A 45,483-nucleotide genomic window follows, 5' to 3' on the forward strand; every position below is an offset into this window, starting at 1 on the left:
TAATGAGGTGCGTATTATAGACGCTTAAATTAGTAAGTCAAGAAGTAAATTATTTTATTTTAAACTGAGTTAATCTAAAATGAATTCGCTCGGCTGGATGATTAAGTAGTAGCTTGGTTAAAACCCGCTATTGTTAATCAGTGGTAATCCACTTCTCCAATACGCCTTCCCTTTCGACTGGGTGGCATTATACGCGGTTTTAGTAGGGGGTCAAGGTGGTTTGTCAGCTATTTTAGCGATTATCTCGCCTTATTATTAATACCCTCTATTTATCAGTCAGTTAGGATTAAAAATAGTTTTACCTTTAATGATAGTCAGCCTTTTTTGCTTAAAACCGCTTATCTCTTCTATATAACAGTATCCTATATATAGCATTTTTCTATATATGACACTTTTATAATTTACCTATCTTTTTAAAGAAGTCTTTGTAAGCAGCAACTTTCTTATCTAATGCTAACGGGTATGCGCGTGACGTTGAAGGCAACCTATATAAGGTAAGATTATTCACATCGGCTTTTCTATTATTATCACTTTGCCATTCATAAGGGTAATTCATGCTTTGGTTGGTCTTTGGATACTTGGATTTGGCAGGTGGCTCAGCTAATAAATTGAGCAACACCTCAGTGGCTTTGCCGCCCGTGGTAAATAAGGTTTTAACCTTTGGCACTTGAGGCAAAATAATATCTAGATCAACAGGGGTGACAACGGTTAGGTTTTTGTCCGAGGCATTACCTGTTTCACGAATAGCTTGAGTAACGGTAGGACAAGAGGCAATGCCGCGCTCGAACATAAAGGCACGAATACGCTCAGGGTCAAAACGCTTTTCATCGCCTACTCTGAAATAATCAACGTCATCAAAGAATACGCTGCCATAGATACGCCACATATCATTATAAAAGTTCGGATAGTGAAATCGCATTGCCCATTTATCAGCAGTCGGTGGAAAAGTACCCATCATCATCACGGTAGCATCGGGCGGTAATACAGGACCAAACGGATGGGTTTCTACTTCTGGGGCGAAAGCTTCGGACAATATCGAGCTAGTAGCCATTTTATGAGTATTATCATGTGTATGGGATGGTTGTGTAGTCATAAGATTCTTCATCAGAAAAGCGGTTTTTTTGTTATCATAGCAAGCCTAAACACTACTTCATTTGTTAAGGCGTTATTATAGTCGAACATAGTTTGCTTAAATAAAACTAACCTTGTTATAAATGCCTTTGGCTTACTTTTTTATTAAAGCATTAAGCTTACTATTGATGGTCTAGGTATAGGGTTGAAGTGCAGTAAGTGTTTGTATCTTTATTAATAATAGCAACCGCAGTAACTGCGCAAGCATCAGCGAAAAATCAAGAGAGACCTTATGAATGACTTAAAAATCACCGTTATTGATCACCCGTTAGTCCGTCATAAACTCAGCCTTATGCGTGAAAAAGATTGTAGTACCTATAAATTTCGCACCCTAACCAAAGAGCTCGCGCGATTGATGGCGTATGAAGCAAGTCGTGACTTTGAGATTGAAAGCTTCCCGATGCAAGGCTGGTGTGGTGAAATCACTGGTGAGCAAATTTCGGGCAAAACTGTGACTATCGTTCCTATTTTGCGTGCTGGTATCGGTATGCTCGACGGCGTGCTCGATTTAATCCCAACGGCGAAAATCTCTGTCGTCGGTTTACAGCGCGATGAAGAGACCTTACAACCTGTACCCTTCTTTGAAAAGTTTGTCAGTCATATGGACAAACGCCCAGCCCTTATCATTGACCCAATGTTAGCGACTGGCGGCTCAATGGTTGCAACCATCGAGATGCTAAAGAAAAATGGCTGTACTAATATTAAGGCATTGGTATTGGTTGCTGCTCCTGAAGGCGTACGCTTGGTCAACGAAGCGCATCCTGACGTGACCATCTTTACAGCTGCGCTCGACAGCCATTTGGATGAGCATGGTTATATCATTCCCGGTCTTGGCGACGCCGGCGATAAAATCTTTGGTAAGCAGTTATTTAATAAGTAAGACAACGCCTTTAAACCAAGACAAGCCGGCGTTATAAACCATGATACATGTACAGAACATCAATGATAAGGATATAAGATGAACGTATTGATTACAGGGGCAAGCGCGGGTTTCGGTAAAGCATTAGCTGAGCGTTTGGTTGCCAATGGTCACCGCGTGATTGGCTGTGCCAGACGCTTAGACAAATTGAATGCGTTGGCAGATACGTTGGGCGAAGCATTTTTACCTGTGGTCATGGATGTCAGTGACACCACGTCTATACCGCAAATCATTGCTGACTTACCGGCTGATTTCAAGCAAATCGATGTCTTGGTGAATAACGCTGGACTGGCACTTGGCACCGAGCCTGCGCATCAAGCTAGTCTTGATGATTGGATGCGTATGATTGATACCAATGTTAAAGGTTTGATGGCGCTCACTCATGCTGTCTTGCCAGCTATGGTCGCACGCGATAGCGGTTATATCATTAATGTCGGCTCTATCGCCGGCAGTTGGCCTTACTTTGGCGGTAACGTCTATGGCGCGACCAAAGCTTTTGTCAAACAATTTAGCTTAAATCTGCGGGCGGACTTACTCGGTACGCAAGTACGGGTGACCAACCTTGAACCAGGTAATGTCGCAGGTACTGAATTTTCAAATGTGCGTTATCATGGTGATGATGATAAGGCTGCTCAAGTTTATGATGGCTTTAAAACCATGACCGGTGACGATATTGGCGATATTTTATTGTGGTTGATTGAATCGCCTGCCCATATTAACGTCAATCGCTTAGAGGTCATGCCAGTGGCACAAACTTATAATGGTCTGACGATTGCTAAGCAAGATTCTTAAACGCTTAATCAACCGTTTGGCTCACTAGCGTAATTCATAAGACCGAAGCAATATAGTCGCCTCTATGTTGCTTCTTTTTTTGGCTATGACATTCTCTTCATTGACCAGGCGCAATTCCTGAAAATCCAAAACCAATACCTCATTACGCGTGCGCTCGCTGGTACGTTTATTGTGGCGTATCGGAAATCCTAAAACTTGCTTACCCCTAATCACTACTTGATTGATAATCATGGTCGGATTATTGAGGGTAGTTTTTGCACTTAACTGTTGAGCATTGATAATGACGGTGGCAGGATTGAGCGTTGTGATTAATACCTTTGTCTGGCGCACGCTTTTTGCTAAATCACCTGCAAAAAATAATACTTGCTCTAATGGTAAATATTGGGCGTGGCGCATAAGCTCGCGGCGAAATAACGCTGGCATATCGGTATTAAAGCTGTCTTCTGTTTGTCGATAAAACGCCGTAAAGTTACGATGCAGATAGCGGCCAAACACGCTGCTATTTATCCAATCTTGATAAACCTTATTGGATAATAACTGCTTTGTGAAAGTATCCGCAGCTGCCATGTCCTCTGTCTCCAGCATTTCTAGTAAAAGCGCTTGCGGACTATTAAACATTTGCTGCTGCCAGCTTTGCGGATATAGGCTGCTATCAAGCAATGGTAAAGTTAACTTGCCCATACGCTAATATCCTTATTAATCATTGAGCATCCTCCTCAAAGCATATAGTATCTATTATGTACACTTCCTATCACATGCATGCCCTATCAAACTTATTTGCTATCTATTAATAGTATCTCAGATTGTATGATAGCGGCGGTCCGCTATAAAATGAACACAGAGCTACTGATATTCATTTTGCGCAGCCTCTGTCTGCGTAGGCACGGCAAGCAAGGAAAATGAATACCAGTGGCGCGTTATCATACTTGTACTGATTTTATTTAGGACTGACTATAGGGTATATTTGCCACCTTAATATAACAGCCTTTGGCAAATGGGTTAATAGAAAAAGGGTTAACGCCTTATGAAAACCAAATTAATTAACTTATCTGCTAACTATAAAGTGCAAACGATTGATATCGCTTTGTCTGACGGCACATTACTACCTATTTCAGTGATAGGAAGTGGCCAACCTATACTGCTCTTGCATGCCTATGGTATGGATGCGCGTGAGTTTTTACCCTTTATTTTGCCCTTAACGGGTAAATACGCCTTTTACCTGCCGCACCTGCGAGGATTTGGCGCGGCAAAAAACATCAAGCTGACCCAGTTTGATTTTGTGCGTCAATATGCCGATGATATCAGTATCGTCATTGAGCAAATTTGCTTGGCACGTAATATAGAATCCTTACCTGTTGCCGCTATTTCGATGGGCGCGCAAGTGATGTGGGCGTATTTTGAGCGTTATGGCAGCGCAAAAGTCAGCCGCTATTTAAATATGGACCAAAGTCCTGCTATCCATAATCAGCCTGACTGGCAAGGTGGCTTGTTTGGCACGCGGCAGCAAGAAGTATTCGATATCTTTCATGAGGTAATTGATAAGACGTTACCTTATGCTCATGTCGAAAGCTTTACCCATCTGCCTTTTGCCCTGAAACGCCGTGCAACGGATGTTGAACGGCTGTTCTCTCTTTTATCCGTCAATCGCATGCGCTCAAAAGCCCTTATACAAGTGATGACCTATAAAAATGACCCCAAACTTGCGCTTTATGACCACAGCATTTGGCATCATAAGATGCGCTGCTTGCAAGCCTATTTGACATTACCCTATGACTTTCGTGGCGCGCTAGAGCGGGTTACCATTCCGGTGGTCAATCTGATTGGTGGTCGCTCCAAACTCTACGATGCTAAATGGCAGCAAAAAATCACCCAAATGTTACCCAATGCCACTGAGATCGTGTTGCCGCGCTCAGGTCATGCGATACCAATGGATGAACCTGTTGGATTTTATAAAGTATTAAAAGGTTTTTTAGAAGGTTAGTTTTTGAGACAAATAAAAAGCGACCTTAACGGGTCGCTTTTTATTTTTGCAATAGATTTTAACCATTTTGAGATATCAACCCGCTAAGGCTTTAATCAATTCAAACCGTGGTACTTCTTTACCATCAACTTCAACAGTTTCAGTAAACATCGCTAATGGTCTTACCCACACGCCATACGCACCGTATAGGCAGCGGTAAACGACTAACAATTCTTTCGTTTCTGAATGCTGCGCGGTATGCAATACCTGATAAAGATTGCCTTTATAATGGCGGTAAATGCCCCGGGCGACGCTACTAAAATTATTATTTTCCATGCTTAGCTAGCTTCTCTATTAACTTGGTTTTATGTTTAGGCCATTCATCTTTTGACATGCTATACATCACTGTATCCGAAATAACACCATCACGGCGCACTCGATTACCTCGAATCACGCCATCTTTTTTAGCACCTAAACGCTCAATGGCTTGTTGTGAGCGATGATTGTCAATATCCGTGCGCCAACCTACTGTTTGATACTCTAAAGTTTCAAATATATAAGTGAGTAGCATAAGCTTACAGGTGGTATTGACATGCGTGCGCCAATACGATTTAGCATACCAGGTATAGCCAATCTCTAAGCGTTTGCTAGTTGGTAAAATATCGTGAAAACTCGTTGTACCAATCGCTTTACCATTTGATTCATCAATAACGACAAATGCTTTTCTATCAGGCATTGAATGTGCGGTATTGATATAATCAATGATCTTATCTGGCTCTGGTACCGAAGTCTCGTTTATTTTCCATAGCTCACCGTCTTGGCAAGCTTGGGCTAAATCATTGGCATGAGTTAACATCAATGGCTTAAGAATAATACCGTTACTTGATAACGTAGGAAGGTCTAACATCTATCTCTCCTTAAGCCATAATAAACTTAGAAACTCTCGTTACCTAGCTCAATGTCTTAACTAAGCAACCGTTACTTTCGCATAAGCCTTTTTGCCTGCTTGGATAACCACCGTCTGACCAGAGGTTAAGCTAAAGCCCGCATCGACCACTTCGCCATCTACTTTTACCGCGCCACGCTTGATCATATCTTTAGCCGATGAGCTGTTTTTGGCAAGCTCTGCTTGGTTTAGGATTTGCGTGATAAATAATGCGTCCGCACCTTCCAACTCTAACGTCACTTCTGGTAAATCGACTGGCAATTCACCATCAGCTAATACGTTGCCCGCTGATTTATGCGCATTAGCAGCAGCATCGGCATCATGGAAACGCTCAATTAATTCTTCAGCAAGGATACGTTTGATTTCTTGTGGGTTGCGGCCGTTTTCCATCTCTGCCATTAACGCTTCGACTTCTTCCATCGGCTTAAAGCTTAAAAATTCAAAGTAGCGACGGATTAAAGTATCAGGCATCGACAGCAGTTTTTGGTACATGGTGCCCGGTGCATCATAGATGCCAACATAGTTACCAAGTGACTTAGACATTTTATTAACACCGTCTAGCCCTTCTAAGATTGGCACGGTGATACAAACTTGTGGCTCTTGACCGTAACGACCTTGCAGGGTGCGTCCCATCAAAATGTTAAAGGTTTGATCCGTACCGCCCAGCTCGACGTCGGCTTTTAGCGCGATAGAGTCATAGCCTTGCACCAATGGGTATAAAAACTCATGGATCGCAATGGGCGTTTGCGCCGCGTAGCGTTTAGAAAAATCATCGCGCTCAAGCATACGCGAGACGGTCAACTGGCTAGAGAGCTGAATCATATCGCCCGCTGACATATCTTTGAACCATTCAGAGTTAAAGACAATCTTGGTTTTTTCTTTATCCAAGATTTTAAAAACTTGTTCCGCATAAGTCTGCGCATTGACTTTGATTTGCTCATCGGTCAAGGGCGGACGCGTGCTGTTTTTGCCAGAAGGGTCACCAATCTTGGCAGTATAATCACCGATTAGGAAATAAATCTCATGACCCAAATCTTGAAAATGCTTGAGCTTATTAATCAGCACGGTATGGCCCAAGTGCAGGTCAGGAGCGGTAGGATCAAAGCCTGCCTTGATACGTAGCGGGCGATTCAGTTTTAACTTTTTAACCAAATCGTCTTCAGATAGGATTTCTTGTGTACCGCGTTGGATTAAGGCAAGTTGTTCTTCTAGGGTATAAGTTTGGGTGGTCATGATGCTCTCTTTATTGTCTTTATTTAAAGGGTAACGCGTTTGGGCCAATTAGAATCTCGTAGCCAGTAAAAGATGTTAGAATTTGAGGGATATACTAGCGTTTTTTAAGGTAAATTGCCATGACCAACCCTGCATCGATTGCTGATACTAATGATAATACTGATTCAACTATCAATTATGACGATAATTTAAATAACACTTTGGACAAAACTTTAGATGACGATTTAAATTATGCCACCTTAACCGATGCACTTGAGCAAACGGTGTTTGAAAACTTCGATGATGGCTTATATATCGGCATGATGTCTGGCACCAGCTTAGATGGTATGGATGCGGTGCTTTGTCAATTCGACGGTAAAGAAAACAGTCAGCAACCGCTGCGATTGTTAGCTTCTATCAGCCAAGATTTTCCGCCACGCCTGCGTGAGGTGTTATTGGCACTTTGTCAGCCAAATGGTGTGCAAGAATTAACCCCGACAATGGGCGAACCAAGCAGTGAATTAGACTGGTTTGGCTGGGCAAGTAAGGAATATGCTGAATTTGCCAGCGACGTGGTCAATAATTTATTGCAGCAGTCCAATACCGATAGTGAGTCGGTGCTGGCGATTGGCTGCCACGGTCAAACGGTGCGCCATCGTCCGCAAATGGGTTTTAGCTTGCAATTACTCGATGCCAATATCATCGCCGAGCGTACTGGTATTAGCGTTATCAGCGACTTTCGTCGCCGCGATATGGCCGTCGGTGGTCAAGGAGCGCCTTTAGTACCTGCCTTTCATCAAGCCTTGTTTGCCATGCCTGATAGCACGCGAGTGTTATTAAATTTGGGCGGTATTGCCAATATCACCGTCTTACCAGCCAATGACAGCTCTATTAATGCTAATACTGCTGTTGTTAATAATAGCTCGGTGATTGGTTATGATACCGGCCCTGCCAATTTATTACTCGATGCGTGGACGGCATTGCATACGGATAAAGATTATGATGCTGGTGGCGCATGGGCGCAGTCAGGACAAGTGGTTGAGCCGTTACTTAATCAACTGATAGAGCATCCATTTTTTGCGCGAACCTATCCGAAAAGCACAGGGCGTGAAGACTTTAACTTAGCATGGCTACAAAGCGAGCTGCAAAAATTTGACCAAGCCTCTGCCCATATTCGCTATTCGTCAGCCGATGTGCAGGCAACATTGACCGAGCTGACGGCCATGAGTGCCAGTATGCAAATTAATAGGTTTATTAAGGCAAAAGGAAATAGCTCGGTTTATGTCTGCGGTGGCGGTGCGTTAAACGATTATTTGATGACTCGCTTGCAAGCGCATCTACCTCATTGCACAGTAGAAACTACTACCAGCTTAGGGCTGAATCCCGCTTGGGTCGAAGCCGTCGCCTTTGCGTGGCTGGCACGCCAGACCCTGATGGGCGAAACTGGTAACTTGCCAGCTGTCACTGGCGCAAGTAAAGGCGTGGTATTGGGTCAGGTATGTTTTGCCTGATTGGTCAAATTTTAGTTTACATACGTACACTTATGTGTTTTATAATGGCTTTTGAAATAACATCCTCTTAGGACCGTAAGTACAGGATATAGAGCATGAGCCAGCATAGCAGTTTACCGACCGACTCACTTACCGAGCAAACGATGAATAATACTCCCGTGGATATTGCTGCCAAACAAGCATATAAGCCAAGACAGAAACCACCGCACTACGAGCGTTCTGACGATATGCGCGTGGTGGTCACCGGTATGGGCGCGGTGACGCCTTTGGGATTAGATGTCGAAAGCTCATGGGCAAGCCTGCTTAACGGCGAGAGCGGTATCGCGCCAATTACCCATTTTGATGCGACTGACTATCGGGCGCGAATTGCGGGTGTGGTCAAAGATTTTGACGCCAAGCAATATATGAATGCCAAAGACGCGCGCCGCTATGATGAGTTTATGCATTATGCCGTTGCGGCCTCTGCTATGGCATTGAAAAATGCCGGCTTTATCGATGAAGTCAGCGCAGCCGATGCACCTGTGCAAGATGTCGAGCAAGAGCGCTTTGGCGTGATTTTAGGGTCAGGCATTGGCGGTATCCAAACCATTGAAAACAGCCGTGATACGCTTCGTGAAAAAGGCGCAAGTAGAGTATCACCCTTTATTATTCCAGGTTCTATCGTTAATATGGCTGCAGGTTTGGTGGCGATTAAGCATACTTTAAAAGGTCCAAATCTTGCGACATCGACTGCTTGTACCACCGCGACCCATGCCATGGGGCTTGCGGCACGCTTGATTGCTTATGGCGATGCCGATGTGATGCTGGCAGGTGGCAGTGAAAAAGGCTCGAGCCCACTGGGTATATCAGGTTTTGGGGCGATGCATGCCCTCTCAACTCGTAATGATGAGCCAACCAAAGCCTCACGTCCGTTTGATAAAGAGCGTGATGGCTTTGTACTCGGTGATGGCGCGGGTGTCATTGTCCTTGAAAGCCTTGCCCATGCTAAAGCGCGCGGCGCAACGATACTCGCCGAACTGGTTGGCTTTGGGATGAGTGATGATGCTAGCCACATTACCGCACCGCCAGAAGATGGTAGCGGTGCAGCGCGCGCCATGCGCAACGCCCTAAACGATGCTGGTATTGAGCCTGCCGCGGTTGGCTACGTCAATGCTCACGGTACCAGTACGCCTGCGGGTGATGTTGCTGAATCCATTGCCATTGAAACCGTTTTTGCGCCCGTTAAAGACAGCATTTTGGTCAGTTCAACCAAATCTATGACTGGTCATTTATTGGGTGCCGCTGGTGGTATCGAGGCCATCTTTACTGTGCTTGCTTTGCAACATCAGCAGGTACCGCCGACCATTAACTTGGATAATGTTGAAGACAACTGTAATCTCGATTACGTGGCCAATCAATCGCGTAAAGTTGAGAACTTGCAATATGCTGTCTCCAATAGCTTTGGTTTTGGTGGCACCAATGGGTCGCTTATATTCGCTCGTTGGCCGGTGCAATCATCAAGTTAAAACGCCTAAAACAACGTCAAAAAATGCTAAAGCAATATTAGAAAAACTGGCATTTCAGTCATTGTAAACTTGGTGTCAGATTTGCTACGTTTGACCACTTGCAGCCCCTTATCGTACTTGCGTATGATAAGGGGTAATTTTTGCAACATTTATGGACGATACCATGTCAAGCTACTCATTTTCCCATCAATTTTATCAGCATTGGACGTGTGCGCCAGACCCTGTACGCGCCTCTATCATCCAAGAACTCACCGATATCGCCACCCTCTTACAACACGACACGCCATTTGAAACCTTTGTTTTTAGCACTCATGACTTAGACGCCCATCTTGATACTCTTTATGAAAATCATGAAGCCGAACAAGCGATTGCTAAAGCCATCGCCGACAAACAAGCAAAAGAGCGCGCCGCTGCTGAAAAGCAGCGTTTGGAAGAAGAACAACGTTTAGAAAAAGAACGTCTAGAACAAGAAGAGCAAGCAAAAGCAGCAGCAGACGCTAAGCAGAGAGAAGAAGAAACATTAAAAGCAGCAGAAGAAGCGGAAAAAGAGCAGCAGCACAATGAACAACTCGCTGATAATAAATCTGCCAGTATCGATGACCATGATATTAGCAAGAATGTTACTAGCAAAAATAACACGAGCATGATAGAAAAATCAGTGTCTGATAGCAGTGTTGAGAAAAATCAAGATATTGAAAAACCGGATGCTGAATTAGAAACTTCTAAAACTGCTACTGATAAAAAATCCGTTCAAGAGCCTGCCAATGTTGCAAATACGGCAAATAGCGCAAACGATAACAGTATGAAAACCGTTATCGATAAAGTGGTCTCAAACGCTGCTATTCCTTTGTCTTTAAAAGATACTAAGCTTGGCGCGAGTCACCCAGAATTAATTCGCGAGCTTGAGATGCATGTCGATGACTACTTAAGTGAGCAAATGATGCAAATTTCTGAGAATTTAAAATCTTGGCTACGGGCTGAATTGGCACAGCATTTAACCGAACCTGATACCGCCACTACTAATGACAATAAAGAAACCAGCGCCAAGAAAAACATTCGTTAGTTATAAAAAAACCTGATTTACATTAAAAACCTCATCGAATTCAATAAACACTAAAAAGCCCCATCGATATTGACGGGGCTTTTTTTGCTAATTTTTTTCTAATAAAAGTACAAATCGCTATTTTAAATAGCTTTTGTACGCTCGGTTAGCCATTTAAGTGCCGCACCCTTAACGCGATCTTTTAGCCCCGTATAGACTTGGCTATGATAGTCATTAAGCCAATCAATCTCGATTTGGGTTAATAGTGCAGGCTCAATCAAACGCGTGTCAATAGGGCAGTAAGTGATGGTTTCAAAGTGTAGGAATTGGCCAAACTCAGTCTCAGTTGGATTCGCAACCGGCGTATTGACCACCAAGTTTTCGATACGAATACCCCATCTGCCCTCGCGGTATAAACCTGGCTCATTACTAGATATCATCCCTTCTTTCATCGCGCGTTCTTTTGGCGTACTAGCACTATAAGCGATGACCTGCGGGCCTTCATGGACGTTTAAGAAATAGCCAACGCCATGACCGGTACCATGACCATAGTCCATCTGTGCTTGCCACAAGGGTGCACGGCAAATCGCATCGATGAGCGGTGACGCAATACCATCAGGGAAATGCGCTTTTGCTAAGGCGATATGCGCTTTTAACACCGTGGTAAAGTCTCGTTTATGCTCGCTGCTTACTTTGCCAATACCGACCACACGGGTGATATCGGTGGTGCCGTTTTGATATTGCGCACCTGAGTCAATGAGCAATAAGCCGCCCTCGCCTTCAGTGACATCAAGGTAGCTGAATTTTTCTGGCGTCGCACGGTAATGCGGCAAAGCGCCGTTTTCGTTAAAGCCTGCGATGGTTGGAAAGCTTGGCGACACATAATGCGGCTGCTGACTGCGAACTTCGATGAGCATACTATCGACATCCAGCTCACTCAAACGCTCACCGTCTGCTAGGCGTTTTTCAAATGTCGCAAAAAACTCACTTAATGCCGCACCATCTTGGCGCATCGCTTCGCGCACATGCTCGATATCCGCCGCAGACTTCACTGACTTGAGTAAAGTGCTTGGCGCCATCTGCTCGATAAAGCCCACATCGTCGGCCATTTTTGATAACGTACCGACCGCCACTTTGCTTGGGTCTAATAATAATAAATCCTCTGGCGTTAAGGTAGCTAATGCCTCTTGCACCGCATCATAATCCGCAAGCGCGATACCGCTGTCTTTTAGCGATTTTTCAATCTCGCTACTGACTTTATTATTATCAACAAACAAGGTCGCTTTATCTTCGCTAATGAGCACATGCGCTAAAAATACCGGATTATAATCGACGTCTGCACCGCGTAAGTTGGTTAACCAAGCGATATCATCTAAGCTTGACAGCAAGTGATGGCTTGCGCCTGCCTCCTTCATACCTGCGCGCACGGCAGCAAGTTTTGAGCTAGCGGGCTGATCGATAAATTGCGCATCGTGTTGGTAGAGCTGTGCTGATGGCAATGCTGGACGGTCGTTCCATATGTCGGTCAAGACATCGCGCTCAGTGATTAAAGTGATATCATTGGCATCAAACGCATCAAGCAATCTGTCTTGTTCAGCGATAGACAACACATTGCCATCAACCGCCACGCTATCGCCTTCCGCTAAGTTTTGCGCTAGCCAATCGATATGATTTGGCTGACCAGGAGCCAGTTTTTCCAAAGTAATACCCGTACCTTCTAGCTGATGCGCGGCGTGTACCCAGTAGCGACTGTCTGTCCATAGGCCAGCAAAGTCAGCGGTAACGACCAGCGTTCCAACCGAACCTGTAAAGCCTGATAACCATAAACGCGCTTGCCAATATTCTGGCAAGTACTCAGATAAATGCGGGTCTGCTGACGGCACGATAATCGCCGTTAAATCTTGTGCCGCTAGCGTCTTACGCAGGCTCTCGATACGCTCGTGGATATGTTGTTTATTCATGAAAGATGTCCTTATTGCTTTTAAAAATGAGAGTTAAAAAAAACGCTTGTGAGGCGACTATGAGTAGTCGTCTTATTGAGGCAAATAAATTTATCAGTATTACGTGAAGCCTTTATTCGCCTATAAAGGGTTTACTATTTTTAGAATGATAGTTATATAAATGAGTAAGAGTGCTTAGGCGTTTAGCCGAGCTATTATTAATTTCAGCTTAGCAATAGCATTAGTATTAAAGCAGCGCATCTCTAGATGTTTGGGCAGATAGCAGGCTTTCAATGGCGACAGAGAAATAACTCACTGATTGAAACTATAAAACGTGCTACCAATTATGGTAACACGTCTCATCTTTTAGGGTTGATAGCTACGACTGCTGGTATCAATAGGCTTAATTAAGCTTAACCATACCTTAAACATTTTATTTATTGAGCCGCTTTGTCTGCTTGCTCACTTTTGACCAACATATTATTGATAGGTTTTGCTAATACCAACAATACCACCGCCGTTACCACCAAAAAGATGGTCATGGTGGTAAATAATGTCGGTAAGCCTTCAATTTTGTCTGCAGAAACATGACCACCGAAAAACGCAGCGACCAAATTACCCATGGCGACAGAGGCAAAGAATAATCCCATCATTTGCCCTTGCATACCTTTTGGCGCAAGCTTGGTCATTGAGGATAACCCTACTGGACTCAGCGCCAGCTCCCCTAAAGTTAATAGTAATAAACTACCCACGAGCCATAGTGGCGATGCTAAGCCGCCGTCACTGGTCAAGATGCTTTTTGAGGCAAATATCATCAAGGAGAAGCCTGCCGCAGTAATCAACATTCCGAGCGCAAATTTGGTCATACTATTAGGTTCAAGACCGCGTTTGCCAAGCTTGACCCAAATAATACTAACAATGGGCGCCAGCAATAAAATAAACAACGGGTTTAATGATTGGAACCAAATACTCGGTATCTCGAATCCTAAGACGTTCAAGTCAGTATAGCGATCGGCAAATAGGTTAAACGAAGTCGGCTGTTGCTCAAAACTTGACCAAAATAGCGTCGAACCGATGATTAAAATAAAACATGTCAGTAGGCGCAGCTTATCAGTTTTATCAAGACGAGGTGAGACAAACATAATCGCAAAATAGCCTATCACCACTGCGGCGATGATATAAGTCATATACTCTGCGACCATTTCAGGATTAAACGGTAACATGCCACTTGCCACCAAAACCACAGCCGCTGCCAACAATACCAAAAAGCCGATTACCCAGCGACCGATGTTTTTATAGCGGTCATTGGCGTGCTCCCATTCAGGCGTGATGTTTTTAGCTTGGGCATAGTGGGTTAAGGTTTTCTGGGCAGAAAAGCGGTAAATCAGAAGTGATACCAGCATTCCAAGTCCGCCGACACCAAAGCCTGCGTGCCACATGCCTTTTTCTTTAAACACCCCAACGATGAGCGCGGCTAATAACGCGCCAATATTAATCCCCATATAAAACAAGGTAAAACCACCATCACGGCGCACATCGCCTTTTTTGTAAAGAGCCCCCACCATGACGGAAATACAGGTTTTAAATAACCCTGAGCCTAATACAATACATATCAAACCGACAAAAAATAGCGTCATGCCAAATATGGCTGAGAGTGCAATACATAAATGACCGAGGGCAATAATCACGCTGCCCCACCACAAGGCACGCTCTTGACCAAGCCAGTTATCAGCCAGCCAGCCGCCTGGTACCGCTGCCAGATATAATGAACCAGCAAAAATACCATAAATAGCAGAGGCGGTGACTTCATCGAAGCCAAAACCACCGCTGCCGACGGTGGCAACCATAAATAGTACTAATAACGGACGAATACTATAATAAGAAAAGCGTTCCCACATTTCGGTAAAAAACAGCGGGCGCAGTGGCTTTGGGTGCCCCATAAACCCATTATCCAGTGCTGCCAATTCAGCTTCACTAACATTTACTTTTGAGTCTCTGCTCATAACTTTATTCCTTTAAAGACCACTGTAATGACGACCAAACTCCTGTTTATTTTGCTAAGCGGTCACATAGGCGCATTATTGTTTCACTTGGTTATGGTCAAGTAAAGAAAAAGTTATTCAATAATTACACAAATACCTACAAAAAAACCTGTGCTCAGTTAACCAAGCACAGGTCTTTAATGTTAGCTTCTAGAGTGTTAGCACTCTTAGAATAAAGTATCGTCACAACAGTTGTACTTAATTACGGGTATCTAACTAGATTTATATAAGCATTTGTTTTAATAACAAAATACTTAAGTCATAAGCTTACTCTTCAGTCTTCCAGGTATGCGTTATTTCTCCATTCTGACCACCATCCAAATCCGCATCGGCTTCTTCTGCTGTCAAGTTAGCATCATCAGGGACTGCCGCTTGATTGACAGTACCTTCAGCAGTTGCCGTACCAGATTCAGCAGCAACGACCGTACCGTCAGCATCGGTTGGCGTTACCGTAGCATCCGCTGGTGTTGCAGTAGCAGCTGCGTCGGTATCGGCAGCTTCCGCTGTCGCAGCAGGCGCGGCTTCTGTAGAAGTCGCCTCTGTTTCAGCAGTCGCTTCGGTGCTCTCAGCAGTGATATGCTCGCCTGCTGGACGCAAATAGCCAGAAATGCCGATTAATAAGACGATACCTAAAAATAAGGCAACACCGCCTAAAGCAAATAGGAACTCTTTCTTGGGGTTGTTTTCGACAATATGTTCTGACATACCTTATCCACCTTGCACAAAATATTTAAAATATTGGCCTATTATATCGCAATTTATATCGATTTGTGAAAACCCTTAACGATTTAAAGGGTTTATTAGCGAAAAAACTTAAAACCAAAGCCTATGGGTATTTTTTTATTTGACCAAACGTCTCTGCGGGGTCGCACGCTTGCCAAGATAGCTTAATAATAGCAAAAGCGCAATAATGATTAAAATAGGATAATTACCCGCACGCATATAAGGCGTATTACCAACGCGTGCCTGCACATTTCCGCGTAAGACAGTGCGCTCAAACTGCGGCGCCCGCTTCACGATATGACCTTTATGGTCAATGATAGCCGTGACGCCGGTATTAGTCGCGCGCATAAACCAACGGCCGTTCTCAAGCGCACGCATTTGTACCATTTGCAAATGCTGGAGCGGCCCTGCCGAGCTACCAAACCACGCATCGTTAGAAATGGTCAATAAAAAGTCAGTATTTATGGCATTTTTGCGCGTGGTGTCAGGATAGGCAACTTCATAACAAACCGCGGCGCCCAAGTTATGACCACGCACTCGCAGCGGGGATTGATTATCACTGCCGCGGCTATAGCTCATGATATCTTGGCTGCCAGCAAGGTTAGGCAAGATATCTAGCATGCCCTCAAAGGGGATATATTCGCCAAAGGGTACCAAACGCTGCTTTTTATATAGCCCTTCAGCGTCTGCGCCTAAGGCAATGACACTATTATAAAACGGCGGGTATTTATCGGTTTTGGCATCAAAAGCTGCGGTATCCTTATAAGGGATACCAGTGACCCACGTGGTGTCGGTCTCTTTGGCCACTTTGACCATTTCACTGATAAAACCTAGCGCTTCATCTTGAAACATGGGAATGGAAGACTCTGGCCACAAGATCATGTCGCTGCCCCATTCAGTACTGGACAAGGTGGCATAAATTTTTAGCGTTTCTACTTGATATTCAGTCAGCCATTTTAAATCTTGCGGAATATTACCTTGAATTAATGATACCGATAAGTCAGGCGTGCCCTTTGGTTTTGTCCACTGCGGATTTAGCAACCATAACGCGCAGCTGAGAATAAGCAGCGCGGCAGTAGGAATCATATAACCGCCGCGGCGACGTAACAGCTCGACCAAACTTGCCGCCAATAATACTGCCACAAAAGACACCGCAAATACGCCAGCAACGGGCGCTAATGACGATAGCCAATATTGCTCGGTAAAGGCATAACCGACAAATAACCACGGAAAACCGGTAAATAGCCACGTTTTCATCCACTCTTGCAATACCCAAAGCGCGGCAAAAGATAATGGCTGCTTACCGACGACACGATTAAAAATCAGCGCTAAAAAGCCATGAAACAAGCCCATCCCAAGACCCATTAGCGCAATCATAATTAGCGCCAGCCACACTGGTGTATCGCCATACACATGGATTGAGGTATACAGCCAAAACGCCCCGACGCACCAAAGCCCGGTACCATAAGCTTGACCAATAACAAAAGCACGCTTACCAGTCATATCTGGCATCAGTAAGGCATACAAAATAGCGGGCGACACCAACGCCACCGGCCAAAAACCATACGGCGCGAGGGCAAAGATAAACACTGCGCCTGCCAGCCACGAAATCAATATGGTCAACACCATCGGCAAGCCCTTTGGCTTATCGGGGTTTAGACGTTTTTGCAAATCAACAGTAGACAGACGCATAGCAATTATCCAAAACCTTATTATTCAGTCGTTTAAAGCTTACATATTAACTTTGATTTATTCAGTGAGCGCTGAATGGGTAGCCATGCATCCGCTGCTCAATACAGCGCTCAAAAATTAAACCTGCCCATGATACCAGTCTAAATCAATCAATAGGTAAAATTGCGTTGCAAAATACCGATTTTAAAAGCAAAAAAAAACACGACCGCAATCGTGTTTTTTTATACTTACATGCCAAGCTTATGTTTAAGTACCAAGCTTAAGTGATAAACATCAACAAATTAATGGCTACCTATTAATATTTGCTGGTCAGCATTGATTTTGGACAACTCAAGATTTTGAATAAAGCGCCCTTCAACATCGGTAATGGTAATTTGCCAATCGTCTATCACCACACTTTCCCCTTCCAAATCGCCAACATGGCCGAGTGCTTGCATGACCAAACCGCCCATGGTATCGACATCGGTATCGTCAAAGTGAGCGCCAAGCTCATCATTACAGTCTTCAATCACTGTCGATGCTTGCACGCGCCACGTGTTTGGTCTTTCAGGATCGGCGACGATATTATTGATATCACTGTCTTCATCGAAGTCATCATGCTCATCGACGATATCGCCGACGATTTCCTCGAGCAAATCTTCCATGGTTACCACACCGCCAAAGTTACCAAACTCATCGACGACAATCGCCATATGCACTTGGGTGCGCTGCAACGAGCGTAGTAAAGTATCAGAGCGCGCCGTTTCGCTGATATAGAGCGGCTGACGCACAAGGTCTCTGAGACGCTTGCTATCGATTTTGTCTTCTTGGTCGCGCACCATGTGCACGAGGATGGGAATCAAGTCTTTTGCCAATAAGATACCGATAACCGCGTCATCATCTTGGCTATCAAAGACCGGATAGCGCGAGTGCGTGGTCTCAAGAATGATATCCATCACTTCGGCTAGGCTGGTGCTTTCGTGCAGCCCCACCACTTGCGGGCGCGGGGTCATGATTTCGCGAACTTGGGTGGCAGGCAAATCAAGGACGCCTTCCAACATGTCCACGGTATCAGGTTCTAAGAACTGGCGCGAGTCTTGCACCAAACGTATCAGTTCATCACGGGTTTCGGGGGCGGTCGATAGCCAGCGTTTTAAGCCGCGCATCGACCAACTACTCGGGCTTGGAGCGTCTTCAGACATGATGATGTGATTTAACCTCTTTAGTTGATAACAGTAGTCAAAGAAAATAGTGAATAGCAATTAAAATCTTAACCGTAGATGGGGATTAAAATAGCAAATAAAACAGCGATTTTATATTTAGGCAGTAGTCAAAATATTTAAATAAAGATCAAATTATCCATACAAATCCTATCATAGCGATAAATGACAACTATATAAGTATAGATAAAAATAGACCAGCCTAATAAGTTTCACTTTATCGTAAGGCTTACGGACATTCAACGACAAATTCACTCAAATTGTATTGTCAGTGTGTTGCAAACTTTGCTATGGTCAAAGCCTTCATTCCTCAAAGTCAAATCTATGTCGCTACGTGCCTTTTTTTCTCGCTTGCTCTCCCCGCTCTCAAACAGCAATCGCTTAGAGCATGGGGCAGCTTATGATCGCCAGCAAAAGCGGACTTGGCGCTATTATCTCACGCAGTTTTTAATCGTTACTACGTTACTACTATCTGCTATTTGGCTGTTAATGGCAATCTGGTATCAGTTTGGCATACGCTCACCAATTACGTGGCTTATGACCCTTATGATAGTCGGCATTTTAGCGGCGCTGGCTAAGGCAGCTTATGCAACAAAAAGGCATTGGTCAAAAAGTCTAAAAAATAGAGTCAATCAGCCATCAAATAATTCAACAGCGCCGGATAAAAAAGTAGCCGTTAAATGGCTCATTGGTTTTTACGCAGCGATTTGGTTTGTGGGTTTGGGTTGGTTCTTTTCTATCGAGCCCAAGCAAGACCGCGACTGGATGGCGGAAGTCAGCGAAAGGGTCACCTATCGCCGTGACGCCAATAATCCTAACTTAGTCACGCTCACCAATGTGCGTAATTTTGATTGGCGTACTGATAAAGAGGCGGCTGAACACTGGGATACGCGCACCATTGACATGTCAAAACTCTCTGGCGTCGATGTGACCAACTCCTATTGGATGGGGCCGCTGATTGCGCATACTTTGGTCAGTTTCCGCTTTGAAGATGATAGACCGCTTGCCTTCTCTTTTGAGATTCGTAAGGAGGAAGGCGAGTCGTTTTCGGCACTGGCAGGGTTTTTTAGGCGTTTTGAGCTGAGCCTGATTGCTGCCGAAGAGCGCGATATCATTTATACCCGCAGTAATGCTCGCGGCGAGCAAGTTTATCTGTTTCCGGTCAGCAATCTACAACAGCACGAGGTCAAGTCGTTATTTGAGTCTTACTTAACTGCCGCCGATGAATTGAATGCCAAACCAACTTGGTACAATACCTTGATTAGCAACTGTACCAATATTATCTTTTATATGGCGCGTATTGTCAGTGGCGACCGTCTGCCATGGGATTACCGAATTTGGGTATCGGGCTGGCTACCAAACTACTTATACGACGTTGGCATGCTCGACACCAACCCTGAAAAGGACGGTCAGCCTTGGTCAATGGACACGTGGTACGAACGTACCCATATCAATCCAAAGGTTCGCGGTTTTGATAATTTGGCAGGAACTAGCGCTATCAATAGTCGCGAGTTCTCCAAGCAAATTCGGCAAGATATTCCTATCCCGCCACTGGCAGATTCGCAGGCGGGTGCGGAAGCGAGTGCCAAATCTGCTGCGCAGGACTCTAAAGAATAGCTGATGTTGCCAAAGAGGTGTTACTACTTTTCAAAGCGGTATTGCGACGTTAAATCCATTGTTTATTAAGTATAAACAGCGTCTAAACCTGTTTTATAGAAACTGACTACGGCTTAACCCAATGGACCACTCGCGTTTCCATCTCTTCATCTGTCATGCCAACCTCAGAAACACAGCGCCCTGCTACGCCGACATTGGCAGCGCGCATCTGCTGCTGAGTTGCCACCGCATCTCCCGTCAATAACAAATGCCAACTTGGTAAATCTTGTCCTTTATACAAGCGCTTATAAGCACAGTGCGACGGCAACCACATCATCTGCGGTAAATTTTCCATAGTCAGCTGAATACAATCGGGCACGTGCTCTTGGCGGGTGGCGTAATGCTTGCAATAACCCGTCGCACAATCCATCAGCTGGCAGGTGACATCGGTATACTCGACTATTTCGGCTTCATGACTATTGTCGTCACTGACGTTTTCATCATCGATGTATTTAATCAGGCAACAGCTGCCGCAACCATCGCATAGCGCTTCCCATTCACTATGGTTTAGCTCTGACAGCGCAAAACGTGACCAAAACTGCGGTCGCAATATGTCGTTAGCTTCAGTCTGATTTTGAGGAAATAAGCGCACCGCAGATTGCGCCGCTAAGCCTAAGTCCATTGTTGTTTTGGAAGCTGAAGCGGATGCTAAGTGAGGTTCAGATTGATTGAGCAAATTGAGTGTCATAAAGTCGCCGTAGCATTTTGATAAGGAGCGTTACAGTATTATAGCTGTTTTTGACGTACTTGGGCGTTAAGGTAGGAGGAGTAAATAAAAGGATTAAGCCAAATACGGACAATTAATACTTATAAAGCAAGCGTTTATAAAGTAGTTATTTATAAAACAGCCATTTATAAAACACCCTTCATAACATAAAAAAGGAAAATAATATGTCAATTAAGACCTTTGAATTAATCAGCACTACCGAAAACAACGTCGAGCTTATCAGCTATGTAGCGCTGCCAGAATCTGCCTCCGAGGACAATCCAGTAGCGGGTATTTTGGTGGCACCAGAATGGTGGGGCGTGGTTGATCATCCAAAATCTGTGGTTGAGCGTTTGGCCGAAGCTGGCTATGCGGCAGTAGCGATGGACGTTTACGGTGAAGGTAAGCTGACCAGCGATGCGGCGATGGCAAATATGTGGATGACACAAGTACTTGAAGACCAAGATATGCTGATGGCGCGCTGTCGTTTAATCCTCAATGATTTTGGTGACCAGTTAGCGGTCAATCGCGATAACTTAGCAGCGATTGGTTATTGCTTTGGCGGTAAAGTGGTGCTTGATATGGCACGCGAAGGTATGCCATTAAAAGCGGTTGCTACTTTCCATGGCAATCCATCAGCAAAACAGCCAGCCGACAAAAACTTTACAGCCAAAGTATTGGTCGCTCACGGCCGTGATGATTCGATGGTGTCTATGGAGGCAATCGAAGGTCTAAAATCAGAGCTAGATGCTGCCGATGTCGATTACACTATCGATGTTTATGATAACGCTAAGCATGGCTTTACCAATCCGCATGCCGATGAGCGTGCTGCCAAAAATGATGTTGACCTTGGCTACAACGAAGCCGCTGCTAAGCAGAGCTGGGAAAATATGCTCGAGTTTATGAAAACCAATCTCGGTCAATAGTTTTAAATAAAGTCGTGGTAAATTAAGACTATTATAAATCAAGTGTTATAGACGCTTATTATGCTTATTTTTATAGGCGTCTGTAAAAAAGATAAGATAAAAAATAGGGGCGCTTTTGCAAAGTGACCCCTATTTTTTATAGTGATATACAATAACTACCATGACTAATCTTGTGCTTATGAGCAAATAACGTCATTATCGATTTATTACAAGCGGGATTGAGTGACGAGGATGTTATATCTATTGATAAATCAGCTGGGCTGGCTGGCTTTTATGGCTTTATTGATTGTGGTGCTCATATTATATGCCAGGATAAGCCAACAAATCAGACAGTTGCGTCACGATATGACAGCGCTGCAAGCTGAGCTTAAACGTCAAAAACAGGACACAACGCCAGTAAAATCTTCTCACGCCGATATAAATAGCAATCAAGAAAGTCAATTTGCATTAGCGCCCGATACCACTCCAACCTTGCAGTCATCAACGCCACCACCGATACCGTTAGCAACAGTAGAATCTTTTACATCCGCTGATCCTATTGCCGAACCCATAGAAAACCTCGGCTTAAAGCCAAAACCGGTAGAATCGACAAGATCGAAAACCCCCGTTACAACGATAGAGCCAGACGAGCGCTCCTTGCCTATTGTCACCTCACTGATTCACTCTATGCAAAACTGGTTTTTTGGCGGCAACTTAGTAGTACGCGTTGGGGTATTGGTGTTGCTCGTCGGGGTGGTGTTATTGCTACGCTTATTAAGCGATTATATCGAAATTCCGATTGCCCTGAAGCTTATGAGCATCGGCATGATTGGCTTAGGGCTGGCGGCGTTAGGATTAAAATTAGCAAAAAACCGTTTTGCTTATGGTATTACCCTGCAAGGCGCAGGCTTAGCGATTGCTTATTTAACCACCTTTTTTGCCTATAGCGTCTATCAAGTGCTCTCAAGTGTGCCGAGCTTTATGGGACTTGGCATCTTATCAGCCATCACCATCGGCTTAGCGGTACGCCAAAACGCTTTACCGTTGGCATTGTTGGCGCTTTCTGGCGGCTTCTTTGCACCGATATTGACCAGTAGCGATATTGGTAATTTAGTGACCTTGTTCAGCTATTACTTACTTTTGAACGTCACCATTGCTGTCATCGCCCATTACCGTACTTGGAAAATGCTCAATCTGCTCGGTGTGATGGTCACCTTTGGACTGGCTTATTATTGGGGTATTACGGAGAATTTAAGCGCTGTTATTGAGGCGCAGCGCTGGACGTTGGTATTGCTGGTCGCGCTGCACGTATTATTATATCTGTTTGTCGTCATTCGCTACGCGCAGCAAATCATTGCTTATAACACGTTTAATGAAGCAAATTTTGCTCATACAGCTAACGTCGATAGTGCAGAGAATCCAAGTCATTTAGATAAATTTTATTTAAGAAACCACAGCTACGTATTCCCTATTGATACTGGTTTACTATTTTCTGTACCGATACTGGCCTTTGGTTTATTTGCGGCGCTGTTAGACGCTATTCCTAATGGGTTAACCATCACCAGTGCTATTTTAGCGGCAATTTATTTGGGCATTGGCTGGGTTTTTGTCAAGCGTAGTCAGCGATATGCCTTAATCACTGAAGGTATGCTGGCGTTAGGTTTTGGTTTTTTGGCGCTGGTGATCCCGCTGGCACTCGATGCAGAATGGATTGCCTTTGGCTGGTCGGTACAAGGGCTGGCCTTGGTATGGTTTGGACGGCGATCACTACGCGCATGGTCAGTATGGTTTGGGCTGTTATTGCAGCTGCTCAGTATCGCGATGCTGATGATAAATGTGGTCTTTACGATCAAAGATTATCCAACGCTGGCATTGACGATTTCGGCGCTCAGCTATCTAGCAACGATGTTTATCTTACGCGCCAACAACTCACCTATTGATGACGCCAACAACCAGCTTAATGCCAATCATACGCTGACTGCCTATACTAAAGCTTTGGGCATTGGTGAACTCGCTACTAAACAATGGCTTACCAGTATCAATAGCCAAAGTATGGCGTTTAACTTGATGTGGCGCAGTCCAAATTTGGGTCGATTTTTGACCTTTACTGCAATGGTTTGGCTGCTGTATGTATTGGTGATTGATTTTGACCAATGGCTTGCAAACTGGCGCTTAGCAACGACGGCGCTACTAGGATTAGCCATGTTAACGAGCCTAGTCATTTATCAGGCAATTAATCACTATCATGCGTGGCGCGAGATTAGGCAGTTTAGCCATGGGTTATTGCTACTATTTTATGCGATGCTGATATTTCAGCTGCCACAAAGATATGAGCTTGATTATCAATGGACAACCTTTCATTGGCCAATATTTATTACCTTACTCATAGGTTGGTTGGTCGTTGGGCAACTATGGTTAAAGTCATGGCATAAAGAATTGGAGTTAAAAAGTTTTGATAGCGCGAGCTGGCTTGGTGCTGGCATTATCCTGTTGGCAGAAGCTATGCATTATGGCTTGCCTGATTCAAAAGGCGTCATGACTATTTTGGTTCCGGTTGCCTTTATGCTGGCTGGATTATGGTGTACACAGCGTCATGCTATGGTTCAATACAATGATAAGCAATCACACTCGCAAACGGGAGCAGCGACCTCAGTATTTGCACCTTATTGGTTTGATTGGCATCAGGCATTATTAGACAGTGCCAAAATATTTGTACCAATCACACTAGGTTGGGCTATTTTTACCAACTTCACTTACGATGGTATTATTTGGGAACTGCCCTACTTTCCTTTATTTAACTTATATGATGTGACGTTATGGCTGGTGGTGTTTTACGGCTTGGGCGTTTATTTACTCCGTCAGCCACATGGTAGAGGTTCGAGAAATCTATTAAAAGCCATTCCTAAAAACGATATGCTGTTAATTATCTTAGCGCTGATTAGTTTTTGGATAGGCTCTAGCATGTTAGTTAGAACGCTGCACGCATTTATCGGCACGCCGTTATGGACTGGCGGTTTATACGACGTGACAGGAGGCGCTTGGAATAGCGAGCAAGTACAAACTGGACTAACCATTTTATGGACGCTCATTGCTTTGGTCGCCACTATTATCGCCAGCCGCTATGGACAACGAACGCTATGGTTTATGGGCATTGGACTATTGGGAGTTGTGGTGTTAAAACTGGTCTTGGTTGATTTATCCCAGACCGAGGCGATTTGGCGAGTGATTTCCTTCCTTGGTGCGGGTAGCTTAATCTTGGTCATTGGTTATTTAGCGCCATTGCCACCAGCACGTGAGGATTTAACAGACGAGTTTGAATAATAGTCTGCTCTGTGCGTTACGTTAAATGAAATGTTAACGTGGTGACGCTGGTTGTGTAGTAAACTGAACACCATTAGAAAGTAGACGTTGATTGTCTTACTTTGAGCATTTTTTATAAAAGGTTAGTAAAGCAGATGGATAAGAGAGCAAGTATTCAGTGGTTCCCTGGGCATATGAACAAAGCCCGTAACGAAATCAAAGAAATCATGCCGCAGATGGACGTCGTCATTGAAGTGATTGACGCGCGTATTCCTTATAGTAGCGAAAACCCCATGGTTGCAGCATTACGCGGCGAAAAACCAGTCATCAAAATCTTAAATAAAGCTGACCTCGCTGATCCTGAATTGACCAAAGCGTGGATGGAATATCTTGAACAACAAGACGGCGTTAAAGCTATCGCTTGCGACAATAACAAAGCCGATGACGTCAAGCGTATCATTGCAATATGCAAATCCCTCGTACCCAATAAAGTCGGGACGGGACGTCAAATCAAAGCCATGATAATGGGTATTCCAAACGTTGGTAAATCGACCTTGATTAATACCTTAGCAGGCCGCGCCGTGGCAAGAACCGGCGACGAGCCTGCCGTCACTAAGTCGCAGCAGCTGATTAAGCTTGACGATGACATCATGCTCTATGACACCCCTGGTATGCTATGGCCAAAAGTTGAAAACGAAAACTCTGGCTATCGCTTGGCAGCGACCGGCGGTATTCGTGATACGGCGTTTGACTTCGCTGATGTTGCCAGTTATACCGCTGAGTATTTGCTGACAGCCTATCCTGAGCTACTAAAAACCCGCTATAAAATTGAGGAATTACCTAAGACCGATTGGGAGTTTTTTGAAATAGCTGGACGTAATCGCGGCTGTGTGCGCGCGGGCAATCAAGTCGATACTTACCGCATGTCTGAGATTCTGATTAACGAGTTACGTAGTGGCAAGCTTGGCAATATTACGCTCGAGACGCCTGCAATGACGGAAGCTGAAGAGCTGGTCGTCGCCGAACAACGCATCGCTGCAGAAGAGAAAAGAATCGCTAAAGAAGAAGAGAAGCGCTTACGTCGTTTAAAAACGCGGAAGAATCGGAAGTAGGGTTGATAAACGTAAAACCAATCATGTAGAAGTGAAATTCTTCCCGTCAGGCAAAGAAACCAACCCTAGCAAATAATAAAATACCAACCCATGTTTCTTTGCCAATGGTGCAATTACTCTAGCAGCTTCTTGCATGTTATTATCTGGCAGCGGCAGAGAGACAGCAAAAGTATTCTGTAGCTGTGCATGAGCGACCGTTGCCCCAAATGCTAATGAAAGCTCAAATGATAAATCACCTTCCTGAGCCAGTTGTTGTAACTCAGTGGCGAATTTTAATATGTTTTCGCTATGAGCGCTGACTTCTACCTCTAGCAGCTGCGGTAGTAATACACCTGCACTATCGTAAGAGATAGGCAGATACTCATCGCCATCACCCAAACTTGCATCCCAAACATAAAACAAAGTATATTCATTCATAACTGGTTACTCCAATGGCTCTACGGTAGATAAAATCTCTAAAAGCCTATCCCAGCGCTCATTCATTCTATTCTTAGCATACTCGTTTGGTGAGTTATCTATCAGATCACGATACTGTCTAACCAACTCATAGAAGTCCTCTCGACCTGCAAGTTTGGCTAAAATAAGGTGTTTATCCACACTCTCACCATAGCTGTGCCCTCTTGCAATCCTGTTGTGCAGTAACAAAAAAAGTTGATTATAGCTGTCTATTTTATCTGCTTCATCCAGTTTACTGGCAAACTCAGTATTGATAAATTCAGGAATCTGTTTTTGCTTATCTGTAAAGTTTCTATCGCATACATTAATGTAATGTAGCTTTAAATAAGGAAACTGCTGTCTAAGCTCAGTTGGCGGCGATACTTTGTCATAAATCTCTTCAAACGCTGGTGATACAAAATACGCATGAATTTTTAATCTAAAATAGCCGTTCTTACCTTCCGCTCCTCCGGTTAGACGCACATGACCATAAGGCATGGCCTTGGTACAACCATCGACTTCAAGAGAGTCATTAACGTTAGCGCTTGTTACTTGACTACACTGATAACCATAACGTTCTAAACAATCATGCATGAATGGGTGCAGTATTTTTTCAAAGTCCTCTCTATCTCTAGGAACCTGTGCCTCTGGCTTATAAATATCGGCGGACTGTTTTGCAAGCGCCCGCTTTTCTTTTAGCAGTGTCATCCCTCGTGCAATGTTAGGCGGATAGATCGTACCATCTGGATAGGCGACCATACCCCGCGTGTCATAAAACACTAGCCCTAGTTCTTCACATAGAGGGGCGATAACATCTAGCGCTTCACCGTGCAGTGCTTCAGGTGTGGGTATGGCGACGCAAGCGGTCTTAGGATGTGTTTTCATCTCTAAATTTGTATTTACGTAGGCTTCATAAAAGACTTCTGAATAATCCGAGGTTCTGGCTTCGTCAACGAGACGATCTGCCAGCTCAATGATATTTGGGCTAATATCATCCACTGGATGCTTTCGCAAAGCTTCAAAGTCATGGGTTGCTTGCTCCCATGAGCTGTCTTTACTTGGTGTACAAGTAATTTGATGGATATCCCAAACGAAAAAGGTTTGTGCTGACAATATACTCTCTCCTAAACTATTAATGAAAACAATGGTTCTACTTATATTTATTATTAAACCAACAATGAATAGTTAAACTATATTCTTCCATAAAAATAACAGACCATTGCATAGCGACCTGCATCACCCCATAAACGAAGCTAACCTTTTATAGTCTGATATTTCTTATTAATTGACAAGGATTATTCTTGCCTACTTTATTCTCTCAACCTGATTCATCTTTAAACTCCCTCGCCCCACGCCTACTCCATTGGTTTAGTGAAAACGGTCGCCACGACTTACCTTGGCAACAGCACCAAACCCATACGCCCAATCCTTATATCGTTTGGCTATCAGAAGTCATGCTCCAGCAAACACAAGTGACTACTGTGCTGCCCTACTTTGCCCGTTTTATGGAATCCTTTCCCACGGTGCAAGATTTAGCCGCAGCAGAATGGGATATGGTGGCGGAGCATTGGGCAGGGCTTGGCTACTATGCGCGCGCGCGTAATTTACATAAAGGTGCAAAGCGATTGGTTGCAGTGATTGATGAGACGGGCGACTTTCCGCAAACCTTAGCCGGTTGGGAGGCGATTTCTGGCGTTGGCCCGTCGACTGCTGGGGCGATTATGGCAATGGGATTGCATCGCTATGGCGTTATCTGTGATGGTAATGTCAAACGCGTCCTGACACGCTGGGCAGCAATTGATGGCGATATCACTAAATCTGCTACGACCAAAGCGCTGTGGGCGTTGGCGGAGCGTTTAACACCTAGGGAAAATTCAGGATTATTTGCGCAAGCCATGATGGATATGGGCGCAACTTTATGCACTCGTAGCAAGCCTGCTTGCCTATTATGTCCGCTGCAACATGATTGCTTGGCACATGCGCAGGGTCGCGAGACCGATTATCCGGTCAAAGCAAAAAAGCAGCCCAAACCCAGCAAATTTAGCAATGCGCTATTAATTAAAGATACTGGCGGTAAAATACTTTGGCTACAGCGTCCCGATAACGGTATTTGGGGCGGACTATGGAGCTTGCCTTTACAGTTTGTAGAAAAGATTGAAGGCAAAGCGAGTGGCAAAACAACTGCTAAAAATTTAGTAGCCAGCGATGATAAATTATTAAAAGTTGCTAGTAATGAAAAAGTCTATGAAACAGAGTTTACTACTGCTGAGCAAATTATTAACGAATGGTTAGATAAGCATAATTTGGCAGCCGCGCCCATTAATAAAACCTTAATTGATGACGCGCCTATCAAACATTCATTAACCCATTTCCATTGGTATTTAACGCCGCAATCAGTCACTCTAACTAATGAGCAAGTGACTGATTTGACCACAACCTTGCAAGCAGCTGATGTTAATATTAATTGGCTAAGTGCTGAAGATGCGCAGGCAACACTTGGATTACCGCGCGCGATGGTTAAGATTTTAGAATAATAATTGAGTGCAACCAAATACAATTTATAAAAAAGCGACTCAAAATATATTCTGAGTCGCTTTTTTAATTTACAAAGCACTAAAAACTTAAGACGGAACTTAAGACTTCGGTACCCGCAAACGCATCAAGCCTTCTTGTTGTACCGTCGCTACCAAGCGACCCTCTTGCCAAAACTGACCGTGATTTAAGCCTTTGGCGTTAGATGTCGTATCACTCCACATATCATATAGCAGCCATTTATTTAAATCAAAGTCACGATGAAAATGCATCGAATGGTCGATACTGGCCGCTTGCAAGCCACTGGTCATAAAGCTAACACCGTGTGACATCAGCCCCGTACCTACCAAGTAAAAATCAGACGAAAACGCCAATAGTGCTTGCTGAATGGCCACTGGCTGCTTGCCGAGCTCACGAATACGCAGCCAGTTTGCTTGTTTGGGCTTCATCGGTTCTGGATGAATAGGATCACGCGGCTTGATCGGCTTAATCTCAACATGACGATGACGCATAAAGCGCGCTTTGAGCGCATCTGGGACTTTGCCAACATATTCTTCTTTTAAATCTTGCTCAGCAAGCAAGTCTTCTGGCGGCGGATAAACCGGCATATCCTCTTGATATTCCAAGCCCTCTTCCATCGGGGAAAATGAGGCAATCATTGAAAATATCACCTGCTCAACAGGCGCTTTACCGCGCACTTCTTTATACTGGATTGCCGTGACTTCACGCGCCGACAGACTGCGACCATCACGCAGGCGGCGTACTTGGTAAATCACCGGCTGATTGATATCGCCACCGCGCAAAAAATAGCCATGCAGCGAATGACAAGGTTTGTCTTTATCGAGCGTATGCGAAGCGGCCATAATCGCTTGCGCCAGCACCTGCCCACCAAAAATACGACTACCAACATAGTCGTGGCTTTTACCTTCAAAAACATCAGGGCTGACTTCGATAAGCGCGACAGTAGCGAGCAGCTCATCGATCAGTTGCGGATAATCAGACATGACGATAGGTTTCCTTATTTTGATCAATCACGACTAGCATTGGGATATCAGTACTCGACAATATCAAAACGATACCAATATGATATGGCTTAAGCCAATGCGGCGTTTTACTTTAAAATAATATATAGTAGGTTCATTTTAAAACAGCGACGCTGCGACTGGGATGAGTTCTTCACAGCCTCTGTGATAACTGCAAGCAAGGAAAATTTATACCAGTCACACCTAGCTATTAATGCCCTGATTTTATTTCGAACTGACTATAATAGTTTGCGATAAACAACCAGATAACGCTGAGAACACCTAATAAATAGTCGGTAAAATGATTACCGGTAGCTCATTATAAAGCGAAATTTTAATCATCTTAGCGAATATTAAAGATTTTGACTAGGCAGTCGCGGCATTATGCTCCGGTTTAATGATTTATTAGCTTAACGATAATGAGTAAGTATCTATCTAAACAAGTAATTGTCTAAAAAAGTAGCTATCTAAGCTCACAAACATAAATAAAAAACGAGATGATTAGACACCTCGTTTTTTTATTGGCCTTAAAACTATGGTTTTACAGCGACCAGCACGCGGATAGAGTCTGGCACCAGCGATAAATTGCCTAGTGCTTGCTCGCCTTGGGCTTTTAGTTGCTCTAGGCGTTCAATCTCTTCTGGGCGCACGTTAGGGTTAATAGTTTGCAGATGCTTTAGGCGCTTTATCTCACGCGACCACTGCTGGCTAAAGCGCGCGCTTGCCTGTTCACCAATCTCTGCTAGCTGCTGACGGGCAATATCTTCGGCTTCATAATAGCGCTGCTCAATCACATCGCCACGTACCTTAATAACTTGGCGGGCGCGGTTTTTATCCAAGCGCTCAATATGCGGCATAATCATATCGCTGCTGATACGGGCCGATAAATCACTACCCTGCTCGCTGATAAACACACGAATATTTTGCGTAGGCAAGGTAGCAGGCAGATTAAGCAATCTTGGCGCAATCGCTTCGACGCGGAAATTCACTTCTAGCAGCACCATACCTTGGGGGACGGCAGCGCTTTTGAGCATGGCCACCGTGGTATTACCAAAAGTGCTGGTACTTGCTAGCTCATAAATCGCGCGCATCAATGGATGCTCGTGGGTGATAAATTCGATATCTTCACGCTGAAGCGCTTGATTACGCTCAAAGGTTAAGGTCATACCATCTTCATCGCCGAGCGGCAGACCATCGATATAATCGCTAATCTCGGTGCTGTCAATCGGCGCAATCACCCATGAGCCATCGCGCTGGATATTGTGATCAATATTAGCAGAAGCAAAGAAGCGCTCGATAAATTGCGGCAATAGATTATGCTTATCAAAATCATGCATGGCATCTTTGATACGCCCAGCAACGCGCGGACGGCACGAGTTGTACTCAAGCAGACGATCGCGACCAGCTTGTAGCTGTGCTTCTAGTCCCAAGCGCGTCTGCTTTGCTGCTTCGATAATCTCTTGCAAAGTGGTGCGGTTAGCGTCGGTATCCGCGCCTTCGAGCATCGGCTTTAGCTCTTGGATATATTGCTCTTGCACGCTTTGCGCCGTTGGCGAAATCTGATTAAACATATTGAGCGCATCGTTATACCAGCGGTACATTCGCTCTTGCGCCGTCCCTTGTACATAAGGAACGTGCAACATAATTTGCTGCGTTTGCCCGATACGGTCTAGGCGACCAATACGCTGCTCTAAAGTATCTGGATTGGCAGGCAAGTCCCACAATATCAGCTGGCTTGCAAACTGGAAGTTACGACCTTCTGAGCCAATCTCTGAGCAGAGTAATATCTGCGCGCCCTCTGAGTCGGCGAAAAACGCTGCTGCTTGGTCACGCTCAAGTAAGGTCATCTGTTCGGTAAAGATGGCGGTTTTAATACCAGCATGCAGGCGCAATACCGCCTCTAAACTTTCAACCGTCGCCCCACTACGAGCAATCAATAACACTTTTTTATGCTTAAGCTCGCCCTTTAAGATATCAATCAACCACGGCACCCGCGGGTCATCTTCTAACCAGCCGCCATCTGGTTGATTTTCTTCACCCCAAAGCTGCTCACGCAATTTACCCTTGGTTTGATAGCGGTCAACCCATGCTTCAGGCAACGGTAATGGATATGGCTGGCTGCTACGACCATAAAAACCTTTGACGCTTTCACGGGTATTACGGAATAAAATACGTCCGGTACCATGACGGTCAAGGAGCTCATTGAGCGCATAAGTACGCAGTTTTTCGTCGTCATTAATGTTTGCTAATTCATCGACACTAATAGAAAGCAGATGACTTAACGCCGCGATTTGACCGTCGCTTAACGGTTTATCTTCGATTAAAACACTCGCAACGGCGGCGGTTTCAGCAAAGGCTTCTTGACCATCGATAAATTCATCTAAATCATCAAAGCGATCTGGGTCTAATAAACGCAGACGGGCAAAATGACTTTGGGCGCCAAGCTGCTCTGGCGTTGCTGTTAATAGCATGACGCCCGGTGTTTCTTCGGCAAAGTCGGCAATGAGGTCATATTTATCATTACCGCCTTGCGCTTCATCCCAATGCAGGTGATGCGCTTCATCAACGACCAATAAATCAAAGCCTGCTTCCATCGCTTGGTCATACAGATCAGGATGATCGAGCAATAGGTCCATACCGGCAATGATACATTGCTCAGTAGCAAAGACGTTTTGTTCAGGGTCGTGCTCTTTAATCGCAGCGGTACGTACCAAATCAAACAAGGCAAAGTTTAGGTTAAAACGACGGCGCAGCTCAATCATCCACTGATACTGCAAACTGTCCGGGACAAGAATTAATACGCGCTCAGCTTTGCCAGTCAGTAGCTGCTGATGAATAATCAAACCTGCTTCAATGGTTTTACCCAAACCGACTTCGTCAGCAAGCAAGACACGCGGCGCGATACGTTTGCCAACTTCATGAGCGATATAAAGCTGATGCTCAATAATATCGACACGTGCGCCCATCAAGCCTTTGAGCGGATGACCCGCTAGCGCTGATTGCATACGCAGAATATCCTGGCGCAGCTCGTACCAATCCCCGCGCTCAATACGACCAGCCAGTAAACGCTCAAGCGGCTTTGCCAAGGTGATATTAGCCGCCAAACGGGTTTCCATAATGCCTTTTTCATGCTCATCAACACTGTATTTGAGCACGCCCATCACTTCTTCGACCGCGGTTACGGTATAGCTATTACCGGCTTGGTCAGAAATGCTATCGCCTTCTTTGAACACCACGCGCGATAACGGCGCAGAATTTTTGGCGTAGACGCGCGTCTCTTCACTTTGCGGAAATAAGATATGCACACAGCGGTCATCGACGTCGATGACCACACCCAAGCCAAGCTCAGACTCCGTATCAGATAAATAACGTTGACCAACGGCAAATTCGGTGCTGTGCAATGAAGCGATAGAGATAGTCATAAGGCGATGTCTTTTGTACTCAGATGATAAGAAAATAGATAGTTAATGAATCAGGCCACAATCACACAAACAATCACACAAGGATTTAGTCAATTAATAGCTCAAACTCATCAATAAATTGCTGGTCATTGAAGATATCAGCAACGCCTAACTTGTCAGCTAGGTCGATGGATAAAACAGACCATTATATAACGTTAGCGCCTAGATGAGTGCGCTAAGTTGACTTTTCAAGAGCAAATTTTGCCAAGATTATTGCCATTTTTTGGTAAGACTATTGCGATACTGAGCTTAAGTAACTTTTTAGAAATCAACATATAACGACTCACAAGTAAAGAAAAACGCTCGCTAGCATGGCATAAACATTGTTATCATAAAATTGTTTCTATACTGTTAATATATGCAATTTAACATTTCTTATTGTTATTAAGGCTATATTAATCCTTAGCACTCTTTAGATTTTCCCAATGATATAAAAAAGTTATTCAAAAAATTTAACTACTAAGTCTTAAAACACAAAATTTTGACAATCCCTTACTTAATACCGTCTTTTTTAAGACCGTTGAGTAAGCCAAGTGGTGTTTTTTATAGTCGTTTAAGTTATGAATTAACCGTAAATACTTTAATATTGGTTATATATGTAGATATTTAACTGATTGATAATCTTAAAAATTTTGCCCTAATACTCAAATCCCATTTTCGTAAGGCTTACGTATCACCACATCATCGATTGCTAGCAGCAAACAGTATGGGTAGTCTGTATAGACAGTCTGCTTTGTGGTCACGTTTATCCAAGGACAATCCCCTCATGAGTGCCTCCAAAAAAGTTGGCTTTTTTAACCAAGTCAGTACCCAAGTGACGACCATTCTATTTATTGCTTTTGCGGTCGTACTAGCGGTTGTTGTGTATGTTGTTGATAAAGAAGGTTATGAAAAAATTCGCCTTGAATCCGCAAAACTGGTCGCTGAGCGTGGTAATACCGCAGTCAATAGTATCTCAGCCGATATCAATCGCGTGATGCGCAGTGCCCTGCTATTGCAGCAAAGCGCGCAGACTTTGCCGCCACAAGAAGCGATTTTGCAAGCCAGTACCGCCAATGCTTTTGATAAGCGCGATTATAACTTATTAGGTAGTGGCGGCATTTGGCCAGAAAAAGGCGCACTGGGCGCCAATGCCTCGACCCATCCGTTTTTGATGGTGCGTCAAAATGGCGATTATCAAGCGGTACTCAGCGACCCGAATCCTGTCAATCCTTATTATCAAGAAGACTGGTTTAGCGTTTTAAAGTTGCTCAAACCTGAAAGCTGTATCTGGAACCATGTCCGCGCGAGCCAAACCAAAGGCGAGCTGGCAATGAGTTGCGGTGTCGCCATCGAGCGTGACAACCAGTTCTGGGGTGCCAGTACCGTCAACTTTACCCTCAACCAGCTACAAGAAAACATCGTTAAGCTAAGTGAAAGCTCGGGATCAGGTTATATTTTACTGCTCGATAACAGTGACAAAGTTATCGCCTCCTCTAACCCTGAGCGCTTAAGCTATATCGACGAAAAAACCGGCACACCGCTTGATATCAAACAAGTTATCAACGCTGACCCTGCTTGGAATCCGGTACTAAACTTCTTGGAGACGCAGCGTAATGAAACTATCGAGCGCGTTGCCGCCAGCGTATCGCCTCAAGTTCAGCAAGTATTGACCACACTTGATAAAGCCGAAACCGGTACGTCAAAAGGCTATTATCTCGTCAACTATGCCGCTTACTTAAATAACGGTGAAAATAAGCAAAACGCGATGGACAGCCGCTTATTGCAGAGCTTTGAGTTAGAAAAAGACAGCTACTATAACGGCAGCCAAGCGTACGTATTTGAGATTCCTGAGACTTATTGGAAACTGATTGTTGTCCAGCCTGATGCTGAAATTAACGCCATCGCTGACAATCTAAGTAAAAATCTGATCAACTGGATTGCCCTCGCGCTACTTATCACCGCGGGTTTGATTTACTTTATGCTCACTTATTTAGCGTTTAAACCATTAAAAGAAACCACCGATAAAATCTCGCAAGCGGAAAACCTGATTAACGATAAGCAATACAATAAGCTAAGCGAGGTTAAATTCGCGGAAGGTCGCAACGAGATTGGACTGGTAAACGGCTCTATTAATGACCTCCTAGACCGTATCCAATCTAACGAAGGTAAGCTTGCCAATATCAACCAGCAGCTAGAGATTAAAGTTGAAGAACGTACCGCTGAGCTACAAGACACCCTAAAAGAGCTGAAAAACTCTCAGCTGCAATTGATTCGTTCAGAAAAAATGGCGACATTGGGTCAAATGGTCGCAGGCGTTGCTCATGAGGTCAATACACCATTGTCTTATGTGCAAAACAATCTTGAGATTATCGGTCAGTTGACTGAGCAATACGAAGAGTTGATTGAATTGGTACAAGGGTTAAAAGCCGTTAAAACTGACGCGACTGCTGATGGCAAAATCGATAAGCTATTGGCTGATATCGTCCGTGCGTCTGATGAAATCCAAGAAGATGACTTGTCTACTGAGCTTAAAGAGCTGATTAAAGACTCTCTCTTTGGCGTCGAGCAAATCACCGAGATGGTCCTAAATCTACGCAACTTTGCCCGTCTTGATGAGTCAAAAGTGAAAACCATCGATGTGCGCGAATGTATCGAAGCGTCATTGAAAATCGCTGGCAACTCTATCAGACATCAAGAAATTGTCACAGATTTTGCGCCGACGCCTGAGATTAAATGCTCGCCGTCGCAAATCAACCAAGTCTTGGTGAACTTGCTTAATAACGCCGCGCAAGCCATGGGCGAAAAACCTGATGGCAAAATCGAAGTGCGCACGCGCTTTGATGACAGCAATGTCTATATCGATGTCAGCGACAATGGTAAAGGCATGAGCGCCGAGGTGCTTAATCAAATCTTTGAGCCTTTCTTTACCACCAAAGGCGCGGGCGAAGGTACAGGTCTTGGGATGGCCATCAGTCAGCAGATTATGGAGCAGCATAATGGCGACATTAAAGCGGTCTCAACCGAAGGCGTTGGCACCACCTTTACCTTAACACTACCAATTGATAATGATTTAACCGAACAAAGCCTAGCAGCGTAGTCGCTAGGTTCTATTGTTCGTTTTGTTGTTAGCTCAATTGCTATTTAAATGCTTATATAAAGCTATCGTACTATTATTCATCATAAGGAAATCATCATGAATGAACTTGACCATGAAATGGAACCCTCTGGTGCTGAGCTAGGGTCTGAAGCGAAACCGAAGTTGGCGTTCATTGACGATGAACAACGTATTTTACGTTCAATGAAACTGCTGTTTCGTAAAACACATGATGTGTTTATCACCACTGACCCGACTGAGTATATCGACTATATCAAAAATAACCATGTACACGTGGCGGTCAGCGACCAACGTATGCCCGAGCGCGTGGGTGTCGATATCTTGCGCGAAGTCAAAGAAGTGTCGCCGTCTACCATGCGGATTTTATTGACCGGTTATGCTGATTTGAACGCCATTATCGGCTCTATTAACGATGGTGAGATTTATCGTTATTTGACCAAACCTTGTAAATCTGAGGAGCTACTTGCGGTCGTCGGTCGCGCCACCGAAATCGCGTTGACTTATAATCCAGATGAAGACGCGGAGCAATTCGACAGTTCTGGTAAAAAGCAGACACTGTTGGTCATCGATGAAACCGACGAGCTGATTGAGCAAATAAGCAAGCAGTTCTCGCATAGCTACAGAGTCCTGCACGCAGAAGGCTTAGAAGAAGCTTACGATTATTTGGCCAATGAAGATATCGGCGTGTGTATTACCGACATCAATGTCAGCGGCGAAAACATCGCGCCGATTATCTTTACCTTAAAACAAGATGCACCGCACTTGGTGGTTTTAGTACAAACTGAATTCCAAGATGCAGGTTTGCTCATTGATTTGATCAATAAAGGTCAGGTCTATCGCTGCTTACCTAAGCCCATGCGTGCTAGCCTGCTTGAGATTAGTGTCAATCGTGCGTTCCAGCATCATGCAAAACTCAAAGCCAGCCCTGAATTGGTCAAACGTTATGAAGTGGAGCATGACCCTGAAAACGATGTGCGTATTGACTTAAGCAGTCGCGTACGTAGTCTGATTGGCAAATTGCGCAAGCGTTTTTCTTTATAAGCGTTTTTCTTTATAAGCTTAGGAACGATATAAGCACAAGAACTCCTGTCGCAAAAAATAAAACCTCTATTTCAATTGAAGTAGAGGTTTTTTACTGCACGTTTTTCGATGAGGTTTTTGACGCATTTTTTGACTAAGTCCGGCAACGTGCTACATTAAGCGGATAACTATGTCAGCCTATTTAAAATGCAAAACCATTTAAAACGTAATCTATTTAAAATGTAAGCTATTTAAAATAACAATGAGATAAGGAAGCATCATGCAAGCGGTTTTTTTAGACAAAGGTACTTTCTCTGACAATGTCGACTTGCCAGCACCCGCTGGCGTTACTGACTACATTACCTACGATGATACGCCTCGGGAGCTGATTATTGAGCGCTGTCAAGATGCCGACATTATCTTTACTAATAAAGTCCAAATCAATGCTGACATCATCGCCAATCTGCCCAAGCTTAAGCTTATCCAGCTAACTGCCACTGGTATGAATAATGTCGATCAAGATGCCTGTGCTAAGCAAAATATCGCGCTGTATAATGTTGCGGGTTACGCGGTCAAAAGCGTGCCCGAGCATACCTTTATGCTGATGCTAACTGCGATGCGTGCCGGTATTCATTATCATGAAAAAGTTGCTGACGGCACGTGGGCACACAATGGTAATTTCTGCTTGCTCGATATCCCACTGATAGATTTGGAAGATAAAACGCTGGGGATTATTGGTGTTGGCACTATTGCTAAACGCGTCACCGACATCGCCCGCGCTTTTGGGATGACGGTATTGTGGGCAGAGCATCAAGGGCGTACGCCGCGTAATGAGGATTATACGGCCTTTGAAGACGTACTGGCGCAGTCTGATGTACTAAGCTTACATTGCCCATTAAACGAGCAAACCAAGCACTTGATTAATGCAGATACTTTAGCAAAAATGGCTAAGCAGCCGCTGATTGTGAATGTCGCCCGTGGCGGTATTATCGATAGCCAAGCGCTAACTAATGCGATTAATAACGAGCAAATAATTGGTTATGCCACCGATGTATTTGAGCAAGAGCCAATTGTCAAAGACAACCCTTTATTGACCCTTGCTGACCATCCACGGGTGATATTTAGTCCACATAACGCGTGGGGCAGTAAAAGCGCGCAAGAAACCTTGTGGCAAATTTTAAGCAAGCAGGTGACTGACTTTATTAATAACGGTCAATAAATTTAGTGCTTGATTAATAGCTAATCTAAGGATTCATTTAGCGATTAAAAAGCAACCAATCGTCTTTTATGTTACGGTATTTGAGCATCACGCGGTCACTCAGATAATTATTGGTGACCCGCCAAGGATAAATATCGCCTTGTTTTGGTAGCTCGTGTTGCGCGCGCTGCACATAGCCTGCCGATAGCGCGCCCATGACCGTATCGGGCTGAGCATGTGCCTCGCTATGCGCAGTTTTTGCTTGCGGCACTGCCACTTGATAACGGTGCTTATGCATATGGTTGAGCAGCCGCAGCACATATTGACAAGCCAAGTCGATTTTTAGCGTCCACGACGCATTGGTATAGCCAAATAGCGCCACCATATTTGGCACACCTTCAATCATGACCGCCTTATAAGTCATGCGCGAGCCGATATCGATTGCTTGCCCATCGACATAGACTTTAGCACCGCCAAGCATTTGTAGCTTTAGCCCCGTTGCGGTAACGATGATATCAGCCTCAAGGTGTTTGCCAGAGTCAAGCATGATGCCAGTCTTGGTGAAATGGCTGATTTGATCGGTCACTACGGCAGCTCTATTGCCATGTAACGCCATAAATAAATCACTGTCTGGCACCGCACAAAGCCGCTCATCCCAAGGATTATAAGCGGGCATAAAATGCGCAATATCAACCCCGCTGCCCTTTAATTCGGTTTTAACGCCACGTTTTAATAATGCTTTCATCACCTTAGGCGCAAACACAGCCGCTCGATAAGTCCCTTGTTGCATCAACACATTGCGCGTGCGCAGTAGCTTATAAGCTTGCGTTTTTGATAATGGCGAAAACTTGCCTGCCAGCCAATCAAGCGCATAATCATCGCCCGGTACACTTGCCACATAGGTCGGCGACCGTTGTAGCATGGTAACGTGCTGCGCGCACTGCTCGCTTTCTTCATCGACCATAGCGGGCAGTAGCGTCATCGCTGTCGCACCACTACCGATTATGACCACTTTTTTATCGTCATAATTCACATTTTGCCAATGCTGCGGATGGACAATAGCACCCTGAAAGTCCTCTTCTTTATCAAAATGAGGGCGATAACCTTGCTCATAATCATAGTAGCCTGTAGCACCGACGACGAACTTTGCCGTTAAGGCAAATACCTCACCGCTTACATGATTTTTTACCGTTGCCGTCCACTGCTGACTATGGCTTGACCAAGACAGCTGCTGCACCTCATGCTGATAGCGGATATGTTCAGTGATACCAAACTCGCGCGCCGTATCAGCAATATAGTTTTTAATATCACCGCCTTTTGCCAATACTCGATGGTCCAACCACGGACGAAAGCTATAGCCAAAGGTCAAAGCATCAGAGTCGGAACGCACCCCAGGATAAGTAAATAAATCCCACGTACCGCCCAAATCCGCGCGTTTTTCTAATACCACAAAGCGCTGGGTTGTTTTTTGCGGCTTTCTTTTTACTAACTGTTTTAAGCGACTTCGGCTTCTATGCCCAAACAGCCCTTTGTGCTTTTGCTGCTGCAATCGACTGGCCATGCCGATACCGGCAATCCCAGCGCCGATGATAAGCACCTCACAATCGATGGGCGTCTTTGAGGTAGATGACGATTTAGGTTTGAAGCGCTGTTTAAGCGTCTGTTTAGCGGTATTGATATCAAGCATAATACAATCCTTGTTTTTGCATGATTTATTTAAAAAAAGCTATTTAAAAATAAGCTTGTTAAAAAGAGCTTATTAAAGAGGAATGGCTAAAAAGGGCATGGGCTTTCCCAATCCATCCAAGCACCAAGGGTCGGATGTTTAAGGCGCAATTGCTGGGCATGTAAATTTAGCCTTGGCGCAATGGTCAAGGCGTCACCTTCAGCATAGATTGGGTCGCCAATCATCACATGACCGACGTGCACCATATGCACGCGCAGCTGATGACTACGACCAGTCACGGGCTTTAACAGCACGCGGGTGACGGCTTGACCGTTGCATTCTTCATGCGCCAACACCTCATACAGTGTCAATGCATGCTTTGACCAATCATGGTCAACGATATGCCGCGGTTTGGTCGTGGGCTCATAGCGTACCGGCACCGATATCTCGCCTTTGGCACCGACATGCTGCCACGCCCCAAAGACGCGCGCTTGATAGCTTTTTTGCGGCAGCCGGTCGATGAATTGCTTACTAATATGGCTTTGCGCGGCGGCATTTTTGGCAAAAATCAGTAGTCCTGAAGTATCCATATCTAAGCGATGAATCAATTTTACCGCCGGATTGGCGCGCTCGAGCCGTGCCAATAAACTTACCTTAAGGCTTTTACCATCGACGCTTAACAGTCCGGCGGGCTTATCAACCACCCAAATATCATCGTCTTCATAGACAGTAATGTCTTGGGCAAATTTTTGAAAAAACGCAAGAGGATAGGCATTTTCTTGAGCGTTTAAGGCGTCTATTGCTTCATCGGTAAAAGGCATAAAAATGGGCTACTTATATAAAGGTTGATAATTTTAAAAATAGATTATTTCAAAGGTCAGGGTGCGTTAATGCGTAGATTATTCTAATGAGGCAACAAATGATATTAGGCATTAGAAGTATTAATGGCGCTAAATGGCAAACAGGCACATTTCTGGACAGTAGCACTTTTCATGGCAGGCTTGAAAACATCGTTATACTTATAGCGATACTTTTAGCCACTAAGTTTATAATAATGCCTGCATGAGATTAGGGTGACAGATAAAACATAACCTGTGTCATTATGTGTCGATTTATTGTGCTAATAGTAATTGTTAAACATTTTAACCCGCCTGCATCTGTCAACTTTGAGCAAACATGTTAATATAATGGCAGATTTTCACCACCTCCTAACCATTCTTTAACCACTCATTGCTCGAATATGATAGCCGTATTGTATGATGACTGGTGATAGAAATAATAAAACAAGAGAGATAAATTATGTCAGACCTTATTGTTAATACCACTGATGCAAACTTCGACCAAGACGTTCTACAATCTGATATGCCAGTGCTAGTAGACTTTTGGGCAACTTGGTGTGGTCCTTGTAAAGCCATTGCACCTATTTTAGAAGATTTGGCGAGCGAGTACCAAGGTAAAGTTAAAATCGTTAAAGTCGATGTCGATAACAACCCGCAAGCAGCGAGCCGTTTTGGTATCCGCAACATCCCAACGCTATTTGTCTTTAAAGATGGCGAAAAAGTCGATTCAGTCATGGGCTTACAGCCAAAAGCTGAACTTGCTAAAGTTTTAGATAAGCACCTATAAGTTCGGTTAATAAATAACATTTAATAATCGCTAAAAGGCGTTTGTTAAAATTAGCGATTTTATAGAATACGCTATGTTATTTATAAAGTACGATCGAAAAAGCCATTATGCTTTTAAGCTAATGGCTTTTTTGCTGCTTTTCTGAGCAAAAAGTTGGATAATACGGCTTTTTTGGCAAAAATTATTGACAAGGCTATCTTGAACGCCGTATAGTCTGCTGACAAGAGAAAACTAATCATTTTCCTAAGTGTCTTGTCGCTATTCTCCTCGTGTTTATCAACAAAAACACAATCGTCATTATAAAACACCACTACTGAACGCAATGACTAAACACAATTACTGATATTGAGTTTTTGACGCAGACTCTTATGTAGACTTCTTTATCTTCACTTTTTATAAACTTGCCTGACGGTGTTGCAAGGCGTTTATAAACTGGCATGTAAAATCAATCCTACATAAATCCCAAGCACTGTGCACCTACCCTCTATCGCCCTACACTCACTGTTTAATCCTTGTCGTGATTTGTGCTGATAATGGCATCTCTCATCTGATCAACTGCTAATGACCTATCTATGAATCTTACTGAACTAAAGAAAAAATCAATCGCTGAGCTATTGGCCATCGCCAAAGAAATGGGCCTTGATAATATGGCGCGTAGCCGTAAACAAGACATTATCTTTGCTATCTTAAAAACCCACGCCCGTAACGGCGAAGCCATCTACGGCGACGGTGTGCTTGAGGTACTTCCTGATGGTTTTGGCTTTTTACGCTCATCAGAGGGCTCTTATTTAGCAGGCCCTGACGACATTTATGTCAGTCCCAGCCAAATTCGCCGTTTTAGTCTCAAAACTGGTGACAGTATCGCGGGCACCATTCGTCCGCCAAAGGATTCTGAGCGTTATTTTGCGCTACTAAAGGTTGGTGAAATCAACTTTGATACCCCAGATCGCTCGCGTCATAAGCTGATTTTTGAGAACTTAACGCCATTATTTCCAACTGAGCAATTAAAGCTAGAGCTTGGCAATGGCACCACTGAAGATTTAACTGGTCGTATCATCGATCTGATTGCCCCGATTGGTAAGGGACAGCGCTCGATTATCGTTGCACCGCCAAAAGCGGGTAAAACCATGCTCTTGCAATCTATTGCTCAGTCTATCACCCGCAATAATCCTGAATGCTACCTTATCGTCTTGCTCATTGATGAGCGTCCAGAAGAAGTGACCGAGATGGAACGCACCGTGCGCGGTGAAGTCGTTGCCTCAACCTTTGATGAGCCACCGCAGCGTCATGTCCAAGTCGCCGAAATGGTCATCGAAAAAGCCAAACGTTTGGTCGAGCACAAGCAAGACGTGGTCATTTTGCTTGACTCTATCACCCGTCTTGCCCGTGCTTACAACACCGTCATTCCATCATCTGGTAAAGTATTGACCGGTGGTTTGGATGCCAACGCCCTTGAGCGTCCAAAACGCTTCTTTGGCGCGGCGCGTAACGTTGAAGAAGGCGGCAGCTTAACCATTATTGCCAGTGCCTTGATTGATACGGGTAGTAAAATGGACAGCGTGATTTTTGAAGAGTTCAAAGGCACGGGTAACCAAGAAATCACCCTTGAGCGTGACTTGGCTGAAAAACGTGTCTTTCCTGCGATTAATATCAAAAAATCGGGCACCCGCCGCGAAGAGCGTCTGCTTGATGAAGATAAGCTACGTAAAGTTTGGATATTGCGTAAGCTTTTACAACCGATGGATGGCGTCCAAGCGACTGAGTTTCTACTTGATCGCTTAAAAGAAGCCAAAACTAACGATGAATTCTTTGAGCAAATGAAACGTAAGTCACAAAACTAGACCGGTAGCATGACTTATAGAATAAAAAGGACCACTTTATGTGGTCTTTTTTATTTTAACAATGACTTATCTGCAAAAAACAGTTAGCGGACTATCATTATAAATACAATAACCATAATCAAAACCCCTACTAATGAGACAGTGAAGTAACATAATTTACAGTTTATTTGCAAAGCTTAGCGTTTCTACTACGCCTTGATAGGGATAAACAAGCTATTATTAAAAGTAGTACAGACATATTTAGATACATCCTGTATATTGGATTTCAAACTTGACGACTTAATAGGTGATACCATGAAATTTGCTAAAACTTTTGCACTAACTGCGATTGCAAGCTCAGCTTTGATGATGGGCGGTTGTGCTAATAATGGTTATGGTTATAACAGTGGCTTGAGCAACACTGCTAAAGGCGCTACTGCTGGTGCAGCTGCTGGTGCTCTTCTTAAGAGTGGCGGTAACAGTAAAGACATCGCTCGTGGTGCAATTGGTGGCGCAGCAATCGGCGGCGCAGGTGCTTATATCCTTGACCAAACTCGTTAATCGCTATTCGTTAGCTATCAGTAAACCATTGTTTTAATTAAAATAATGGTTTATGAAAATCTTTAACAAAGACTGCTAATAAGCAAAAAGCCTGCAATGGATTTTGAACTAACCCCCTAAACTTGGACAGTTTAAGTTTAGATCAAGGACTGAGCTCTGTACTTAACAGGACTCAGTCCTTTTAGTTTAAGCTGAATTCTTTCATGATTATAGTAATGCATATACTCATGAATTTGTTTTTCTAAACCCTCGATGGTTTTAGGTTTCTCAATATAAATAGTCTCACACTTAAGCGTACCAAAGAACCCTTCCATCAATGCGTTATCTAAGCAATTTCCTTTTCGGCTCATACTTTGCTTAATGTCATTCTCTTTAAGCGTACTCACAAACGGTTTCATCTGATAATGCCACCCTTGATCTGAATGTAGCGTTAGCTGCTCCTTACCCTTGCGCTTTGATGATATGTTTTCAACCGCGCGCGCAAGCATCTGTTTGACCAAGTCATATACGGGTCGTCTTGAGAGCGTATAACTGATGATCTCATTGTTATAGCAATCCAGTATAGGAGACAAGTACAACTTATCCTCTCCTACCTTAAACTCAGTAATGTCAGTGAACCACCTGCGATTGGGTGCTTTCGCTCTGAACTTACGCTTGACTCTATTCTTAGCAATGACGCCGTAATGTCCCTTATAGGATCGATACTTTTGCCTTCTGATTCTAGCAGTCAGCTTAAGCTGTCCCATAAGCCT

The 45,483-nt window shown here is 44.2% G+C and carries 35 protein-coding genes; 17 read left to right on the forward strand and 18 right to left on the reverse strand.

Going from position 1 to position 45,483, the window contains the following annotated elements; genetic code table 11:
• Positions 1-394 precede the first annotated feature (394 nt).
• Positions 395-1,051 carry a DNA glycosylase gene (locus tag B2866_RS11680; protein WP_296194534.1) on the reverse strand — a complete coding sequence of 219 codons (657 nt, stop codon included), beginning with the start codon at positions 1,049-1,051 and terminating at the stop codon, positions 395-397.
• 312 nt (positions 1,052-1,363) lie between these two features.
• Between B2866_RS11680 and upp the strand changes: the two genes are divergently transcribed.
• Positions 1,364-2,011: a uracil phosphoribosyltransferase gene (gene upp, locus B2866_RS11685; RefSeq protein ID WP_296194448.1), complete on the forward strand. Its 648-nt coding sequence runs from the start codon at positions 1,364-1,366 to the stop codon at positions 2,009-2,011.
• A gap of 78 nt (positions 2,012-2,089) precedes the next feature.
• Complete coding sequence (locus B2866_RS11690; protein ID WP_296194451.1) at positions 2,090-2,842, forward strand: SDR family NAD(P)-dependent oxidoreductase; 753 nt, start codon at positions 2,090-2,092, stop codon at positions 2,840-2,842.
• Positions 2,843-2,866: 24 nt separating this feature from the next.
• On the opposite strand, the gene B2866_RS11695 is transcribed toward B2866_RS11690, so the two are convergent.
• Positions 2,867-3,523: a hypothetical protein gene (locus B2866_RS11695; RefSeq protein ID WP_296194453.1), complete on the reverse strand. Its 657-nt coding sequence runs from the start codon at positions 3,521-3,523 to the stop codon at positions 2,867-2,869.
• Positions 3,524-3,866: 343 nt separating this feature from the next.
• Between B2866_RS11695 and B2866_RS11700 the strand changes: the two genes are divergently transcribed.
• On the forward strand, positions 3,867-4,823 hold the full coding sequence (locus B2866_RS11700) for an alpha/beta fold hydrolase (RefSeq protein ID WP_296194456.1): 957 nt from the start codon (positions 3,867-3,869) through the stop codon (positions 4,821-4,823).
• A 75-nt stretch (positions 4,824-4,898) separates the two neighbouring features.
• On the opposite strand, the gene B2866_RS11705 is transcribed toward B2866_RS11700, so the two are convergent.
• From B2866_RS11705 to tyrS, 3 genes are read right to left on the reverse strand one after another with little or no spacing between them, the layout of a single operon-like run.
• The gene (locus tag B2866_RS11705) at positions 4,899-5,138 is read right to left on the reverse strand and encodes a DUF1653 domain-containing protein (RefSeq protein WP_296194458.1); all 240 of its coding nucleotides are present in this window, start codon (positions 5,136-5,138) and stop codon (positions 4,899-4,901) included.
• A complete protein-coding gene (locus tag B2866_RS11710) occupies positions 5,128-5,709 on the reverse strand; it encodes a GNAT family N-acetyltransferase (RefSeq protein ID WP_296194460.1) in 582 nt (193 codons plus the stop codon). Before B2866_RS11710 ends, B2866_RS11705 begins: the two co-directional genes overlap by 11 nt.
• A 60-nt stretch (positions 5,710-5,769) precedes the next feature.
• Complete coding sequence (gene tyrS, locus B2866_RS11715) at positions 5,770-6,981, reverse strand: tyrosine--tRNA ligase (RefSeq protein WP_289047185.1); 1,212 nt, start codon at positions 6,979-6,981, stop codon at positions 5,770-5,772.
• Positions 6,982-7,100: 119 nt separating this feature from the next.
• Between tyrS and B2866_RS11720 the strand changes: the two genes are divergently transcribed.
• From B2866_RS11720 to B2866_RS11730, 3 genes are all read left to right on the forward strand, one after another.
• Entirely contained in the window at positions 7,101-8,471 is a 1,371-nt protein-coding gene (locus tag B2866_RS11720; RefSeq protein WP_296194467.1) for an anhydro-N-acetylmuramic acid kinase, read from the forward strand.
• A gap of 227 nt (positions 8,472-8,698) precedes the next feature.
• On the forward strand, positions 8,699-9,976 hold the full coding sequence (gene fabF / locus B2866_RS11725) for a beta-ketoacyl-ACP synthase II (protein ID WP_409520876.1): 1,278 nt from the start codon (positions 8,699-8,701) through the stop codon (positions 9,974-9,976).
• A 163-nt stretch (positions 9,977-10,139) separates the two neighbouring features.
• Complete coding sequence (locus tag B2866_RS11730; protein WP_296194469.1) at positions 10,140-11,039, forward strand: hypothetical protein; 900 nt, start codon at positions 10,140-10,142, stop codon at positions 11,037-11,039.
• A gap of 122 nt (positions 11,040-11,161) precedes the next feature.
• Here B2866_RS11730 and B2866_RS11735 read toward each other — a convergent pair whose 3' ends face one another.
• The 5 genes from B2866_RS11735 to B2866_RS11755 all read right to left on the reverse strand — a co-directional run bounded on the left by B2866_RS11735 (position 11,162) and on the right by B2866_RS11755 (position 18,596).
• Positions 11,162-12,979, reverse strand: a complete 1,818-nt coding sequence (locus B2866_RS11735) for an aminopeptidase P family protein (RefSeq protein WP_296194474.1) — start codon at positions 12,977-12,979, stop codon at positions 11,162-11,164.
• 416 nt (positions 12,980-13,395) lie between these two features.
• A complete protein-coding gene (locus tag B2866_RS11740) occupies positions 13,396-14,961 on the reverse strand; it encodes a peptide MFS transporter (RefSeq protein ID WP_296194477.1) in 1,566 nt (521 codons plus the stop codon).
• A 306-nt stretch (positions 14,962-15,267) separates the two neighbouring features.
• Positions 15,268-15,705, reverse strand: a complete 438-nt coding sequence (locus tag B2866_RS11745) for a hypothetical protein (protein ID WP_296194480.1) — start codon at positions 15,703-15,705, stop codon at positions 15,268-15,270.
• 135 nt (positions 15,706-15,840) lie between these two features.
• Positions 15,841-17,415, reverse strand: a complete 1,575-nt coding sequence (gene lnt / locus B2866_RS11750; protein ID WP_296194482.1) for an apolipoprotein N-acyltransferase — start codon at positions 17,413-17,415, stop codon at positions 15,841-15,843.
• Between the two features lie 281 nt (positions 17,416-17,696).
• Positions 17,697-18,596 carry a transporter associated domain-containing protein gene (locus tag B2866_RS11755; protein ID WP_296194486.1) on the reverse strand — a complete coding sequence of 300 codons (900 nt, stop codon included), beginning with the start codon at positions 18,594-18,596 and terminating at the stop codon, positions 17,697-17,699.
• Positions 18,597-18,938: 342 nt separating this feature from the next.
• Here B2866_RS11755 and B2866_RS11760 point away from each other — a divergent pair, with 342 nt between their 5' ends.
• Positions 18,939-20,231: a DUF4105 domain-containing protein gene (locus B2866_RS11760; RefSeq protein ID WP_296194488.1), complete on the forward strand. Its 1,293-nt coding sequence runs from the start codon at positions 18,939-18,941 to the stop codon at positions 20,229-20,231.
• A 106-nt stretch (positions 20,232-20,337) separates the two neighbouring features.
• Here the strand turns inward: B2866_RS11760 and B2866_RS11765 are convergent, their stop codons facing one another.
• Positions 20,338-20,958: a YcgN family cysteine cluster protein gene (locus B2866_RS11765; protein WP_296194491.1), complete on the reverse strand. Its 621-nt coding sequence runs from the start codon at positions 20,956-20,958 to the stop codon at positions 20,338-20,340.
• Positions 20,959-21,161: 203 nt separating this feature from the next.
• Between B2866_RS11765 and B2866_RS11770 the strand changes: the two genes are divergently transcribed.
• The 3 genes from B2866_RS11770 (at position 21,162) to ylqF (ending at position 26,293) form a co-directional block, all read left to right on the forward strand.
• On the forward strand, positions 21,162-21,902 hold the full coding sequence (locus tag B2866_RS11770; RefSeq protein WP_296194494.1) for a dienelactone hydrolase family protein: 741 nt from the start codon (positions 21,162-21,164) through the stop codon (positions 21,900-21,902).
• Positions 21,903-22,175: 273 nt separating this feature from the next.
• Positions 22,176-25,202, forward strand: coding sequence for a DUF2339 domain-containing protein (locus tag B2866_RS11775; protein ID WP_296194499.1), 3,027 nt, complete (start codon positions 22,176-22,178; stop codon positions 25,200-25,202).
• 134 nt (positions 25,203-25,336) lie between these two features.
• A complete protein-coding gene (gene ylqF / locus B2866_RS11780) occupies positions 25,337-26,293 on the forward strand; it encodes a ribosome biogenesis GTPase YlqF (RefSeq protein WP_296194502.1) in 957 nt (318 codons plus the stop codon).
• Positions 26,294-26,314: 21 nt separating this feature from the next.
• Here ylqF and B2866_RS11785 read toward each other — a convergent pair whose 3' ends face one another.
• Together B2866_RS11785 and B2866_RS11790 are read right to left on the reverse strand one after the other, a co-directional pair.
• Entirely contained in the window at positions 26,315-26,710 is a 396-nt protein-coding gene (locus B2866_RS11785; RefSeq protein ID WP_296194505.1) for a hypothetical protein, read from the reverse strand.
• A gap of 6 nt (positions 26,711-26,716) precedes the next feature.
• The gene (locus tag B2866_RS11790; RefSeq protein ID WP_296194508.1) at positions 26,717-27,841 is read right to left on the reverse strand and encodes a hypothetical protein; all 1,125 of its coding nucleotides are present in this window, start codon (positions 27,839-27,841) and stop codon (positions 26,717-26,719) included.
• 188 nt (positions 27,842-28,029) lie between these two features.
• Here B2866_RS11790 and mutY point away from each other — a divergent pair, with 188 nt between their 5' ends.
• Entirely contained in the window at positions 28,030-29,262 is a 1,233-nt protein-coding gene (gene mutY / locus B2866_RS11795; RefSeq protein ID WP_296194510.1) for an A/G-specific adenine glycosylase, read from the forward strand.
• Positions 29,263-29,361: 99 nt separating this feature from the next.
• Here the strand turns inward: mutY and B2866_RS11800 are convergent, their stop codons facing one another.
• Together B2866_RS11800 and rapA are read right to left on the reverse strand one after the other, a co-directional pair.
• The gene (locus B2866_RS11800; protein WP_296194512.1) at positions 29,362-30,264 is read right to left on the reverse strand and encodes an acyl-CoA thioesterase; all 903 of its coding nucleotides are present in this window, start codon (positions 30,262-30,264) and stop codon (positions 29,362-29,364) included.
• Positions 30,265-30,815: 551 nt separating this feature from the next.
• Entirely contained in the window at positions 30,816-33,704 is a 2,889-nt protein-coding gene (rapA, locus tag B2866_RS11805) for an RNA polymerase-associated protein RapA (protein ID WP_296194515.1), read from the reverse strand.
• 805 nt (positions 33,705-34,509) lie between these two features.
• On the opposite strand from rapA, the gene B2866_RS11810 reads away from it, so the two are divergent.
• The 3 genes from B2866_RS11810 to B2866_RS11820 all read left to right on the forward strand — a co-directional run bounded on the left by B2866_RS11810 (position 34,510) and on the right by B2866_RS11820 (position 39,079).
• Positions 34,510-36,822, forward strand: coding sequence for a sensor histidine kinase (locus B2866_RS11810; RefSeq protein WP_296194519.1), 2,313 nt, complete (start codon positions 34,510-34,512; stop codon positions 36,820-36,822).
• A 96-nt stretch (positions 36,823-36,918) separates the two neighbouring features.
• Entirely contained in the window at positions 36,919-37,881 is a 963-nt protein-coding gene (locus tag B2866_RS11815) for a response regulator (protein WP_296194521.1), read from the forward strand.
• A 259-nt stretch (positions 37,882-38,140) separates the two neighbouring features.
• Positions 38,141-39,079 (forward strand): D-2-hydroxyacid dehydrogenase, encoded by a 939-nt coding sequence (locus tag B2866_RS11820; RefSeq protein WP_296194523.1) that lies wholly within the window; start codon positions 38,141-38,143, stop codon positions 39,077-39,079.
• A gap of 37 nt (positions 39,080-39,116) precedes the next feature.
• Here B2866_RS11820 and B2866_RS11825 read toward each other — a convergent pair whose 3' ends face one another.
• Positions 39,117-40,745, reverse strand: a complete 1,629-nt coding sequence (locus tag B2866_RS11825; protein ID WP_296194526.1) for a flavin-containing monooxygenase — start codon at positions 40,743-40,745, stop codon at positions 39,117-39,119.
• An 86-nt stretch (positions 40,746-40,831) separates the two neighbouring features.
• Entirely contained in the window at positions 40,832-41,545 is a 714-nt protein-coding gene (locus B2866_RS11830) for an RluA family pseudouridine synthase (protein WP_296194529.1), read from the reverse strand.
• 478 nt (positions 41,546-42,023) lie between these two features.
• On the opposite strand from B2866_RS11830, the gene trxA reads away from it, so the two are divergent.
• The 3 genes from trxA (at position 42,024) to B2866_RS11845 (ending at position 44,731) form a co-directional block, all read left to right on the forward strand.
• Positions 42,024-42,350 carry a thioredoxin gene (trxA, locus tag B2866_RS11835; RefSeq protein WP_068403703.1) on the forward strand — a complete coding sequence of 109 codons (327 nt, stop codon included), beginning with the start codon at positions 42,024-42,026 and terminating at the stop codon, positions 42,348-42,350.
• Between the two features lie 572 nt (positions 42,351-42,922).
• Complete coding sequence (gene rho / locus B2866_RS11840; protein WP_068403707.1) at positions 42,923-44,191, forward strand: transcription termination factor Rho; 1,269 nt, start codon at positions 42,923-42,925, stop codon at positions 44,189-44,191.
• 294 nt (positions 44,192-44,485) lie between these two features.
• Positions 44,486-44,731 carry a hypothetical protein gene (locus B2866_RS11845; RefSeq protein ID WP_068403710.1) on the forward strand — a complete coding sequence of 82 codons (246 nt, stop codon included), beginning with the start codon at positions 44,486-44,488 and terminating at the stop codon, positions 44,729-44,731.
• A 137-nt stretch (positions 44,732-44,868) separates the two neighbouring features.
• Here B2866_RS11845 and B2866_RS11850 read toward each other — a convergent pair.
• A partial coding sequence (locus tag B2866_RS11850; RefSeq protein ID WP_296194532.1) for an IS3 family transposase occupies positions 44,869-45,483 on the reverse strand: 615 nt, incomplete at its 5' end.

The organism is Psychrobacter sp. UBA3483, from assembly GCF_002377905.1.
Lineage (GTDB): Bacteria > Pseudomonadota > Gammaproteobacteria > Pseudomonadales > Moraxellaceae > Psychrobacter.

What these genes read in the sequence shown, in the direction of transcription:
- B2866_RS11680 (WP_296194534.1), bottom strand. Translation starts at nt 1,051, where the DNA reads ATGGCTACTAGCTCGATATTGTCCGAAGCTTTCGCCCCAGAAGTAGAA.
- upp (WP_296194448.1), top strand. Translation starts at nt 1,364, where the DNA reads ATGAATGACTTAAAAATCACCGTTATTGATCACCCGTTAGTCCGTCAT.
- B2866_RS11690 (WP_296194451.1), top strand. Translation starts at nt 2,090, where the DNA reads ATGAACGTATTGATTACAGGGGCAAGCGCGGGTTTCGGTAAAGCATTA.
- B2866_RS11695 (WP_296194453.1), bottom strand. Translation starts at nt 3,523, where the DNA reads ATGGGCAAGTTAACTTTACCATTGCTTGATAGCAGCCTATATCCGCAA.
- B2866_RS11700 (WP_296194456.1), top strand. Translation starts at nt 3,867, where the DNA reads ATGAAAACCAAATTAATTAACTTATCTGCTAACTATAAAGTGCAAACG.
- B2866_RS11705 (WP_296194458.1), bottom strand. Translation starts at nt 5,138, where the DNA reads ATGGAAAATAATAATTTTAGTAGCGTCGCCCGGGGCATTTACCGCCAT.
- B2866_RS11710 (WP_296194460.1), bottom strand. Translation starts at nt 5,709, where the DNA reads ATGTTAGACCTTCCTACGTTATCAAGTAACGGTATTATTCTTAAGCCA.
- tyrS (WP_289047185.1), bottom strand. Translation starts at nt 6,981, where the DNA reads ATGACCACCCAAACTTATACCCTAGAAGAACAACTTGCCTTAATCCAA.
- B2866_RS11720 (WP_296194467.1), top strand. Translation starts at nt 7,101, where the DNA reads ATGACCAACCCTGCATCGATTGCTGATACTAATGATAATACTGATTCA.
- fabF (WP_409520876.1), top strand. Translation starts at nt 8,699, where the DNA reads ATGCGCGTGGTGGTCACCGGTATGGGCGCGGTGACGCCTTTGGGATTA.
- B2866_RS11730 (WP_296194469.1), top strand. Translation starts at nt 10,140, where the DNA reads ATGTCAAGCTACTCATTTTCCCATCAATTTTATCAGCATTGGACGTGT.
- B2866_RS11735 (WP_296194474.1), bottom strand. Translation starts at nt 12,979, where the DNA reads ATGAATAAACAACATATCCACGAGCGTATCGAGAGCCTGCGTAAGACG.
- B2866_RS11740 (WP_296194477.1), bottom strand. Translation starts at nt 14,961, where the DNA reads ATGAGCAGAGACTCAAAAGTAAATGTTAGTGAAGCTGAATTGGCAGCA.
- B2866_RS11745 (WP_296194480.1), bottom strand. Translation starts at nt 15,705, where the DNA reads ATGTCAGAACATATTGTCGAAAACAACCCCAAGAAAGAGTTCCTATTT.
- lnt (WP_296194482.1), bottom strand. Translation starts at nt 17,415, where the DNA reads ATGCGTCTGTCTACTGTTGATTTGCAAAAACGTCTAAACCCCGATAAG.
- B2866_RS11755 (WP_296194486.1), bottom strand. Translation starts at nt 18,596, where the DNA reads ATGTCTGAAGACGCTCCAAGCCCGAGTAGTTGGTCGATGCGCGGCTTA.
- B2866_RS11760 (WP_296194488.1), top strand. Translation starts at nt 18,939, where the DNA reads ATGTCGCTACGTGCCTTTTTTTCTCGCTTGCTCTCCCCGCTCTCAAAC.
- B2866_RS11765 (WP_296194491.1), bottom strand. Translation starts at nt 20,958, where the DNA reads ATGACACTCAATTTGCTCAATCAATCTGAACCTCACTTAGCATCCGCT.
- B2866_RS11770 (WP_296194494.1), top strand. Translation starts at nt 21,162, where the DNA reads ATGTCAATTAAGACCTTTGAATTAATCAGCACTACCGAAAACAACGTC.
- B2866_RS11775 (WP_296194499.1), top strand. Translation starts at nt 22,176, where the DNA reads ATGGCTTTATTGATTGTGGTGCTCATATTATATGCCAGGATAAGCCAA.
- ylqF (WP_296194502.1), top strand. Translation starts at nt 25,337, where the DNA reads ATGGATAAGAGAGCAAGTATTCAGTGGTTCCCTGGGCATATGAACAAA.
- B2866_RS11785 (WP_296194505.1), bottom strand. Translation starts at nt 26,710, where the DNA reads ATGAATGAATATACTTTGTTTTATGTTTGGGATGCAAGTTTGGGTGAT.
- B2866_RS11800 (WP_296194512.1), bottom strand. Translation starts at nt 30,264, where the DNA reads ATGTCTGATTATCCGCAACTGATCGATGAGCTGCTCGCTACTGTCGCG.
- rapA (WP_296194515.1), bottom strand. Translation starts at nt 33,704, where the DNA reads ATGACTATCTCTATCGCTTCATTGCACAGCACCGAATTTGCCGTTGGT.
- B2866_RS11810 (WP_296194519.1), top strand. Translation starts at nt 34,510, where the DNA reads ATGAGTGCCTCCAAAAAAGTTGGCTTTTTTAACCAAGTCAGTACCCAA.
- B2866_RS11815 (WP_296194521.1), top strand. Translation starts at nt 36,919, where the DNA reads ATGAATGAACTTGACCATGAAATGGAACCCTCTGGTGCTGAGCTAGGG.
- B2866_RS11820 (WP_296194523.1), top strand. Translation starts at nt 38,141, where the DNA reads ATGCAAGCGGTTTTTTTAGACAAAGGTACTTTCTCTGACAATGTCGAC.
- B2866_RS11825 (WP_296194526.1), bottom strand. Translation starts at nt 40,745, where the DNA reads ATGCTTGATATCAATACCGCTAAACAGACGCTTAAACAGCGCTTCAAA.
- B2866_RS11830 (WP_296194529.1), bottom strand. Translation starts at nt 41,545, where the DNA reads ATGCCTTTTACCGATGAAGCAATAGACGCCTTAAACGCTCAAGAAAAT.
- trxA (WP_068403703.1), top strand. Translation starts at nt 42,024, where the DNA reads ATGTCAGACCTTATTGTTAATACCACTGATGCAAACTTCGACCAAGAC.
- rho (WP_068403707.1), top strand. Translation starts at nt 42,923, where the DNA reads ATGAATCTTACTGAACTAAAGAAAAAATCAATCGCTGAGCTATTGGCC.
- B2866_RS11845 (WP_068403710.1), top strand. Translation starts at nt 44,486, where the DNA reads ATGAAATTTGCTAAAACTTTTGCACTAACTGCGATTGCAAGCTCAGCT.